The sequence below is a fragment of the Brevibacillus jepli genome, assembly GCF_047229145.1.
Taxonomy (GTDB): domain Bacteria; phylum Bacillota; class Bacilli; order Brevibacillales; family Brevibacillaceae; genus Brevibacillus.
On the sequence record NZ_JBFEFW010000035.1, the window covers coordinates 1 to 57,671 of the forward strand.

General features: G+C 45.4%; 55 protein-coding genes and 3 pseudogenes (1 of these 58 running past the window's edge). 20 read left to right on the plus strand and 38 right to left on the minus strand.

The annotated features are described in order from the left end of the window. Positions 1-268: 268 nt before the first annotated feature. From cyoD to AB1L17_RS26830, 5 genes are all read right to left on the minus strand, one after another. Entirely contained in the window at positions 269-586 is a 318-nt protein-coding gene (gene cyoD, locus AB1L17_RS26810) for a cytochrome o ubiquinol oxidase subunit IV (RefSeq protein WP_412848009.1), read from the minus strand. A gap of 1 nt (position 587) precedes the next feature. Continuing rightward, the gene (gene cyoC / locus AB1L17_RS26815) at positions 588-1,196 is read right to left on the minus strand and encodes a cytochrome o ubiquinol oxidase subunit III (RefSeq protein WP_412848010.1); all 609 of its coding nucleotides are present in this window, start codon (positions 1,194-1,196) and stop codon (positions 588-590) included. A 2-nt stretch (positions 1,197-1,198) separates the two neighbouring features. After that, positions 1,199-3,169, minus strand: coding sequence for a cbb3-type cytochrome c oxidase subunit I (locus AB1L17_RS26820; RefSeq protein WP_412848011.1), 1,971 nt, complete (start codon positions 3,167-3,169; stop codon positions 1,199-1,201). Between the two features lie 23 nt (positions 3,170-3,192). Continuing rightward, positions 3,193-4,179, minus strand: coding sequence for a cytochrome aa3 quinol oxidase subunit II (gene qoxA, locus AB1L17_RS26825; RefSeq protein ID WP_412848012.1), 987 nt, complete (start codon positions 4,177-4,179; stop codon positions 3,193-3,195). A gap of 472 nt (positions 4,180-4,651) precedes the next feature. Further along, positions 4,652-4,864: a hypothetical protein gene (locus AB1L17_RS26830; protein ID WP_412848013.1), complete on the minus strand. Its 213-nt coding sequence runs from the start codon at positions 4,862-4,864 to the stop codon at positions 4,652-4,654. A 265-nt stretch (positions 4,865-5,129) separates the two neighbouring features. Between AB1L17_RS26830 and AB1L17_RS26835 the strand changes: the two genes are divergently transcribed. Together AB1L17_RS26835 and AB1L17_RS26840 are read left to right on the plus strand one after the other, a co-directional pair. Continuing rightward, the gene (locus tag AB1L17_RS26835; protein WP_412848014.1) at positions 5,130-6,758 is read left to right on the plus strand and encodes an ATP-binding protein; all 1,629 of its coding nucleotides are present in this window, start codon (positions 5,130-5,132) and stop codon (positions 6,756-6,758) included. Next, on the plus strand, positions 6,751-7,470 hold the full coding sequence (locus tag AB1L17_RS26840) for a response regulator (protein WP_412848015.1): 720 nt from the start codon (positions 6,751-6,753) through the stop codon (positions 7,468-7,470). The genes AB1L17_RS26835 and AB1L17_RS26840 overlap by 8 nt, the downstream gene beginning before the upstream one ends. A 30-nt stretch (positions 7,471-7,500) precedes the next feature. Here the strand turns inward: AB1L17_RS26840 and AB1L17_RS26845 are convergent, their stop codons facing one another. The 7 genes from AB1L17_RS26845 to AB1L17_RS26875 form a co-directional block, all read right to left on the minus strand. Then, complete coding sequence (locus AB1L17_RS26845) at positions 7,501-8,466, minus strand: EamA family transporter (protein ID WP_412848016.1); 966 nt, start codon at positions 8,464-8,466, stop codon at positions 7,501-7,503. Positions 8,467-8,485: 19 nt separating this feature from the next. Beyond that, positions 8,486-8,938, minus strand: a complete 453-nt coding sequence (locus AB1L17_RS26850) for an Lrp/AsnC family transcriptional regulator (RefSeq protein ID WP_412848017.1) — start codon at positions 8,936-8,938, stop codon at positions 8,486-8,488. A 224-nt stretch (positions 8,939-9,162) separates the two neighbouring features. After that, positions 9,163-9,945 carry a class I SAM-dependent methyltransferase gene (locus tag AB1L17_RS26855; RefSeq protein ID WP_412848018.1) on the minus strand — a complete coding sequence of 261 codons (783 nt, stop codon included), beginning with the start codon at positions 9,943-9,945 and terminating at the stop codon, positions 9,163-9,165. 15 nt (positions 9,946-9,960) lie between these two features. Further along, positions 9,961-11,484, minus strand: coding sequence for a tripartite tricarboxylate transporter permease (locus AB1L17_RS26860; protein ID WP_412848019.1), 1,524 nt, complete (start codon positions 11,482-11,484; stop codon positions 9,961-9,963). Positions 11,485-11,496: 12 nt separating this feature from the next. After that, positions 11,497-11,958 (minus strand): tripartite tricarboxylate transporter TctB family protein, encoded by a 462-nt coding sequence (locus tag AB1L17_RS26865; RefSeq protein WP_412848020.1) that lies wholly within the window; start codon positions 11,956-11,958, stop codon positions 11,497-11,499. Positions 11,959-12,039: 81 nt separating this feature from the next. Beyond that, positions 12,040-13,065: a tripartite tricarboxylate transporter substrate binding protein gene (locus AB1L17_RS26870; RefSeq protein WP_412848021.1), complete on the minus strand. Its 1,026-nt coding sequence runs from the start codon at positions 13,063-13,065 to the stop codon at positions 12,040-12,042. A 203-nt stretch (positions 13,066-13,268) separates the two neighbouring features. Continuing rightward, positions 13,269-14,336 carry an AbrB family protein gene (locus AB1L17_RS26875; RefSeq protein ID WP_412848022.1) on the minus strand — a complete coding sequence of 356 codons (1,068 nt, stop codon included), beginning with the start codon at positions 14,334-14,336 and terminating at the stop codon, positions 13,269-13,271. Between the two features lie 119 nt (positions 14,337-14,455). Here AB1L17_RS26875 and AB1L17_RS26880 point away from each other — a divergent pair, with 119 nt between their 5' ends. Beyond that, positions 14,456-14,608, plus strand: a complete 153-nt coding sequence (locus tag AB1L17_RS26880) for a hypothetical protein (protein WP_412848023.1) — start codon at positions 14,456-14,458, stop codon at positions 14,606-14,608. Here AB1L17_RS26880 and AB1L17_RS26885 read toward each other — a convergent pair. The 8 genes from AB1L17_RS26885 to AB1L17_RS26920 form a co-directional block, all read right to left on the minus strand. Further along, positions 14,598-15,470, minus strand: a complete 873-nt coding sequence (locus AB1L17_RS26885; protein ID WP_412848024.1) for a LysR family transcriptional regulator — start codon at positions 15,468-15,470, stop codon at positions 14,598-14,600. The two genes, AB1L17_RS26880 and AB1L17_RS26885, sit on opposite strands and share 11 nt — an antisense overlap. Positions 15,471-15,475: 5 nt before the next feature. Next, positions 15,476-16,174 carry a TerC family protein gene (locus tag AB1L17_RS26890; RefSeq protein ID WP_412848025.1) on the minus strand — a complete coding sequence of 233 codons (699 nt, stop codon included), beginning with the start codon at positions 16,172-16,174 and terminating at the stop codon, positions 15,476-15,478. Positions 16,175-16,266: 92 nt separating this feature from the next. Then, complete coding sequence (locus AB1L17_RS26895) at positions 16,267-17,733, minus strand: RNA-guided endonuclease InsQ/TnpB family protein (RefSeq protein ID WP_412848026.1); 1,467 nt, start codon at positions 17,731-17,733, stop codon at positions 16,267-16,269. A 148-nt stretch (positions 17,734-17,881) separates the two neighbouring features. Then, positions 17,882-19,372: an amidase family protein gene (locus AB1L17_RS26900; protein ID WP_412848027.1), complete on the minus strand. Its 1,491-nt coding sequence runs from the start codon at positions 19,370-19,372 to the stop codon at positions 17,882-17,884. A gap of 17 nt (positions 19,373-19,389) precedes the next feature. After that, the gene (locus AB1L17_RS26905; RefSeq protein ID WP_412848028.1) at positions 19,390-19,716 is read right to left on the minus strand and encodes a hypothetical protein; all 327 of its coding nucleotides are present in this window, start codon (positions 19,714-19,716) and stop codon (positions 19,390-19,392) included. Between the two features lie 11 nt (positions 19,717-19,727). After that, positions 19,728-20,183, minus strand: a complete 456-nt coding sequence (locus tag AB1L17_RS26910; RefSeq protein WP_412848029.1) for a hypothetical protein — start codon at positions 20,181-20,183, stop codon at positions 19,728-19,730. A gap of 67 nt (positions 20,184-20,250) precedes the next feature. Then, positions 20,251-20,766, minus strand: a complete 516-nt coding sequence (locus AB1L17_RS26915) for an SMI1/KNR4 family protein (protein ID WP_412848030.1) — start codon at positions 20,764-20,766, stop codon at positions 20,251-20,253. Between the two features lie 36 nt (positions 20,767-20,802). Next, complete coding sequence (locus AB1L17_RS26920; RefSeq protein ID WP_412848031.1) at positions 20,803-21,048, minus strand: ribosome rescue factor BrfA; 246 nt, start codon at positions 21,046-21,048, stop codon at positions 20,803-20,805. A gap of 167 nt (positions 21,049-21,215) precedes the next feature. Between AB1L17_RS26920 and AB1L17_RS26925 the strand changes: the two genes are divergently transcribed. Continuing rightward, positions 21,216-21,485, plus strand: a complete 270-nt coding sequence (locus AB1L17_RS26925) for a hypothetical protein (protein WP_412848032.1) — start codon at positions 21,216-21,218, stop codon at positions 21,483-21,485. Positions 21,486-21,609: 124 nt separating this feature from the next. Here the strand turns inward: AB1L17_RS26925 and AB1L17_RS26930 are convergent, their stop codons facing one another. From AB1L17_RS26930 to AB1L17_RS26940, 3 genes are all read right to left on the minus strand, one after another. Beyond that, the gene (locus tag AB1L17_RS26930; protein ID WP_412848033.1) at positions 21,610-22,146 is read right to left on the minus strand and encodes a GNAT family N-acetyltransferase; all 537 of its coding nucleotides are present in this window, start codon (positions 22,144-22,146) and stop codon (positions 21,610-21,612) included. A 118-nt stretch (positions 22,147-22,264) separates the two neighbouring features. Beyond that, the gene (locus AB1L17_RS26935) at positions 22,265-24,244 is read right to left on the minus strand and encodes a methyl-accepting chemotaxis protein (RefSeq protein ID WP_412848034.1); all 1,980 of its coding nucleotides are present in this window, start codon (positions 24,242-24,244) and stop codon (positions 22,265-22,267) included. A 185-nt stretch (positions 24,245-24,429) separates the two neighbouring features. Continuing rightward, the gene (locus AB1L17_RS26940) at positions 24,430-25,362 is read right to left on the minus strand and encodes a 3-hydroxyacyl-CoA dehydrogenase family protein (protein WP_412848035.1); all 933 of its coding nucleotides are present in this window, start codon (positions 25,360-25,362) and stop codon (positions 24,430-24,432) included. 200 nt (positions 25,363-25,562) lie between these two features. On the opposite strand from AB1L17_RS26940, the gene AB1L17_RS26945 reads away from it, so the two are divergent. Both AB1L17_RS26945 and AB1L17_RS26950 read left to right on the plus strand, forming a co-directional pair. Beyond that, the gene (locus AB1L17_RS26945) at positions 25,563-26,264 is read left to right on the plus strand and encodes an SDR family oxidoreductase (RefSeq protein WP_412848036.1); all 702 of its coding nucleotides are present in this window, start codon (positions 25,563-25,565) and stop codon (positions 26,262-26,264) included. A gap of 27 nt (positions 26,265-26,291) precedes the next feature. Then, complete coding sequence (locus tag AB1L17_RS26950; RefSeq protein ID WP_412848037.1) at positions 26,292-27,056, plus strand: SDR family NAD(P)-dependent oxidoreductase; 765 nt, start codon at positions 26,292-26,294, stop codon at positions 27,054-27,056. Between the two features lie 65 nt (positions 27,057-27,121). Here the strand turns inward: AB1L17_RS26950 and AB1L17_RS26955 are convergent. Then, positions 27,122-27,757 (minus strand): annotated as a pseudogene (locus AB1L17_RS26955) (SpoVR family protein); the annotation flags it as partial. Between the two features lie 97 nt (positions 27,758-27,854). Here AB1L17_RS26955 and AB1L17_RS26960 point away from each other — a divergent pair. After that, a complete protein-coding gene (locus tag AB1L17_RS26960; protein WP_412848038.1) occupies positions 27,855-29,612 on the plus strand; it encodes an ATP-dependent nuclease in 1,758 nt (585 codons plus the stop codon). 323 nt (positions 29,613-29,935) lie between these two features. On the opposite strand, the gene AB1L17_RS26965 is transcribed toward AB1L17_RS26960, so the two are convergent. From AB1L17_RS26965 to AB1L17_RS26980, 4 genes and pseudogenes are all read right to left on the minus strand, one after another. Further along, on the minus strand, positions 29,936-30,970 hold the full coding sequence (locus AB1L17_RS26965; protein WP_412848063.1) for a recombinase family protein: 1,035 nt from the start codon (positions 30,968-30,970) through the stop codon (positions 29,936-29,938). Between the two features lie 120 nt (positions 30,971-31,090). After that, positions 31,091-31,518, minus strand: a pseudogene (locus AB1L17_RS26970) (recombinase family protein); the annotation flags it as partial. Then, the gene (locus tag AB1L17_RS26975; protein ID WP_412848039.1) at positions 31,490-32,959 is read right to left on the minus strand and encodes a recombinase family protein; all 1,470 of its coding nucleotides are present in this window, start codon (positions 32,957-32,959) and stop codon (positions 31,490-31,492) included. The gene AB1L17_RS26975 and the pseudogene AB1L17_RS26970, both read right to left, overlap by 29 nt. A gap of 48 nt (positions 32,960-33,007) precedes the next feature. Continuing rightward, entirely contained in the window at positions 33,008-33,151 is a 144-nt protein-coding gene (locus AB1L17_RS26980) for a hypothetical protein (RefSeq protein WP_412848040.1), read from the minus strand. Between the two features lie 32 nt (positions 33,152-33,183). On the opposite strand from AB1L17_RS26980, the gene AB1L17_RS26985 reads away from it, so the two are divergent. Further along, positions 33,184-33,540 (plus strand): helix-turn-helix domain-containing protein, encoded by a 357-nt coding sequence (locus AB1L17_RS26985; protein ID WP_412848041.1) that lies wholly within the window; start codon positions 33,184-33,186, stop codon positions 33,538-33,540. A gap of 80 nt (positions 33,541-33,620) precedes the next feature. Here AB1L17_RS26985 and AB1L17_RS26990 read toward each other — a convergent pair whose 3' ends face one another. Beyond that, positions 33,621-33,863, minus strand: a complete 243-nt coding sequence (locus AB1L17_RS26990; RefSeq protein WP_412848042.1) for a hypothetical protein — start codon at positions 33,861-33,863, stop codon at positions 33,621-33,623. Between the two features lie 134 nt (positions 33,864-33,997). Here AB1L17_RS26990 and AB1L17_RS26995 point away from each other — a divergent pair, with 134 nt between their 5' ends. Together AB1L17_RS26995 and recJ are read left to right on the plus strand one after the other, a co-directional pair. After that, complete coding sequence (locus AB1L17_RS26995) at positions 33,998-35,464, plus strand: recombinase family protein (RefSeq protein WP_412848043.1); 1,467 nt, start codon at positions 33,998-34,000, stop codon at positions 35,462-35,464. Between the two features lie 34 nt (positions 35,465-35,498). Then, positions 35,499-37,157 carry a single-stranded-DNA-specific exonuclease RecJ gene (gene recJ / locus AB1L17_RS27000; protein WP_412848044.1) on the plus strand — a complete coding sequence of 553 codons (1,659 nt, stop codon included), beginning with the start codon at positions 35,499-35,501 and terminating at the stop codon, positions 37,155-37,157. Positions 37,158-37,490: 333 nt separating this feature from the next. Here the strand turns inward: recJ and AB1L17_RS27005 are convergent, their stop codons facing one another. From AB1L17_RS27005 to AB1L17_RS27025, 5 genes and pseudogenes are all read right to left on the minus strand, one after another. Further along, positions 37,491-41,678, minus strand: a complete 4,188-nt coding sequence (locus AB1L17_RS27005; RefSeq protein ID WP_412848045.1) for a PDDEXK-like endonuclease domain-containing protein — start codon at positions 41,676-41,678, stop codon at positions 37,491-37,493. Positions 41,679-41,848: 170 nt separating this feature from the next. Beyond that, positions 41,849-42,499, minus strand: a complete 651-nt coding sequence (locus AB1L17_RS27010; protein WP_412848064.1) for an NADAR family anti-phage protein — start codon at positions 42,497-42,499, stop codon at positions 41,849-41,851. 17 nt (positions 42,500-42,516) lie between these two features. Continuing rightward, the gene (locus AB1L17_RS27015) at positions 42,517-43,587 is read right to left on the minus strand and encodes a phosphoribosyltransferase-like anti-phage protein (RefSeq protein WP_412848046.1); all 1,071 of its coding nucleotides are present in this window, start codon (positions 43,585-43,587) and stop codon (positions 42,517-42,519) included. A gap of 121 nt (positions 43,588-43,708) precedes the next feature. After that, positions 43,709-44,512, minus strand: a pseudogene (locus tag AB1L17_RS27020) (SpoVR family protein); the annotation flags it as partial. Between the two features lie 132 nt (positions 44,513-44,644). After that, positions 44,645-44,827, minus strand: a complete 183-nt coding sequence (locus tag AB1L17_RS27025; protein WP_412848047.1) for a hypothetical protein — start codon at positions 44,825-44,827, stop codon at positions 44,645-44,647. A gap of 197 nt (positions 44,828-45,024) precedes the next feature. Between AB1L17_RS27025 and AB1L17_RS27030 the strand changes: the two genes are divergently transcribed. The 10 genes from AB1L17_RS27030 (at position 45,025) to helD (ending at position 53,703) form a co-directional block, all read left to right on the plus strand. After that, positions 45,025-45,399, plus strand: coding sequence for a DUF423 domain-containing protein (locus tag AB1L17_RS27030; protein ID WP_412848048.1), 375 nt, complete (start codon positions 45,025-45,027; stop codon positions 45,397-45,399). 133 nt (positions 45,400-45,532) lie between these two features. Next, positions 45,533-46,102 (plus strand): RNA polymerase sigma factor, encoded by a 570-nt coding sequence (locus tag AB1L17_RS27035; protein ID WP_412848049.1) that lies wholly within the window; start codon positions 45,533-45,535, stop codon positions 46,100-46,102. Then, on the plus strand, positions 46,071-47,192 hold the full coding sequence (locus AB1L17_RS27040) for a DUF4179 domain-containing protein (protein WP_412848050.1): 1,122 nt from the start codon (positions 46,071-46,073) through the stop codon (positions 47,190-47,192). Before AB1L17_RS27035 ends, AB1L17_RS27040 begins: the two co-directional genes overlap by 32 nt. A 33-nt stretch (positions 47,193-47,225) precedes the next feature. Further along, positions 47,226-48,086 carry a DUF4179 domain-containing protein gene (locus AB1L17_RS27045; protein ID WP_412848051.1) on the plus strand — a complete coding sequence of 287 codons (861 nt, stop codon included), beginning with the start codon at positions 47,226-47,228 and terminating at the stop codon, positions 48,084-48,086. A gap of 26 nt (positions 48,087-48,112) precedes the next feature. After that, positions 48,113-48,760: a hypothetical protein gene (locus tag AB1L17_RS27050; protein ID WP_412848052.1), complete on the plus strand. Its 648-nt coding sequence runs from the start codon at positions 48,113-48,115 to the stop codon at positions 48,758-48,760. 39 nt (positions 48,761-48,799) lie between these two features. Then, positions 48,800-49,435, plus strand: coding sequence for a hypothetical protein (locus AB1L17_RS27055; protein WP_412848053.1), 636 nt, complete (start codon positions 48,800-48,802; stop codon positions 49,433-49,435). Positions 49,436-49,533: 98 nt separating this feature from the next. Continuing rightward, the gene (locus AB1L17_RS27060; protein WP_412848054.1) at positions 49,534-50,076 is read left to right on the plus strand and encodes an arylamine N-acetyltransferase; all 543 of its coding nucleotides are present in this window, start codon (positions 49,534-49,536) and stop codon (positions 50,074-50,076) included. Beyond that, a complete protein-coding gene (locus AB1L17_RS27065) occupies positions 50,054-50,380 on the plus strand; it encodes a hypothetical protein (protein ID WP_412848055.1) in 327 nt (108 codons plus the stop codon). Before AB1L17_RS27060 ends, AB1L17_RS27065 begins: the two co-directional genes overlap by 23 nt. Positions 50,381-50,465: 85 nt before the next feature. Beyond that, entirely contained in the window at positions 50,466-51,089 is a 624-nt protein-coding gene (locus AB1L17_RS27070; protein WP_412848056.1) for a DUF6143 family protein, read from the plus strand. A gap of 253 nt (positions 51,090-51,342) precedes the next feature. Next, positions 51,343-53,703 (plus strand): RNA polymerase recycling motor HelD, encoded by a 2,361-nt coding sequence (gene helD / locus AB1L17_RS27075; RefSeq protein ID WP_412848057.1) that lies wholly within the window; start codon positions 51,343-51,345, stop codon positions 53,701-53,703. 31 nt (positions 53,704-53,734) lie between these two features. On the opposite strand, the gene AB1L17_RS27080 is transcribed toward helD, so the two are convergent. The 4 genes from AB1L17_RS27080 to AB1L17_RS27095 form a co-directional block, all read right to left on the minus strand. Continuing rightward, positions 53,735-54,100, minus strand: a complete 366-nt coding sequence (locus AB1L17_RS27080; protein WP_412848058.1) for a DoxX family protein — start codon at positions 54,098-54,100, stop codon at positions 53,735-53,737. Positions 54,101-54,143: 43 nt separating this feature from the next. Next, positions 54,144-55,316, minus strand: coding sequence for a bis-aminopropyl spermidine synthase family protein (locus AB1L17_RS27085; RefSeq protein ID WP_412848059.1), 1,173 nt, complete (start codon positions 55,314-55,316; stop codon positions 54,144-54,146). A gap of 370 nt (positions 55,317-55,686) precedes the next feature. Next, a complete protein-coding gene (locus AB1L17_RS27090) occupies positions 55,687-56,928 on the minus strand; it encodes an MDR family MFS transporter (protein WP_412848060.1) in 1,242 nt (413 codons plus the stop codon). Between the two features lie 51 nt (positions 56,929-56,979). Next, positions 56,980-57,671, minus strand: partial view of an ArsR/SmtB family transcription factor gene (locus AB1L17_RS27095; protein ID WP_412848061.1) — the 3' portion only. It continues 229 nt past the right edge of the window; 692 of the gene's 921 nt are visible here — the last part of the coding sequence; its start codon lies off the right edge, out of view — the gene reads right to left on this strand; it ends in the stop codon at positions 56,980-56,982.

Here is a 57,671-nt window from a genome sequence, read left to right on the forward strand (position 1 = left end):
GCGTACTTGCCCTTAGTGTAGCCAGAGTAACCTACGAAGTTACGAATAGGGGCTGTCCTCGTTCATCATAACTTATGTGAATACTTCCTTGAACCTTCAACGTTTGAAGCGCTCCCGCCATTTTTTCCGAAGCGTACAGTCAATCCCACAGCGGGGCGTAGACCGAAGCGTAGACTGGAAATGCGCTTCTTCCCTCCACTACAGCTACTTCAAAAACAAAAAAAACGTGACACAAGCAACGAATCACTTGTGCCACGCTTATTACAGATTAATATTTGTTAAACAGCATGATCCAGAGGGAACCTGCAACGATCGTGAATACGAGGACAAGTCCTAGAATCAATGTCTGTACGTTGTAGCGCGGTTTTTCTCCTTCGCGGATGTGCATGAAGAAGACCAACTGAACGACGAACTGCAAGACTGCCATTATCATGATCGTGACGATGGTCGCCGTTTTACTCATTATCTGGTTCATGACCAGTACGAGTGGAATAATGGTGAGCACGATCGAGAGAATGAAACCGATCACGTACTCTTTCATTGATCCGTGGCCTTGATGTCCACCATGGTTTTGATGTTGTGCCACCTTACATCACCCCCATCAAGTAAACGACTGTGAAGAGGAAGATCCACACAACGTCAAGGAAGTGCCAGTACAAGCTCAGGTTGGTAATTTTGCGGCGAGTAACCGCAGTGATTCCACGGCGCTTCAGCTGCATGATCAACGCAACCATCCAGAACAGACCAAGCGTTACGTGCAATCCGTGCGTACCAACTAGTGCATAGAAGGCAGACCAGTATGCGCTAGTACCCATGGTTATACCTTCACTTACCAAATGCATGAACTCCGTAACTTCGAGCACGATGAAAGACAGTCCCAACAGACCCGTTACAGCCAGCCAAGCAATCAGCTGCTTCACGTTGCCCTTGTTCATTGCCAATACCGCGAGACCGCTGGTAAAGCTACTTGTCAGCAAGATAAAGGTCGAAGCGATAATTCCTGGCAGCTGGAACATTTCTTGTCCAGTTGGTCCGCCAGCAAAGCTGTTCATCATTACTGCATAGGTTGCGAACAATGTACCGAACAGTACGCAGTCCGTAATGACGAAAATCCAGAAACCAAGAACCTTTAATTGCTCATGCTCTTCATGATGGTCGTGGTCGTGGCCGTGACCATGGTCATGATGCTTAGCCATCGTTACACCACCCTCCCCAGTGAAGCCTCAGTGCGACGCACTTCCTCCACCGGTACGTAATAATCCGTGTCGTATTGGAAGGAGCGTACCCACATGCATGCGAATACTCCAATGAATCCAATGACGGCCATCCAAACCCATTCAAACGTGAAACCAAAACCTACCAAGAACCAGAAGTTCGACATGATAAACGGAATTCCAGAGTTCTTCGGCATATGAATCGGCTCCAGTTTCGCCGGTTGTTCTTTATAGGTGCCATTTGCTTTTGCTTGTTTCGTTTCCCACCAATCATCCATTTCTTTGACTTGTGGAACGACAGCAAAGTTGTAGAACGGTGCAGGTGACGGAATCGACCACTCCAGCGTACGACCATTCCATGGATCGCCTGTCGTGTCGCGCTCACCATGCTTGATGCTGTAAGCGATTTGCCATACTTGGAAGATGAAACCGATACCCATCATGAATGCACCAACGGTGGAAACCAGGTTCATGTCTGCCCAACCGCGGTCCCAACCGTACGTATAGTAACGGCGAGTCATACCCATCAAACCAAGTGCATATTGCGGCATGAAGCACACGTAGAAACCAATATTCCAGAACCAGAAGCCCCATTTGCCCAATTTCTCATCCAGCTTGAAACCGAACAGTTTTGGCCACCAGTAGTAAATACCAGCCAAGTAACCGAATACTACCCCACCAATCAATACTTGGTGGAAGTGGGCAACCAAGAAGTAACTGTTGTGATATTGATAGTCTGCTGGAGCTACCGCGAGCATTACCCCTGTCGCTCCACCAATAACGAAGCACGGGATGAAGGCAATCGTCCACAGCATAGGTTGCTTAAAGGATATCCGACCGCGATACATCGTAAAGATCCAGTTAAAGACCTTAACCCCGGTCGGTATCCCAACAATCATCGTTGTTATCGCAAAGAAGGCGATAACACTTGCGCTCGTACCCATGGTGAAGAAGTGGTGAGCCCAGGTAAAGAAGGAAACAACGGCAATGACCATCATCGCCCAAACCATTGATTTGTAACCGAAAATCTTTTTACGCGAGAACGTAGCCACGATTTCGGAGAAAATACCGAAAGCTGGTACTACTACGATATATACCTCAGGGTGACCCCACATCCAGATGAGGTTGAGGTACATCATCGGATTACCGCCGCCGTCCATCGTGAAGAAGTGAGCACCTGCAAAACGGTCAAGGAACAACAGTGCAAGTGTTACAGTCAAAATTGGGAAAGCGAAAATGATCATAATGCAGCTGGACAGTACAGACCAGCTAAACAATGGCATTTTGGAAAGCTTCATGCCAGGTGCACGCATCTTGAGAATCGTGACCATGAAGTTAATCCCTGTCGCCAAAGAACCGATACCGGAGATCTGAATCCCCCAAATATAGAAGTTCTGACCTGGTCCAGGGCTAAATTCATTTTGTGACAGTGGCGGGTAGGACAACCAACCAGCGTCCGGGGAGCCCCCGATTACGAATGAAAGGTTGAACAACATCGCGCCGAGCATAAACAGCCAGAAGCTGAGTGCGTTCAGGAACGGATACGCAACATCGCGCGCTCCGAGCTGAAGCGGTACTACCATGTTGAACAAAGCAAACATCATCGGCATCGCCATGAACAAAATCATGATCGTACCGTGTGTCGTAAAGATGGCATTATAGTGCTCCGAGTTCAGGAGCTCTAAATTCGGGAATGCCAACTGTACGCGCATCAGCAGGGCGTCCACCCCACCGCGGAACAGCATCAGAAGCGATGCAATCAAATACATAATACCAATGCGCTTATGGTCAACGGTGGTCAACCACTCACGCCAGAGCCAGCCCCATTTTTGATACTTGGTTAAAACAAATACGATCGCAATCATAGTCAGTGCAATCGATACCTGCGCACCATAAATCAGTGGGTCACCGGTTACAAAGAACGTGGATGCAAAATCCTTAATGTTCTCCCACACGTGGTATTCCTCCTCCCTCTCGCCTAGTGGTTCATACTGGAATGATTCATCCCAGGCATGTTGTGCGAATCAGACTTTTGCTGCGTGTTTTGCGAAGTCTCATTAGAAGACTTGTCACCTGCAGGCGCAGGGGTTTTCTCCATAACATAGTCCATATCGTGACCATGGCCATATTTAGCAACGATCTCTTCAAACAAACCTTCTGGGAATGCAGAGTACGTAAACTTATCTGTCACACTAGGCTTGCGGAGTTCTTCATAATCTGCCTTGGTCATTTCTGGTGTCGTTCCTTTTACCTCTTTGACCCAGTTATCGAACTCTTCTTTTGATTTCGCAGTTACGTTAAATTGCATTTTCGCGAAGCCTTCACCAGAGAAGTTCGAACTGAATCCAGCGAATGTACCTGGCTCATCTGCTTGCAGATACAACTCGGTAGCCATCCCTGACATCGCATAAATCTGTCCACCCAATTCTGGCACCCAGAAAGAGTTCATCGGTGCATCCGCAGATACTTGGAAGCGAATCGGTACACCAGCAGGAATCTCCAGGTGGTTAACAGTTGCAATATTTTGTTCTGGATACGTAAACATCCATTTCCAGTCCAAAGCCGTAACCTGAATGGTCATAGGAGCAACTTCTTTATTAGGAGACTCTTTTAACACATAAATATCACGGACAGTAAAGTAACCCAGTAATGCAACGATAATTACAGGGATAACCCACCAAATTACCTCCAGGGTTGTACTGTGTGCCCACTCCGGCTTGTAAGATGCTTTGTTGCCCGGTGTATCCCGATAACGGTATACAATGAAAGCGGTAAGCAAAATTACCGGAACGCAAATGATAGCGACCAATATTGTGGAAATAATAATGAGATTGTACTGCGTTTCTGCTACAGGTCCTTTCGGGTTCAAGACGAGGTATTCGCTACCACAGCCTGTCAGCAGAACGGTGCCCAACACTGCCAAGATCCAAAACTGGATATGCCTCAGCATTTTTCCTCCGCTCATTCTCCTAATCCCTCCTAGTCACAAACAACGAGCATGAAATACTTTGATAGCTTAGTTCTTTTGGCGTGAACTTCGCTTATATCTGTCAATAGTGCAGTCACCACTCTATAAATAGAGATTTTTTAACATGAGTGAACTTCACTATTTGCCGCATATACATACTATCAGAGTCAGCGAGCTTTTGTACTCGTTTTTGACGACGTTCAATATTTCGTAGCTTTTCTGTTACAAAGTGTTCACATAGCATTCACGAGTTGATCATATTCTTGTTAGGATTCTCCTCAACTGAAGTTCAACACCCATTTTTGGTCGCTCCGCCCAATTCTAAATGTCAAGTTTCTTTTCACTTTTAATTAAAAAAATCAAAAACCGCCAGCGCAAATCGCTGATGGCAATATTTCATCACAAATAAAAAAACCTCTCATTATAATGAAGAAAATGAGAGGTTCTCTATGGCGTTGCTTCTATACTGTTACGCGTCATTTCTTCGTAGCGTCATCAAGCGAAACACAGTGCTCATAATGAAGATATTCATGCCAGCGATCAAAAATCCGATAGACACCATCAACGGCAAGTTCTGCGATCTGAAATCGCTTGCAGTGAAAGCCATCATAACAGCACCGACGAATAATACTGTCCAAGCCATCCATTTTAATACATCTGCTGCTTTTCCATCGTTATTCATAACACAAAACCCCTATCGCTATAGATTTTTTGCGTGACCGTTTTTCTTTGATGTTCTTATTGTAACATAATATTCACTTGTTGTTCATATTTTGTTCAATTTTTTATAAAAAATTTGTCAAAACTTTTTTCATAAACCTATTGTCTATTGGTTTACTGCAATTTTATTTTGTGTCACAAATGTGAAAGTGTTATTGTTATAATGAAAGAAGTAAACGGTTTCATACTTTTCTACATCCTGATCTGTCATCAAAGGTGGTTTGCCCATGGTCCACACACCCAAAAAAGCACGCATCAGTCTCTTGACCCAAATGGTTCTGCTCATCTCCATCGTTGTCCTGATCAGCATGGGGATTGGAACCGCCTTATTTTCCTTCATATTAGATGACATTCTAGATCGATACATTGGACAGCAAGCCATGACGGTCGCCAAGCTATCTGCCATGAACGAACGCATCATCGCAGCGTTCGAGACTGATAATCCTTCTGAAAAAATACAGCCGATTGCCGAAACCATCCGACTCGAAACGGGTGCCAGCTATGTCGTGATCGGAAATAAGGACGGCATTCGATACTCCCACTATGACCCCGATCAAATCGGATTGCCGATGGGAACCAGCAATGATCCTGTCTTTTTAGAAAACCGCTCGGTCATTTATCGCGGCTCTGGCATCTCAGGTCCAGCCATTAAGGCAAAAGCGCCAATCGTCAACAAGAAAGGCGAAACGATCGGTGTCTCCTCTGTCGGCTTCGTCATGAGTGATGTAGAAAAACGAGTAGCAGAATACAAGGAAAGAGTCGTCGCCTTATCCCTGGTGCTGTTGGTTATCGGCATTATTGGTGCTTTTATTATTGCCAGACGCGTAAAGCGATTGATCTTTGGCTTGGAGCCAGAAGAAATCTCATTTTTGTTTACGGAAAAAGCAGCTATTCTTGAATCGATTCGTGACGCTACGGTAGCGGTCGATATGCAAGGGCGAGTCGTGTCCATGAATAAACGTGCACGTGCCCTCCTAGAGGAAGATTTGACCATAGGGAAACCGATCGCAAGCCCGCAAATACGTGACATCATTCATTCTGTCAATCGAAATACGCAAGAAATGAACTACAAAATTTTGCTAGGTCATGAGATTTTTATTACGGATTACTCTCCTATTTTGAGCAATAACGAAGTCAGGGGCGTCGTCTTCACCTTTCGACCGGAGTCTGAAATTGAACAGCTCACTGAAGTAATTACGAAAATCAGTTCCTTTTCGGACAATATGCGTGCACAAAATCACGAATATTTGAATCGTTTAAACACCATCTATGGGCTACTCAAGCTAAAAGAGTACGACAAAGCATTAGAGCTCATCACGGATGAAGTTAAGGAACGGCAGGATATCCTCGCCTTCATTATGAGTTCAGTAAAGGAGCCGTTCATCGCTGCTTGTCTGCTGGGGAAAATCAACCGCTCCAAAGAGCTGAAGGTAATACTCGAAATTGATCAAGACAGCTATTTAGGAAATGTACCTGACAGCATCGATACGAAGGTACTGGTTACCATTCTCGGCAATTTGATCGACAACGCTATGGAAGCAGCTCTCGAATACAGAGGCTCTGACGCAATGGTTCACGTATCCTTCACTGATTTAGGCGGAGATATCATTTTTGACATTGAAGACAATGGGCATGGGGTATCAAAAGAATTGGAGCCGCGCATCTTTGAAAGTGGTGTCACTACGAAGTCAGGTGAAAATCGGGGACTCGGTCTGGCCATTGTGAAAAACGCCATCGAGCTTTTAGAAGGACAAATCTCACTGGGTACAAGTGATCTTGGCGGTGCGCGTTTCACCGTTGTCGTTCCGAAAACGTGGGACAAGCAAAAAGAAAGGGGGCCAATCCACTATGTCTGACAAACCAATTACCGTCATGATTGTAGAAGATGACGAAATTGCTGCCAGAATCTATGAGCAATTCACAAGTAAACTGGATGGCTACCAAATCATCGCCACGGCTACGACTGGAAAACAGGCTTTGGAGATGCTTCACGTCGTTACACCTGATGTGCTGCTATTGGACATTTTTTTGCCGGATATGAATGGGATTGACCTGCTGAGGGAGGTGCGGAAGCATTTTCGCGGGATCGATGTCGTCATGATCACAGCCGCAAACGATGTGGAAACCGTACGAGAAGCAATACGCGGCGGAGCATACAGCTACATCATCAAGCCGATTATGATCGATAAATTCATGTCTACCTTAGAGCAATACGCAAATACGAGACGCCAGCTACAACAGCATACAACGATTGATCAAACAGCAGTGGACAAGCTGTTTACGAAAACAGCACACTCCCCCGCTCCCAAAACGGGTGAAACCATCACCATGCTCCCGAAAGGCATCGACAAGCTGACGTTAAAGCTGATCCGGGACAAGCTGCAGGAGACGACCCAAAGCATGAATGCCGATGATCTGGCGGCACTAGCTGGGATGAGTCATTCGACTGTACGCAGATATCTTGAATTCCTCGTCTCCATTAATGAAGTGACTGTCGAGACGTTCTATGGTACGGTTGGGCGTCCAGAGAGAAAGTACCGCTGGGTCCCGCAAAAAACGGCAAAGTGATGCCTGGTGGCAAAAAAAGAAAGGGAAGCTTCATTTGTGAACCTGAAGCTTCCCTTTCTCTTTCTTTGCTACCGGTTGTGTCGCACCTGAACTCTTTCCCCGAAACATCGTGATGATGACAACGGCTGCAATGATCATGACAGCAGCAATCAAGGTTTGGCCCGTCAATTGTTCATCAGCGATCAACCAGCCCAGAAATACCGCGACAATTGGGTTCACATATGCGTAAGTAGATACCAGTGAAGGCTCTGCATTTTTCAAGAGCCAAATGTACGCCGTGTAGGCAACGATCGAACCGAATCCAACTAAATAACCAAAGGCAATCCATGATCGCAGCGTAATCTCCGATACATGCAGCTTCGTCCAATCGTCTAGAAACAGTGACGTGATCCCCAATAAAATCCCACCGACGATCATTTGCAGGGCGGTCGACATCACAGGTGACGCAGGGAGATTCGCATTTCGCGAATACAACGATCCCACTGACCAACTGATCGAAGCAAACAGGAGTGCCAGGATTCCGATTGTATCCACCCCTTGATTGCCACTTCCGCCGGGATGGACGACCAGCACAGCGATTCCTGCCAAGCCAAACAGGATTCCGCCCATGACACCAACCGTTGGCTTCTGCCGGCTACCCCCGATCCAGTTGAAGACGAGAATCCACAGCGGTACGGTAGCGACTAGCAAGGATGCGATTGCAGACGGTACTTTTAGCTGTGCCCATGCTACAACGCCGTTACCTCCAAGAAGAAGCAATGCCCCGACAATTCCGGCACCTCTCCATTCTGCTGCACTGGGCATCTCTGCCCCCTTCCAGCGTCCGATCAGGAACAGGACCAATCCAGCCAAGAAAAATCGCGCACCTGCCATAATAAAGGGAGGCATGGATTCTATAGCGATCTTCATTCCGAGATAAGTGCCTCCCCAAAACAGGTAGACCGCTAGCAACGCAATCGTAACGACAAATAATTTCGAATCTTTTTTTCCTGTCATTATGTTTCCACCTTGAGTATTAAATTTCTTTCCGTCCATCCTCGTAGATCGTCGACAAAATGAATGTCGTAGAGGTTTCCAGTACTTCGTCATACGTGACCATTTCATCGATCAGATTGGTGATATCTTCCGGTGCCGTCGCACGTACTTTTAGCATCATACACCACTCTCCGGCGAGCCGCTGGCATTCGATGATGGTTACGTTCGGTACCTGAACGTTCACAATCTTTTCTGCGATTTCCTTGAAGTTCTGACATCTTGCCTTGACGAAGATTAATACCTTCAGCTTTTGCTCTACTTTTCTCCAGTCAATGATGCCACGGTATCCCTTAATAACGCCATTCTTTTCGAGCTTGGCAACCCGTTGGTGGACAGCCGGTCGCGAGATGTGCAGCAGCTTGCTGATTTCCTCGTGAGAAATCCTGCCGTTTTCTTCGAGCAATTGAACAATTCTCAGGTCAACCTCATCCATCACATACCTCCTGTTGAAATAGTAGCATATATATCCTTCATATAGACCATTTGTAATCTATATTGACCAAATTCAAACGATTTGTAAATACAGAGCACGTAATCAAACAATATTATGCCAATAACCGTAGTGAAAACCTTCCTCATCATTACGAATCGTTACTTAGGTACCCATACACGCAAAACAAAAAGCCCCCGCCTGATCGTAAGCGGGGACCAACAGTATCATTCTGGCTTTATAAACAGTGCCATCCACTCATCTACCTGGATGGAAACGACTTGCTCGCCCTCTTTTTCTACAGCAAAGTAGGCTTGGATTTCTTCCTCTGCACTTGTAATATGCGCGGTAACCTGCTCGACTTGCTCCTCAGACTCTGTCGTACGTCTGACCCAACTCGCATACGGGAACGTCTTTTTACGTACCCGCGAATTGCTCTCCATCAGACCCTCTTGCTCCATCCATGTTAACCATTCGGAGCGTGAGTAGCTTCGTACATGACTGTGATCGCGCAGTTTCTCCAGCGTATTCACAAATCGATCCAGCTTATCATCCTCTGCTGCGATGTTGTCGATCAGCACGAGCTTTCCACCCGGCTTCAAGACACGGGCCACTTCTTTTACAAACGCCTCCGGATTCGGGAAGTGATGAGCCGCGATTCTGCACCCGACTGCATCAAAAGAATTGCTCAAAAACGGAAGTGCTTCCGCGTCCGCAACCACATAAAAGACATTGCTTGCGTAAGATGTCAAATGGTTTCGCGCCGCCGCAAGCATCGGCTGTGTCAAATCTGTCGCAATGACTTGACCGACATGTGGAGCGATCGCCTTCGTCAGATGACCACCGCCCGTTGCCACATCGAGAAACACCCAATCAGACGTCGGTTTCAGCCAAGGTGTCAGGAGAGCCAGATCCTCTCCGGTAGCGTGCGTCTGGCTGGTTACATACTTTTCGGCATTGGCACCGAATTGCTGTTTAACTTCCTCTTTGATCTTATCGTCATCGCGCATGAGAATGGTCCTCCTCTATTCTTCGTTCACGATTACTTTTTTCCCTCTCATTTTCATGATCAACGGTATGGTGATCCACAGAAATGCAATGATCAGAAACACCAGCGATACTGGCTTTTGAATAAAGATGGAGAAATCGCCATTGGAAGTCGTCAAGGCACGTCTCAGGTTGTTTTCAATCATTGGGCCCAAGACCAAGCCCAGAACGAGTGGAGCCATTGGGAAATCATTTTTCGCCAAGAAGTAACCTACGAGTCCACAGAATAACAGCAGGACCAGATCAAATACCGAGACACGGACCGCGTATACACCGAATACAGAAATGGCAACGATCATCGGGATCAAATATTTAGGCGGTGTCTCAATCAGCTTCGCAAATACCTTTACGAGCGGCATGTTGAGGATCAAGAGCATTACGTTTCCAATGAACATACTGGCAATCAAGCCCCAAGCGATGTTCGGATGATCTTCAAACAAAAGCGGGCCTGGCTGTACGTTGTACATAATCAGTGCGCCCATCAATACAGCTGTCGTCCCTGTACCCGGAATCCCCAAGGTCAAGAGCGGAATCATCGCCCCACCAGAAGCTGCGTTGTTTGCTGACTCTGGAGCTGCTACCCCAGCGATTGCCCCTTTTCCGAACTTTTCAGGCGTTTTACTGATTTTCTTTTCCAACAAATAAGCGAGGAAGGATGCCAGTGTTGCGCCAGAACCAGGAACAATTCCTTTAAAGAATCCAACAAGCGATCCACGGAGAATTGGTCCAGCACTTTCCTTCAAGTCTTGCTTGGACGGTACAATTCGGGAGATTTTGGCGATCTCTCCCTCATTTACATCACGTTCGAGAATCGTCTTGAACACTTCTCCGAGCGCAAATACCCCTACGGCAATCGTCAAAAATTCCAAACCGGAATAGAGCTCTGGCATATCAAAGGTAAAACGCGCCACGCCGGATACATTGTCCAGCCCGATTGTCGCAATCAACAAGCCAAAACACGTCATCATCAATGCTTTGGTGACAGACTTGCCTGCCAGCCCGCTCAGTGCACACAGACCTAAGATCATCAGCGAAAACTCATCTGCCGGACTGAGCTTGAGTGCTACCTCAGAGAGTGGCTCTGCCAAAAATACCAGACCGACAAGCGAGACAAGCCCTGCAAAAAACGAACCAATTGCAGCGATGGAGAGAGCAACTCCCGCTCTTCCCTGCTTGGCCATCGGGTATCCGTCCAGTACGGTAACGACGGAGGATGACTCACCAGGTGTATTCAACAAAATCGAAGTGGTAGAGCCGCCGTACATCGCTCCGTAATAAACCCCTGCGAGCAAAATAATGGCGCTGGTCGCCGCTGCTTCTGGTGGCAGTCCACTGGTCAAAGAGGCTGTCACAGGAATCAGCAAGGCAACGCCACTGATTGGTCCGATCCCCGGCAGTACCCCGACTACCGTCCCGATTAATACGCCGACAAACGCAAAGATGATATTTTGCCATTGCAGGGCAGTGGCAAATCCGTCCAGCAAATAATCAATTGCACCCATTTCATCCACCTCCTACAAGCCTAACCATGTTGGCAAACCGGGCAATGTGCCATCGAGAACTTCTACGTACAATAAGTAGACACCGAATGAAAACCCACCGGAAATGAGCACGCTGTTGAGCCATTTCCCTTTCTGCATCGTCTGGAATCCAATCACGAGGAAAGCGAAGGTGCTGATCACGTAGCCGATTTCTTCCAAAAGCAATACGTAGAATAATGCCGCCACAAGAATGATGAGGAACCGTTTGTAATCGAGCTTTTGCTTCTCTTTCTCACCCTCTTGCATATATTTGAACGTCTCATAAAATAATCGCAGGCTAAGCAGGATCAGAAGACTTCCGAGTCCCATCGGAAAAATGTTTGGTCCGACATTGCTGCCGTAAGCGCTCGCCGAGATGTTTTGGCTCCCGACCACAAATGCTACGCCTAACACGAGAAAAGCCAGACTGGCGTAGCGGTCAAAAGTTTTGCTCACGTATGTTCCCTCCTGTTCGTACAAAAATCCAGAATGAAGGAGGAGAAGAATCGCTCCTTCTCCCTCCCCCATCAAGCCTTTTTATTTCGCCATTCCGAGCAAGCCCAGAATTTCCTTGAACATTTTTTCTTGCTCACCCAGGTAGCTCTTGAAGTCAGCGCCGTTTTTGTAGCCGTCATCCCAGCCGTTTGCTTCCAGCTCTGCTTTCCACTCAGGAGTCTCTGTCATCGCTTTCAACTTTTGCTCCCAGTAAGCAACAGCATCTGGCGTCATGTCTTTTGGTCCGAATACACCGCGCCAGTTGATCAGCTCTGCGTCATAACCGGATTCTTTGTACGTCGGAATGTCCTTGAACATCCCTTTCAAGCGCTCAGGGGAAGAAACGCCCAAGATTCTTACTTTGCCGGACTTCAAGTATTCACCGGAACCGGATACATCTGTTGCCAGTACGTCAGCATTGCCACCCAAGAGCGCTGCGATCGCTTCTCCGCCGCCATCGTAGGAAATGAATTTAACTGTCTTCGGATCAATGCCCGCTTTTACGGCTGGCATCAGGAAGGTCAAGTGATCAAGCGAGCCCGGAGCAGAACCGCCTGCAACCGTTACTTTTGTCGGGTCTGCCTTGACAGCTTCCATCAATGATTTCAGATCTTGATACGGGGAATCCGCTTTTACCACGATCGCGCCGTAGTCTTTGGTCAACTGTGCCAACGGGGTCATATCATTATAGGAATGTGGGCTGTTTCCTTCTTTTTTCACATTGTTGATGACGATCGGTGTCGATGGAAGCAGGAGCTTATAGTTGTTTTTCTTGTCCTGCGTCACGAAGTCAGCCAAGCCTACTGCCTGTCCGCCACCTGGCTTGTTTTCAACGGAGATTGTCTTGTCCACCAGCTTCGTTGCTGACATCACCTTTGCGAGGGAGCGCGCTGTTTTATCCAAGCCGCCTCCTGCCCCCGACGGAGCGATTACCGAGATTGGTTTTTCCGGATAGGTCGAAGCTCCTCCAGAGGATGCTGTCTGCCCACCGCCGCCTCCACAGGCTGCGAGGCTTAATGCCAGTGCTGTGGTAAGGAGTACTCCGGTCCATTTCTTTCCTTTTTTCATTTTATTAACCCCCTCGTTTGATAGCGTTTTCAATTAAGTTAAGGAGATCATAGCATTGGATGAAAACGCTTCCTAGTTTGTTCAGATAATTTGGATAAACTCCATATTTATGATTATTTTCATTTTTTTCACGCCGAAAAGACCCGTCGCTCCGATCGTGGAACGTACAGGCCTTCCTGTTTGATTCTACTAATTAGATTGCGTTAGGCGCTGGTCTCCTTTGGCTCCTTTATCCTGCTGTGGCGGTTCGACCACGCGCGAGCGCCGAAGGAAAACAGTGTGAGTACAAGGACCACACGAAACAGATGAAACGCCGTCACTAACAACGGATCGGCTCCTGTCGCCAAGGCAGTCAAGCTCATCTCCGCGAGTCCACCTGGCACCGTAGCCAAAATTGCCGTCACGATATCGGTATCTGTCACGTATGAAATACCGATGGCAAGCACAATCACCATGACGAACAAGAACATGGAATGCATCAGACCGAACAGAAAGAATCGGCGGTTTTTGGCGATGTCCTCTCGTTTGAAGCCAAGACCGATGCTGACCCCGATGAATATTTGCGCCACCTGGACCAAGATGCTTGGCAGCACAGGGCTCTCTCCCACAAGCGATGTATTCATCGAAATCAAAGCGGTCACGAGCAAGGCACCGAGCAAGAACGGGGCAGGTATATAACAGCGTGATGCAATCCATGCTCCCATGACTCCAGCAGCCAAGATGATGAATGTCGGTCCTATACCAATTACATGTTCAGTAGCAACAGTCTGCATCGCAGCATGGTTAGGTAGAAAGGTCACTAGATATGGGGTGCAAAGCACGACGCTGATCGCACGGATCGAGTGGAAAATGGTAATGACTTGCTGATTTCCTCCCGCCGTTTGACCTACCGACACCATTTCCGATAGTCCACCGGGAATATTGCTGAAGATCGCCGTTATTCCGTCCACTCGGCAAACTTTATAAAATATCCAAGCGTTCACCAAACTGATCAAGATCGTCAATATCGTTGTTACGAGCATCAATCCGATGTGCCCCGTCATCGTCTCCACGATTTCAGGTGTCATGCGCAGACCAAGGGTGATCCCGATCACGGTCAATCCTGCTTGACGAAACCAACGGGGAATCCAAAGATTTTTGACCCCAAGCATATTGCAAACAACTGTCGTGACTAGCGCTCCGAGCAGCCAGGGCAGTGGACTGTGAATGGTAGCAAACAGCCAGCCACCCAGTGTTCCGAGCAGCAATGTAAACAGAATACGTAGCAGCATAAGCGTCCCTCTCCTACTCTCTGACGTTGTATGAAGCTTCTAAGGTGGGGGTACACCTAGTGTAAAACAATTGTTCTCGCAGCAAAAATACAAAATGGTTATCGTTGGCGATTCCTTACGTGAATAACAAAACGGTCATGACCGTTTTGTTGACCGCAAGCGGTCGCATCTACTTTTATGAAAAACGTCGAGACGTTTTTCACAGAAAAAAACTGCCGGCTCCAGCAGAGGTAGAGTTCCCAGCAGTCCCTTATTCCTTGATTAATCGATGAATGATATCTCACCCTGCTCCATGAAGCCCACAAATGCCTTGACCATTTGCAATTCCATCGAGTCGGCATGATAAAACATCCATGTACTTCGCTTGATCGGCTCCCCTTCTGCTGTGGTCAGCTCAATCATGTGCAGATCGTCTTTTCCGTTCAGCACGCCTCGTGGAAGGATGGCGTACCCCAAGCCGTTTGCCACCATTTCACTGCATGTATCCGCCTTGTCGACCTCCATGCCGATCAGCGGTGGTTGGGAAAACCGTTCCGTCCACCAGCTGTCCACTAACGCCCGCAGCAACGGGTCCGTCTCATAGTCGATTCGCGGCAGGGTGGGCAGGTCGTCGATATGAATGGGTTCCGTGGAAACGACAAAGACCGATTCCTCGAACAGCAAGTGCTTTTGGTCGGACCAGTTGTAGCTTCCCCGGACGAAGCCTACGTGCACGTCCTGATTATAAACGGACTTGTAAACGTCTTTGCTCCATCCGGTCATCACCTTGTACTCAACGTTTGGATAGGCCTCCTTGAACTTTTTCAAGATCATCGGGAGCTTGTACCGTGCAAAATAGTTGGAAACCCCCAGCCGGAGCGTACCATTGACCTCGTCTCCCATGTTCAAGACATGCTCCTTGATATTGCGGAGTCTGAGCAGCATTTCATCCGCGCATTTGGCCAAATACTCGCCTTGCGGAGTAAAATGAACGCCTCTACTCCCCCGTTGCACGATCTGTACGCCAAACTCTTTCTCGATCTGCCGCAGTCGTTTGGTCAGCGCAGGCTGGGACAAATACAAGCTTTCGGCTGTCTTTGTAATATTTTGTTCCTGGTACAAGGTTTGGAGAATGTACCAATCGCGATATTCCATAGCTATTATGTCTCCGCATGATTATTTGTCACATCTTTATTTAACACATGTTTCTCCTTCCGTTTCAAATAGTTTCCAATCACAATCACCAGAAGTGCCAATGCTACCGGCAAAATAATATGCAGCGACGGCATAAACGTCTCCAGGAAAGTGCCTACTGCCTTGTCTCCCACAATCATCTCACCTGCTGTATATCCGAGCAAAGCAGCTCCCAAAAGCACGATGACAGGAAAGCGATTCATCAGCTTCATCAGCAGCTGGCTTCCCCAAATGATGAGCGGAATGCTAATCGCAAGTCCGATGATGACCAGAACCAAATTCCCATTCGCTGCTCCCGCAACAGCAATGACGTTGTCCAGACTCATAATCAGGTCGGCAAAAATAATGGTTTTGAGTGCCTCTATGAAGCTCGAACCGCCACCAATGTGACTGTCTTCGTCCTCGCCTTTTAACAGCTTGACCGCAATCCAGATCAGCAAAAGTCCGCCTACGACTTGGACAAACGGGATTTTCAACAGCCAGATGGCAATAAAGGTAAGGATGATCCGCAGTCCGATTGCACCGAAGCTCCCCCAAAATGTTGCCTTCTTCTGCAGCTCTGGACTCAGGTTGCGACAGGCAAGAGCAATAACGACTGCATTGTCTCCGCTCAGTACCAGGTTGATCATAATGATTTGTAGTAAGCTAAGTAAGTATTCTGTCATGATGTCTCCCTCCAAGATTGCTCATACTGACAATAATGAATACTCCCGCCACTTACCTAGCGGTTGAAGTGGGGGTTTCTTATGTGTCGTCGTTACCGGACGCTTAACACAAGTGGAGTTGACACGGCGACAGCTTTCAAGCTGTCCAACCCCTCTATTCCATTGGCTGTAAATGCCGTTGGAACTTCTTTTCGTAAGATATTGTAGGCTCCATTCACATCTGCATTAAGCAATGTTCCGTTTTTCGAACGATACAAGCCACGTTTAATCCGTACTCCTGAAAATAAAAAGGCTTGTTTACGCTCTCCATACGTTGGAATGTCATCATGGTCCAAAAAACTCGCTATCGATGTATACGATTCTTCTCTTGCCATGACGTTGATGCCATTTCTCTTAGCCTTATACGAAATCATTTGGATTAACAAAGCATGGGGAATATGGCAAAACGATTGATTGTTTCGTTTGCCCATGGTAATACTACTCTTCCATTGCGTGTTTCGCCCAATGACAATGGCTCCCACATTCTCTTCGAGAGCAATCTTCACGATTTGACAGCTTGCTTTATGAAAGAAATCTTTGATTTTCAAAAATCGCTTTCGATGAAGCCTTTCCAATCGTTTGGAAGTGTACGGGCCTTCCTTTTGATCTTTGCCCTGACGTAAAATGCTCAAGTAATGTGCCTTCTGCTTGTTATAGTACTGATTGATGGATTTCACAACGTTACCCTTGATCAATCGCGGCTTCTTGCCTGAATTGGTCACGATGGTTGCAAGGTTGTTAATCCCCAAGTCAATTCCCATGACATGCTTGGCAGTCGTCCTCGCTTCAGCTGTCTCCGAAGAGCATACTAGCTCGACAACATATCTTCCGTAGGCAGGAATGACTCGAACTTCCATCAGCTTTTGATGGGTGGCTCCTAGCTTACCGATGTTCAAACGATGATTCGTTAACGGCAATTTCAGATATTTTCCTTCTTTGATCACGCAATCCTGATTGGTAAAAGTCACTTCCTTTTGAGAATTTCTACAATACTTCGGAATACGTGGTCTTCCCGTAAACAAGGCTGGATTTTTCTTATACGCTTTTATTAAAGCGAAGAAACTCTTCCAATTTTGAAAGACCTTTTTCATCACCTGCTGACTGCTTTGCGTTGGTAAGGAACGATAGTTTTCCTGCTTGATCCCTTTGAACAAGGCATCCAAGAAGCCATAAGAAAGCATTGAGGCTTCCTTGGTCGGAAGCACATACAAATTTGGCTTGATCGCTTTCTGCTCTTGGGCAGGCTTTGCTTGTTCTCTAGCCAGTCTTTTTTGATAGGCTGTAAGTTGTACCTGATTGATTTGCTCGATGTTCTTATGCAGAAGATCGAGCACTTCTTTTTGTAAAGGTTGAAGCTCACCCTTCTGTTGCATCGTTGTGAACACTTGACGAATAAAGAAATTTGTTGTGTTATAGAGGTTTTTCGCTTGTTGACAAGAATGCTGGAAATACGGAAATAAGCGATGTCCAGGCTTGATCCAAATTTGAAAGGTTTGGTACACTTTTTCCTCTTTAGACAATTCATTCACCTCCTTTTAATAAGTGTTCAAAAGGAACGGATGTTCTGTTCCCTACTATCTTATACAATAAAAAAGAAAAATACCAAGAAAAAAGCATCGATTCACCACTCCACTTATATAAGTGAGAGTCCGCTCTCTAAGGGTCAGGCTATGTAAGCATGGTCATATCAGGTGCCACTCTGTGTTTGCTCGCTTGTTCAAAGCCATAAGCAATTTTAATGAGCACAGGCTCGCTAAAAGCTCTCCCGACAAACGTAATACCTTGAGGTCCTTTTGTAATATAACCGCCAGGAGCAATGACACCGCTGTCAGCATATCCGCCAGGAACTGTAATGACAGGATAACCTGCCCGCGCAGCCAGATCAGGCCCATTTTCATTCCCTAAGAACAGCAGGGCATCCAGTTGATATTCCGCCAATACATGATCCAGACCATTTGTACGAGCCATTTCGATATTTTTACGTCTGCTTTCCCAATACTCGTCTTCTGTTAGTGTCCCACTTGTACTATCACACCAAATCAGCTTGTCTTGACCGTATTTCAATGCTACTTGTGCATGCTCTTTGTTAAAAGCGATCACCTCTTCTAATGAACGAACGGGAACCGTACCCGCTACACTAGCTAAGTATTCGTTTAGGTACTTTTTGAATTCGTATCGCAAGACATTCCAGTCCCATTCCGTTTGCTCACATGGCAGTGAGACCGGATCGACAATAGTCGCACCTTTCTCCTTTAACACAGCGATGGCATCGTTAACAATTCGGAGTCTTGCTTCATCCAAATGCTGCATGTAGAACCTCGGAATACCAATACTGGCCTGTTGCAAATAGCTTTCGTCCAAAAATTCCGTATAATCAGAGTATGCGTATGACAAACTGGCCAATGTATCTTTGTCTTTTACGTCTGCTCCAACCAATGTGCCTAGTATGATGGCGATATCCTTTACCGTCCTAGCCATCGGACCTGCAGCATCTTGCGTATGAGTAAGCGGGATGATTCCCGATCTACTCACAAGTCCAATCGTTGGCTTAAGTCCTACCACACTATTTTGGCTGGCTGGACTAATAATAGAACCAGCCGTTTCCGTACCGATGGCAGCTGCACAGAGATTTGCTGCTACAGCCACAGCAGAGCCAGAGCTCGAACCTCCTACAAACAGTTCTCCCGGTCCATATGGATTTAAAGTGAGCCCACCTCTGGAGCTATACCCTGCCCACATCGTACTCGACATGAAGTTCGCCCATTCGGTCATATTGGCCTTTCCAAGCAAAACGGCTCCTGCGGTTCTAAGCTGGCTTGCCACGAAAGAATCCACAGGTGCAATCGAATTTGCTAAGGCGATAGAACCTGCACTTGTATGCATCTGATCATGTGTGCCGATGTTGTCTTTTACTAGTAGTGGAACTCCATGCAACGGTCCCCGACTTCCTGTTTTCTTTCGCTCATAGTCCAGCTCTCTGGCGATCTGAATAGCATCTGGATTCACTTCTATGATAGCTCGCAGAACTGGATTGAAAGCATGAATTCTGTCCAAATAGACGCGAACGAGATCTTCTGCGCCAATCATCCCCGCCTCCATAGCGGCTTGCATTTTAGAGATATCTGCTTCTACGATCCATTCCTCTAGTGGCAATTGCATGAATTCAACCCCTTTTCCTATTTCTGCCCTTTGTATCCATACACAGAATAATCCGCCCGCACTTTTCGAATGGCATACCAAACAGGCAACCCTCTCGCCACCCAGCGCAAAGCCGACATGATGTTTTGTTCATTTTCAAACTGCTCGACGATGATGACGGTCTTTTCATTGATGTACGTCTGAAGCTCATCCCAGCCCATAGCCGAATAGCAGTCATTTCCGTACGTTTTCAACGCCAAAAAGTCTTCGCGCTTCGGGTCCTTCAGCTGTAGGAGATGCTGAATGGCTCTCGCGCATTCGGGATGTATGGATGAATTCGTCTGTTTTATGTAGCTGTTACTCATGGTGCAAAGCCTCACTTTGGTACCGGTTGATTTCTTTCCAGCACTTGATATTTTTTGCTTTCATTCTTCCCGATTTCGATGGCGATTTTCTTTTTATCCGGTACGCCTTTTATGGTGTAGTATGCACTGCCCGGGACGTAGTAGGGAGTATCGCCCTCTTTGATCTCCTCCCATTCACCAATTCTGCTTACTACCCCAAGCTTACGATCCAGATTGGTTTCACCTAGCTCCTCTTCAATCGGAACGTAATAGTATCCATCATGAACGAGGTATTCAAAGGATCTGTCTTCCGATTTTTCAAGCCAATTCGGGTCTTGTGAATCTAATTCTGTATTCTCCATGGTGGATTGAACATCTGTTGCCTGTCTTGCTTTGATCGAGTCTTCGATGCGGACAATGCCCATGCCAGCATTTCCAATTCCAAGAACGCTCAAGATAAGGATGACAAACAGCCATTTTCGATTCATCAATCGTTCACCACCAAATACATTGGTTTGGATCACCCGTGCATGTACACTTTAACGCAAGGTTGCTTTACTTCCAATTCCAAAATTCTGACCCTTGTGCCACAATTAACCTTTCCAACCAGGTTTCAAAATTCATTTTCAAGGCTGGCCCATTCTCTGGAGATACATCATCATCATGGTCAAAGCGAATGAGATAATGCTCATTTCCTGCTTTTACACGATTCGAGTCAATGAAGATGTAATCACCATTATTAATGGATATTGGATACCAATGGTTTGGCATATAATCAAGGTGATTATCTATTATTTCCTCTAAGCTTAACAGCTCATATCCACCCCCGTATTTAATGTGCTGGAATAGTCTTGCTCCGTTGTGCAGCAGCAAGAATTTTTTTAATCCGGGTGGTATGCTCCATCCTGTTTCCTTTGTAAATTTTTCAATATCTGAATCAGATGCTGGCGATTGAAAAGTAAATACTGCTTGATAAACTTCCCTCCCCCAACTTTGTACCAGCATTGTATTGTCCTGATCTAGTCGCCTTTTCAAACCTTCCAATGTCATCAAGCAAATATTTTTCTCCAAAATAGGTCACCTTTTCTGCGAAATAAAGTAGTTTCATCAATCTTTTAAATTCTCGCCCGCTTTCTTTCTACCTGCATTTCTTCTATATAAATAAAAAAGACCATCATCACTTTGATAGGATAACGGTCTTTTGTGCTTCTGCTGATTCAGTTTTTCTGCTCGGGTCTTCGTCGTCCGTTGTCTCATGTCAGCGAATGCGAATATGCTTCTGTTGAGCTCCGGGTTTCTTTTGCCTTCACGAGCCAGCTTTTCGCGTTGCTTGCGTGCTGCGCTTTTTGCCATTGTGTTTCACTCCTTTTTGACGGATTTACCATGAATACCGTCCTTGGTGTTATCATAGAACGCTTCCTGTGTTGTTGCAACGAAAATAGTAAAATCACCTACAACTCTTGTCCACTCCTTTTTCTACCCCATGAATAGGATAAATTGACAGGAGGTGTTTATTCACGATGAAAAAGAAAAGAATCACTGCGACACGCGTGGAAAACCAAGTGTATTCCAATCGGGTTCTGCGCTCTGAATTCGATCGCAACTGGCGTACCGTCATCTCCAGAACAGGTTACGTTATTTATATTGCAACAGCCAATCGGGCAAAAATAATTGTACTGCTCTCCGATGGATCTAGGAAATTGCTCATCTTCAGACAAGGTGGCAGAGTATTGGTTGGCGGTGGGGGTACCAGTCATTATAGCAAACCGCACATTGCAAAGGATTTGTAATGGTTGGGAATCGCCCTGCACGGTATATGTGTAGGCAGGGTGATTCTCATTAAACTGCTAGCTATTTTGAAAACGCCAAGATCATGACAGTTTGGCTACGCCAGCTTAGTATGCATTCCCTTTCCTATTCAAAAAAAGCGCTGGAGTATTCCACAACTCCGGATACTTGTGCCAAGGCATTTTCTTGCAGCTCCATCGCCATAAATACTTCATCCGGTACTTCAAAAGGTGCTTTAATTCCCCAGTGGGAAGCTTTTTGGAAGCCAAACTTCGGGTAATATTGTGGATGCCCGAGGACAACAACGGATTGGTATCCCAACTCTTTGGCTTTTTGGAGGGCTTCGAGAATCAACTGCTTTCCTATGCCTTTACTCTGATAATCGGGCGAGACCGACACAGGAGCTAGTGCAAGTGACGCTACACTTTGATTGACACTGCAAATGTTTATTTTCGAGAAAACAATATGTCCCACAATTTCTTGGGTCTCTTCCTGTATGGCGACTAGAGACAACTCTGGAACAAATGCATCTGATTTTCTGATACGAGACACTAATTCATGTTCCTTTTGATCGCTGAACTCCTGATTGGCAAACACACTTTTTACGACCTGTTCCGTGGTGGAGTAATCCTCAGGCCGTTCTTTTCTGATCGTAATGTTCATCGTTCACTTCTCCTAATTCCATTTAACTTGTGTTACCCGTATGTTATCACATCTATACGACAAAGCGCCCTGCTCATATGTCTGGAGTCAGGGCGCTTCGTTTGTTTAGGGACACAGATTAATAAGTGAACTTGTTGATCAGAGCTTTTAGCTCTTCCGCCAATGACGACAAGGCCCCGGCAGAGGATGAGATTTCTTGCATGGATGCGAGCTGCTCCTCGGTAGAAGCTGCCACTTCCTCGGCTGTTTCGGCATTGCTTTTCGCGATTGTAGCAAGCACATTGGCTGTCGCTGTTACTTCCTGAACAGCAGCGACGATTTGCTGCGCGATCGACGAAACCTCTTCGATATACGGATTGGTCTTCCTGGTGCTCTCCATAATGCCCTCGAACTTGTGGATCGTCTCCTCCGAAATGTTCAAGCCTTCTGCTACATCTTGTCTGACTTTTTCCATGTTGTCGACGGATTGCTTGGTTTCCCGTTGAATCTCTGTGATCAATTCAGAAATTTGTTTGGCCGACTCTTGTGATTGTTCAGCCAAGAGCCGCACCTCTGTGGCTACGACCGCAAACCCTTTGCCATGTTCGCCAGCGCGTGCCGCTTCGATCGCTGCATTCAATGCCAGCAAATTCGTTTGCTGGGCAATCCCACCGATGACATCTGAGATCGTGCCGATTTCTTTCGAACGATCATAGAGCGATTTGGTCATGCGATCCGACTGTTCCACCGATTCATGAATCGATTTCATCTGACTCACGACCTGAGCCACAAAGTTGCCTCCTTCTTCAGCCTGAACCGTTGTTTGCTGGGCTGTATCCGACAACACATTGACACTCTCAACAATCCGTGTGACGCCTTCCGAGATGTTTAGCATCGAGCGAACATTTTGGTCGATGCCGCTCGTTTGTTGTTCGGCGCTGCCTGCAACTTCCTGTACGGCAGTGGTAACATGCTCGGTCGCAATACTCGTCTGGTGCGCACTCGCTGTCAATTGCTCGGAGGACGCTGCTACTTGCTCCGCTCTGGTCTCGACATCTGAAATGAGCGCACGCAGGTTATCCTGCATCGTGTTAAATGCATGTCCGAGCTCACCGATTTCGTCGGTTGACCGCACTTCGATAGGATCAGTCAAAATACCCTCGCTCACTCTGACCGCATGAACCTTCACTTCACGGATGGAATTGAGAAGTGAACGCAACACAACTGCTACAATGAGTCCACCCAGCAGCAAGCATATCGTGATCGTCCAAAACGTTTGCGCAAAAATCGGCTGCGCAGCATCCTCTACTTCAGATCGGTACATCGAGCCTGCGATTTTCCAGCCTGTAGACGGATTCGTTACATAGTAGATTTGTTTGGGGATGCTTTGCTCCTCGTATTGGAATTGTCCTGTTTCCCCTTGGTACATGTTATCGTAAAAGGTTTCTTGCGCTAGCGTTCCTGGCTGATTTTCCGGGTGGACGACATACTTCTTGTTGCTGTCCAAAACAACGACATCTCCATCGGCCCCGATGCTGACTGAGTTTGCCAATTGTTTGATCTGTTCAATCCCCATCGTGATACAGATAACCCCTGCGCCATTTTCCGTCGTTTTCGCTATCGCTACTAAGATCTCACCTGATACCGCAGATATATACGGTTCTGTAATCACGACGGTACCCTTGTTCTCCATCGCTTTTTTGTACCACTCTCTCGCCCGAGGATCGAATCCTGCCTGTACTTCTTGCTTAGGTGATCGAAAGTATTGTCCATTCTCCGTTCCCAAACTTACACTGGCTACTTCTGGATGCAATCCCATATACAAATCCAAATGATGCATAACCTCATGGCTATCGATTGCTACATTCGGGCTTAGAGGAATCTCTTTTGCCAAATAGTTCGCATCTTTCTTTAAGCCCTCAAACGTACTACTGACGATGGAATTAACCAAATCGACGTTTTCGTTGGCACTGTCCATAATCTGTTTTTCAATTTCTTGCTTCGCTTGATTGTAAGCCAGGCTTCCAACGACAAGGGAAGGAACTAGCAGAATCAAGAGAAATGTGATAATTAATTTGGTGCGATAGCTTCTGAACCAATTCCGCAGGTTAAGTCTCACTTCATTTCATCTTCTTTCTAAGTTGTATTAGGATAAGCGTGTCATGTTGGTGAATTCCTAATTTTTTATATCGGTAATGAAGGAAGGTTCATTAAGTAAAAAATATGTTGTAGTGCAATATATAGAAAAACCGGGATCACTCCCGGCTGCATAGGACGAATAACGTATTTATCTGTAATCTTCTATCAACAGTGCTTCATTTTCCCCAACCGGATGAACTGTTCGTCACGTACACGCAGCTTTTCTGTGACAGACATGTCTTTGTACGTGTAAATACCCGCTCCGCTCTTCGTGCCAAGATTGCCTTGTGCTACTTGTTCCTCGATGATGGCTGGTGCTTTCGTGGATGCATCCAGTTCTGGTGCCAGATTATCCATCACACGCTTCCACGTGTCGAGCCCGCCAAAATCAGCTGTCTCGATTGGCCCGACAAACGCCCAACGAAATCCGATCCCGTCCTTCATCACCGTATCGATCTGGGTTGCGTCTGCTACACCTTCTGCAAGCAGATGAAAAGCTTCTCGCATCAAGGCTGTTTGCAGCCGATTGGCGATAAAGCCTGGCACATCCTTTTTCAGCAAAACCGGGGACTTGCCGATCTCTGCCATCAGCTTCATCGTCGTTTGAACCACTTCCAGTGCAGTCTTTTCATGCTTAACTACCTCGACCAGCGGAACCAATTGGGCCGGATTGAAAAAATGTGTAATGATGAAGCGATGCGGTGTTTTTGCTTTTTCTATCAGTCTCGCAATCGAAAACGTAGACGTATTGGAAGCAATGATTGCATCTGGCCTCGCATACTGCTCCAGCTTTTCAAACAGCTCCCATTTTAGCTCAATAACTTCTGGCACTGCTTCTGTGATGACTTCTGCCTCGGATACTGCCGACTGCAAATCCGTCGTAAGGACGATACGCTCAAGCGCTTCTACTCTAGACTTATCTGTAATGACCCCCTCTGCGACCAGAAGAGAGAGACTGTGCTCGATGCTTGCTCTCGCTTTAATTAAAAACTCTTCCTGTAAATCGTAAAGAGAAACGCGATACCCAGCCAATGCGTAAAGCTGCGCGATTCCATGTCCCATTACACCTGATCCGATAACAGCTGCATGCTTTGCCATAGTAAGAGCCTCCCAAGAGTATAGGTTTACTAACAAACTTTCCACGATTAAATACCTAGTTCCTGCCCAGCAAAATCCTACTACTTTTACCGAAATTCCTTCCTCTGGCGCTTGCTGGGAAAAGCAAATTTTTGTACCATTAAAAAACATATCACAAGATCCATTTATTGGAATAGATGTTTTTGTATACGGAGGTACGCATGAAGCTACTAAATAAAATCGTGGTTATCACTGGAGCGAGTCGTGGATTAGGACATGAGATGGCAAATGTTCTGGCCCAAGAAGGAGCGATTGTTTGGGCAACATCTCGTTCTGCTCCCCATCCAAACGAAATGGCTAGCTCAGAGCCTGGAAGTGTTACTTATGTGAATTTAGACGTGACAGACGAACAAAGTGTGCTTTCCCTTTTCGCGCATGTACACCGACTATATGGACGTTTAGATGTCCTCGTGAACAATGCAGGAGTCGGTGTGTTTAAGCCTGTTGAACACACTTCATTAGCTGAATGGGAAAATGTATTCCGTACCAACGTCACCGGGTTATTTCTTTGCAGCCGTGAAGGATACAAATTAATGAAAGGACACGGAGGGCGAATCATTAATATCGCGAGTGTTTCGGGGTATATTCCCATTACGGAAAACGGTGTGTATGGCGCTTCAAAATTTGCCGTTCAAGGTTTTTCTCAAATATGCAATGAAGAATGGAAGAACGACAATGTCAGAGTGTCCACCATTTTTCCCGGTGCTGTTCATACAAATATGACCGAAGACCGGCATTTTTTTGATCCAAGTGCCATGCTCGTTCCGAAGGATGTGGCAGATACCGTGTTGGATATTGCCTCCCGTCCTCTCCATGTGCGGATCGATGAAGTCAAAATACTTCCCCCTAAAGGCGTTCTCTAAATGACAGTACAAAAGGAGAGTTTACATATGCAGCAAGTAGCAATTATCACAGGCGCAGGCAATGGGATCGGGGCTGCAGCGGCAAAGCTTTTGGCTCAGAACGGAGTCCGCGTCGGTGTTCTCGATGTGGCGGAAGAAACAGCGCAAAGGGTAGCCCAAGAAATCAATCAGGCAGGAGGGCAAGCCTTGCCGATTCGCTGTGATGTCGGGCAACGCGCACAGGTGGAAGAAGCCATCCAGCTGGTAGAATCGCATTTCGGAGATATCACCATCTTGGTCAACAATGCGGGAGTTGGCGGTCCGTTCCATCGAGTGGACGAGGTCTCCGATGAAGAATGGGACTGGATCATGAATACCAACTTGAAGAGTGTATTCCTATTTTGCAGAAATCTATTGCCCAAGATGAAAGAAAGGAACTACGGTCGGATCGTAAACATCGCTTCCATTCAGGGCTTGCTAGGGTCTGCACATTCATCCACTTACGTCGCTTCCAAACACGGCATGATCGGCTATACGAAAACAATTGCTACGGAATGGGGAGAGCACGGGATTACATGTAATGCCATCTGTCCGGGATATGTGGATACGGCTATGGGGGTACGTCCGGAGGATATTTCGGATTACATGAGTCGGGTCATCGCCAAAAGTCCAGTGAAGCGTGTAGCTCAGCCATTGGAAATTGCGCAGATGATCTATCATCTTGTAGGTCCGCATAGCGGGTACATCAATGGTTCGAGTATTACGATGGATGGCGGGATTACCAGCCATGTTGGGATTACGGATAATTTGTAATAGGTAAAGGAAATGAAAAAACCGCACGTCCCGTCAGCTTCCACTGGGCATGCGGTCATTTTTTCCTATAAAAAGCGGCGATGCACTTTCTTGCCATCGTACGTAAACAACACTTGTCGGTCCTCTACCATCGATTCCAAGTGGACGGATTTTCCCCACAAGGTATAGATGTAAGGTAATGTTTTTTCTACGTATTTGACATCCAGCTCCAGCCCCTCGAAATGATGCTTCAAGAACAGCTCGCCGGAGCGTAAGTAATCCCCATCGTGCACGAGTACATAAGGAAATCCTCCGTTAACCCGTGTGCCCGCAAGACCATCCCGCACCTTTTCCCACTGCTTTTCCGCGACAACCCAATCGTTGCCCTGCTTGCCGAACATATACAAATCCAGATCACTCACGAGGTCCTTGGTCAGGAAATTGCGAATGAAGCTGATGTCCGATTCCAGCTCACGCACCTCAAAAATTTTGGCGCGCCCCTCTCCTGGCTTGCGTCCAAAGCGCTCCTGCTCTTCCTTTGTCGGATTATCCCAGCGTTTTTCAATATCCTCTAAAATTTTCAACCCCAGATGATACGGATTAATGCTCGTCGTCGAAGGCTGAATGACGGAGGAATGCAGCTTGGCGAATTCGATCGTCTCCGATTCTGTCAGCTCCATCTCCCGCAGGATGCGCATATGCCAGTAGGTCGCCCAGCCTTCGTATCGCAAAGGTGCTTAGAATAATTGTTAGCATATGGGGGATTTTGGAATTATTTGTAGAATAGTGTGGTTATCAAAGAAAAGGATGTGGATCTTAATGAAGCTGAGTAGGATTACAATTTCAAACTTTAGAAGAATTGAATATGCTGATATCCACCTATCACCTACTTCATTCATTATCGGGCCAAACAACATTGGGAAAACCACATTAATAAAAGCAATTGATGCGTTACTCTCCCTCACCAATGACAAAGTTAAACCAGAAGACTTCCGCACCCTTGCTGACGGAACACGCTCAGAGACAATCGAAATATGTGGGTATTTTACTGATATCGATTCAACGACCGCTAACAGTCGAGGATTTAAAGGTCGAGTTGTTGATGGGAGCTATGTGTATAAAAAGACATACAGCATCCTCTCCAAGACCCCTGAAATAAGTACTGTTCAATATAATTACAAAATTTCTGATGAATTTAATCAAGTAAAGAAATGGGCAGACCTCATTCAAACATTCGGTTATTCAGAGCAAGATCTGAAGGAACTATTAGAAATATCATCAAGGCCACAGAATGATGTTCTTCCCAAAGGATGGGAATTAAAAATCGATGGAGCAGTTGAATGGAATTTTGAATCGAAGCCGCAAGAAGTGAAAAATCCAGGCGGAATACCCTCAATTGTTGCATCAAAACTCCCTCGCCTAATTCATATTCCCTCTTATACGAATGTAAGTGACATCGGAAAGGCGGAAAGTAAAACTTTATTGGGCGAATGCTTGGGAATTCTCTTCGATGATTTATTGAGTCAAAGTGAGCTTGCAGCTGGCATTCAAAGTCAATTGGAATTGTTACAACAAGAAATGGCCATAGAGAACGAAGGGTCAATGATTTTTGAGCTTTGCCAACAAGTAAATCGAGTTATCGGCGAGGTTTTCCCCAATTGTGGCATATCAATATCACCATCACTAAACGAATTATCTAGCGTATTAAAACCCCAATATACAGTCGAAATGTTCTCAAATGTTAACACTGATGCTGAACGACAAGGAACTGGCTTGGTTAGGACTGGGATCTTTGCAATGCTCAGGTACCATTCCCACTTGAAATTAATGGGTGGATTTAATACCCGTCCATTACTGGTTGCATTTGAAGAACCCGAAATTTATCTTCACCCTTCTGCTGCGAACCTACTCAGGGACACTATTTACACGCTCGGAGAATCCGATCAAATAATTTGTACGACTCATTCGCCTTGGATGATTGATTTGTCTAAAGATTGGCAGTCGTTAACAAAATTACAATTGAATTCAGATAGCTTTACAAATGCTATTAATTACGGATTGTCTGAAGCTACTCGTGACTTACATGATGATGAACGTGATCACCTGAATATGATTAAAACATTTGATGATGAACTATCTCGGATCTTCTTCTCTGAGAAATGTATTGTGGTTGAAGGAGATTCCGAAGTGGTTGCAATTAAAAATGCCTTGAAATGGCTGAATCCAGATGTCAGAAAAGAGATACTCTCAAAAGTCCAAGTCATCAAAGCACGAGGTAAAGCAGCCATTATCCCTATTGTAAAGTATCTAAAGGCTTTACAAATTCCTTTCCATGTTATTCATGACAGGGATAGTGGAACGGAAGGAGCAGAAAAATTTAATCAACCGATCTTGAACGTGGTTGAGGATCCAGCGAAAATTTCTGTACTGGAGGAATGCTTGGAAAATTGTCTCGGATACAAAGCACCTTCATCAAACAAACCATATCGGACTTACATCGAAACATCTAAATGGACCTGCTATGAAGATATTCCTGAGGCATGGGCCAATGTACTAAAAAAAGCCTTTAACATTTAAAAGCAAAACCTTTACATCAGCACCCTGGGACCTCAGCTCTCAGAGGTGCTTTTTACTGCTATTTCTTTATTCCCCCAATTACCGAGACAAGCATAAATGATCTCACCCAATCACCGAGAACGTTTATAATCGAAAACACCCGTCAATACTGATAAACAGGAAAACCCTTGAAACCACTAGGGACAAGCACTGTTTGTCCAAAGGTTCCTCGGTAACTAGGTATGAAAGGGATCCCTTTCATACCTAGTTACCGAGAGTTAAAAATGAAGCATTTTCAAGGCTACCCAATTGCCGAGACGAAAATGACAAAGAAAAAAGCTTCGCTACTCATGAGCAAAGCTTCCATACATAATATACTCACGTGGTGTGAGATCCACTCTGGCTTTGTAACCAATCGCCCCCTCAGGACTTAGTTCGATCCTGTCAAACACATACAACAGCAATCTGCGAAGAGTGGTGTCTCCACGATGATATTCAGTCCTGATCGTTTCAAAAAAAATCTCTTTCCAGAATTCATAATCCATTTCAACATTCTCGATATAGTCAATTTTCTTGTTGTATTTTTCAACAAGTTGCCTGGCACGATCCAGCTTCTTATTCAATGCAGCCCGATACTGAAACATCATTTTCACAAGCCGCTGCGTCTCTTCGTCGGCATCCTTTTTATACATTCCTTTTATCTCTTTCTCTAACCTGTCCATATCGACAGCATACTTGTCTATTTGAGCTTCCAGTTTTAAGATATTTTCACGAAGCGACTCCGCCTCTTCGGTAAAGCCTTCTTCGATTTCCTCATGTAGCGAATCATTCATGGCCTGGGATCTAAGTAAAATGCTGGCAAGGATATCCCCCAGAAAGCTATCATGAAGTTCGTCGGCGTTACATCGGAGACGACATCCTTTGCAAAAATAGATGAATGCTCCGTACCGTTTGCCATCCTTTCCACTCGTCATCTGATTTTTACCTGACATGGGGATCTGACACTTTTGACAATGCAAAATGTCCTTAAGCAAGAAGCGCGTCTTGTAAAGTTTTGGCTGTATTTCTCCTTTTCGTTTTTTCTGATACATATGCCAACAATAGTCCCATTCTTGCTGGGAGATTAATGGCGGGATGCCATTGCAGTGACTCATCAGCCAATTTTCTTTTTCTGTGATGTCGCTGGATGATCCTTTCCTAATTCTTCCGCTACTCAGATATCCCGTATAAAAAGGATTCGTTACAATAAACTTGACCATTTCTTTTGTCCATTCCCTGTCACCAACTGTCTTCTTCAAATGTTTGGCAATCGCTTGAAATCCTTCTCCCTTTTTATAAAGATCGAATATTTCTTTTACAACCAATGCTTCTTCGGCCACAACTTCAAATTCGTTTTTTCCTTCTATTTTTCTGTATCCATAAGGAGTATTGCCTCCAGGCCAGCGTCCATTCTGAACCTTTGTAATAAAAGCGTCACGGGTTCGATCTCGGATGAAAGAAGCTTCAAATTGACTAAACCCGTCTTTCATTAATTGTTCAAACAAATTCCCCTCTGTGTACTGTTCTTTAGTGCTGCTGATAACAACCGAAATTTTTTTATCAGCAAATAACTTCCGCAGCCTTATATGTTCCATAGGATGCCGCGCAAGTCGATCTTCTTTGTAAGCAATAACAAAGTCGAATTTTTTTCGGGAATATCATTCAGTAATCTGACAAGCTGGGGACGAGCTTCCAATTTTCTCTTCGTCGCCGAAACAGCTCCGTCAATATATTCCTCGACAATTTCAACCTGATACGCTTCCGCCAGACTATATGCCGAACTCTTTTGGGTTAGGATATCTTGTTTATCGGTGGAATGTCTCCCATAGAAAACTCCTTTTTTCCCAGGAGACAGAATCTCACTCAAAGTCACACTGGACCACCTCATGAATACGAGTAAATGGATGCTTGAAAAATACCTTGAGGGAATATCGCGTTACGAGTACTCTGTCAACAACATCGCCGATCAGTTGTTTGACAGTTCTCACGTCAAGGTCATCCAAATCGAAAACAAAATCAGCTTTCGTTTTTTCAGCAACATCTGGTAATCGTGTAACCGTTTGTAGCTCTGAATAGAGTTCTTCTTTTCTGGCCACATGCAGATGCAATTCGTTCTCCAGCTCGAATAATTCATTTTTCTTCCTTTCTTTTTTATCCATGTTTTTTTCGCTTAACCATTTTTCCATTTTCTTATGAAGTTGTTGTTCCGCCTGCTCAATCACTGTATCTTGTTTCTTTATCATCCCAATCAGCAATTGTTGATTATGGTCAACATATCGCTCGAACAGCTCAGGTAGCTGTGTAGTGAGCAATGCTAAAAAGTACTCCTTGGATTTTCTGAATACAATCTCCTCCACATCCGCTTTTTTGATTCGATGATTATGCTGTTTGCACTCATAAAACGGGATATATTGTCCGCTGCGCATCCGTTCTATTCCTTCCAAGGATCTATGACAATATCCGCACTTGAGAACTTCATCCAGGGGATAATCTATCTTTTCCTTTTCCTTTGCTTCTTTTGGGGGCTTCAATTTGGATAAGAGTTCGTGAGCCTGTTCCCATTCATCACGATCAACAATGGACAACTCATCCATTTCATGAAAATGGGGGACACCTTCAAACTTCATCACCCGCGTTCCCATATACAGCGGTTGCAATAACACCTTCTCGATTTCGGCTGTCTTCCACTCTTTCCCACGTTTCTTTATGTTCAGATCGGTAATGTACTTATTGAGATCATTTAAACTCGCATGCCGTCCACTTAGAAATTCATCGTAGATCAGCCTTACAACTTTTAATTCGGAATCCACCTTGACAATTTCATTTTTCTTTTGGCCCTTTTTGTATCCGTAGGGTAGATTCCCTCCATACTTTCCTTCTTCAAACAAGGCGATTTTGGAGTCTAGAATTCGGCTGTTAATCTGACTCCCCTCATGCTGGATAATACCTGCAAAGATCACTTCAAGGAAATCACCTACTGCCCCGTATTGTAAGGGGGATTCGTTGTCGGCTGTAAAATGGACTTTGACATTCTTTTCTTTCAGTGCATAGTAAAACCGCAAATACTCTTCAACATTCCTGACAAGACGGTCCCGTTTATACAAGACCAAGTTTTCAATATTTCCGCGCTCAATTTCTTGATACAACTTGTAAGCATCCGTTCTTTGCTCCAGGGGTACTTTTCTCGCCGAAACATGAGGGTCCTCGTATTCATGATCAATGAAAAGCATGTTTTTCAAACAATAGTTGATTTCCTTATTACGCTGTACATCTATGGAGTGTTCCTGAAGATCGGTTGAGCTTCGATAATACGTCACGGTTTTACCCATAGGACAACCCTTCCATTCAACTGAGATTGGTACATGTTTATGCGCAAATCAGGTTTTTTTAATCGTTTTTTTGAGCAGTCCCTCCTTCATAATCTCGACATAAAGATCAAACCACTGCTTGGCTGCTTCAGGATCATGGATATAACTGACTGATTCAATACGCAAACGATGATTGTCTCTCGCTTTCTTCAATTTTCTTCATCCTTTCCAAGGAGGTATTTACGATGCTGAATGACTTTGGTGCACACATCCGATCCGTCCGCAAACAAAAAGGGATCGGGCTGAACGCTTTCGCCGAGAAAATTGGCGTTTCTCCCGCTTACTTGAGCAATCTGGAAACAGGAAAAACACAGACCATTCATCTCCAATTACTCGCTCAACTGCAAAGTGAATTAGCCTTGCTTCCACTCGCAACCGAGAATGTAAAATCAGAAACTGAGCTTCGAGTCCATCGGATGTCCAGCAGGCTCATTGATCTCTATCGGCAGAATCCACGCGAAGCAATGTTCCTTCTCACCATCGTCGAACAGGGAATTGAATTTTTACTTTCGGAAAATGAAAAATCTCACTTCCAGCATTAGGATGTGCAACATCTGCCAAATTATTCACCTACATAAACAACTGTTTTTAATCATGAATAAAAAATCAAAAAGAAGAGAGCCTAACCCGTAATTGGTTGGCTCTCTTTCTCATTTTGAAACGTTACCCTCATACCCTGCACAATCTCTGGGCCGTACTCGTTTGAAAGGAGGTGTTGGATTGCCGTAGTTAACAACTTTTCTTCCCAAGCCTGGAGATTTTCTCTCAGTAAATCGAAGGACTCCCGATGAATCGTCTCTGTGTCTTGAAATGAAGCGGATCCAGCTTTACTGACTACAGTGAACTTGACCTTCACCTCTCCCATGGCTCTTCCCCCTTACCTTATCCATATGTAACTTGGCGGGAAGGACAAACCATGGAATTTTGCTTCTCAGTCTGTCACATGTGAAGCACTTCAATTACATATATATGGGACAAACAAGCCTAGGGGTAGAGCCGATGAAAAATCCAACTTCGGAATTGATGTCCCGTTACATCGCGATTTACTGTCGAGTATCGACTGATGAACAGGCCCGTGAAGGCGTCTCCCTTGAGGAACAACAAGAGAGGCTTCAAGCATATTGCCGAGCCATGGGGTGGTCCGACGAAGTTGTTCTTTTTGTCGATGACGGTTTCTCAGCAAAATCAACCGAGCGACCTCAGCTACAAAAGCTGCTGAAAAATATTACATCTGGCAACGTCTCAAAAGTAATGGTAACCAAGCTCGACCGAATGAGCAGACGCTTACTAGACCTGTTACAGCTCATTGATTTGTTTCAAGAGTACCAAGTATCGTTTATTTCCATTAGTGAATCCTTTGACACCAACACACCTTCGGGGAGATTAACGTTGCAAGTCTTAGGAGCGGTTGCCGAATTTGAAAGGGAACGTATTCGCGAACGCGTCCTCGATAACATGTTTCATGCCGCCAATCAAGGAAAATGGCTCACCCAAAGCCCGTACGGATACAGACTTGAAAACAAAGAATTGGTCATTGATGAGAAAGAGTCCAAAGTCGTCCAACGCGTTTATCATTTGTTCCTTGAAAAGGGACTAGGTTTCTATTCCATCGCCAAAATCTTGAACGAAGAAGGGATCCCCTCCAAACAAAAAAAGGAATGGTCCATTCGCTCCATCAAGTTGATGTTGACCAACCCAGCCTATAAAGGGACTCTTGTCTGGAATCGAAGCGATTCGAGCAAAAAAAAACGTTCGCTGAAAGACGATAACGAATGGATTATCGTGGATGACTGCATACCCGTCATCATTGATAAAGCAACGTGGGAGTCGGTACAAGCTAAACTACAAAAAAGCCCGATTCCCCCGCGTGCCAAAACCAGTCCTCATCTCCTTGGAGGAATACTGAAGTGCGGAAACTGCGGATCAGGGATGAGTATTGGATGGTCTGGTTCTCCCAAAAATCGCTATCGAGTATATCGTTGCTCCGCAAACAAAAACAAAGGTACCTGCACCAGCAAACAATATCGTGCGGACGAGGTAGAATCCTGGTTTAAACATGGATTAATTCAATTGTTCGAATCGATGTCCATAAACCTTATTCCCTCCATTGTGGAGCTTTCCCGAAAAAGCGACTCTCAGCAAGTGGAGCAAAAAATCAGGTCCGTAAAAAGTCGATACAAACGGAAAGTCGAAGCCTATACGGCGGGGCTTATCGATTTAGAAGATTTGCAAGAAGAAAAAGAGAGAATGGAAAAAGTCATCCAAGAGTTAAGCAGTTCAGATATAGAGAAAACTCCCTATCAAATAGAAGAAGTAGAGAAATACGTGAAAAGCAAGATCACCAACATTATCGAAGCAATTGGGGTTTTGCCCGTTGAAGAAGCAAAGTCGCTAATAACGACTTTGGTGGAAAAGGTAATCATCCACGGAGAAAAGGACATTGAGATCGTGCTTTCACTTCATTAGGACACGACACAGTGATTGAAAGGGAGTCATCAGCATGAAATGGGTATTGGCTTGTCCAGAACTGGATGTTCCCCCTTTGAACAATTTCATCCACTATTGGGCCAAACAGCTTGATCTGCATCCACTCGTCATAAAGCACCTGTTTATCCACGGAATAAACAACGAAGAAAAGATCTTTCAATTTTTGTACCCGTCGATTAACGAACTCCATGATCCTTTCCAACTAAATGACATGAAGAAGGCTGTGATCCGAATCATCAAGGCTCTGCAAAACAAAGAGAGAATCTTGATCTTCGGTGATTATGATGTGGACGGAATTACAGCCTCATCCATTCTTCACAAAGGACTACGTTTCTTTGGCGCTGAAGTTGAAGTCAGGCTTCCGCTGCGCTCCGAAGGATACGGATTATCCCCACAAATCATTGAACAAATACCTCCTGCCGTTTCACTCGTGATAACAGTGGACAACGGGTCCAGTGCTCATCCTGCGATGATTGCGGCCAAACAAAGAGGTTTGGATGTCATCGTCACAGATCATCATGAAATCATTGGACACTTTCCTGATTGTCATGCATTTATCAATCCCAAACGCTCAGACAGCACGTACCCGTTCTCCAGCTTGTGCGGGGCGGGTGTGGCGTTAAAACTGGTACAAGCACTGCTCCTCGCTGCTCAACGCGCATGGGACAAGCATATCTGGGATTACATTGAACTTGCCGCTCTTGGGACGATTGCGGATATGATGCCGCTCATCGATGAAAACCGCATTCTCTGCTCCCTCGGGTTGATGAAAATGAATAGTTGTCCTCACCCAAGCGTTCGAGCCTTGTTTCAGCAACTTAATCTATCAAACGTGGATAGTACCGTTATTGGTTTTCAGATTGCCCCTATCTTCAACTCTTGTGGTCGGATTGGCGATCCCAATGAGGCAGTCCAACTGCTGATAAATGAAAAGACAGATGCAGCCGAATTAAGCACGTTTATTTCCCGAAATCAAAAACGAAAGGATTTAACCTCTCTTCAATTCGAAATGGCTGAAGAACAAATCATGGCCAATCGTACCCTCACCCAAAAGGTGATTGCCGTTCATGGAGACTTCCACGATGGCATTCTTGGACTACTGGCTTCGAGAATTGCAGAAAAATACCAAAAGCCAGCGGTTGTCATTTCCTACTCAGGGGTGGGGTCAGCTCGATCCGTTCAAGGAACTAATTACTCAATTATTGATTTACTGACCAGGTCCTCTTCGTTTCTGAAAAAATTCGGGGGTCACCAAACTGCAGCTGGGTTCTCCATTCAGACAGATGCGAAGGTTATTTATGAATTTCTTTCGTCGCTAAGTGAACTTACGAAAGATGAACCTGAATTAGAATCGAAAAAAGAATACCTAAGTCACGTTCTTTTTTCAGATTTTCCGTTCGGGCTCTTGTCTGACTTCTTTTCTTTGGAGCCTTTTGGACTTGGAAATCCTAAACCCGTATTTTGTTCCCAACCAAGTCCACTCAACAATATTCGAAATTTCGGATCCGATCATCGTCACTTGGAGATTCAGGCCAACTCCCGAAAAGGAGTGGGTTTTAACTTAGGCCACTATGCTGGTGATTTTCGCCGAAAAAAACCACATTTTTTGTACAGCATCCATTCATTCCACCAAAAGTCTTTTCGTATCGAAGATGTTCAACCTCATGTTTAGCTCGGAATTATCAATTTCTGAAAAAGCGAGGAACCTTATGATTGATCAAGAAGGATTCGGAAGATGCGACCAATGTAACGGATACCTTGACGAAGAAATTGAAGAACTCATCCTTTCCGATCGTTCCTGTACAGTCACATGGCATTTTTGTTCCTGGGGATGCTTATCTTTATATTCTAGTGCAGTTTCTGAATTAATATTGTGTATTGATAAAAATAGCAGGGAAGTTCGTAGTATGCATTTTCTCCCTAACAGATGCTCAAAAGACAAATAATCGCAAAAAAGGAGCTGGTCAAAAGCAATTTGCTTTTAAACACAGCCCCTTTTTAATGATCACACTTTCAGATTTCGTCTGGTGCTTACCAACTCATCAACTAGCTTTTCAATCTTTGCAATCTCTTTTTCCTTAGATATCCACCAGTTGCGACTCCAAATGCGGTGAATCTTCCAGCCTTTGCTTTCCAAAAATCTTTGCCTATAAATGTCCCGTTCGCGGGCTACCTTTGAGGAATGATACATCGCACCATCACATTCAATGCCTAAAATGTATTTATCCTTTGTAACAGGATCTAAGACTCCTAGGTCAATTCGGTACCCAGAAAAACCGATTTGAGTACGAACGTCAAAATCACGACGACGAAGAGCATTATATACTTCTTCCTCGAACCCGCTGTCAAAGATCAGCTGATTATGACTATCTTGGACATTTGTAGCGTCAATCAGACCATTTAATATTGATTGAGCAAGTGGCTTATCATTGTCTGATATTGCCTTGCCGTATTCAAGATACCGTTTTAAAAGCCTTACCCCTTTTGCATATGTCTCTACCCGTGTCCAACCGCTTGGTTCAAATGAGCATACAATGTACACTTTACTTTTTGCACGCGTAATAGCCACATTTAATCGATTTTCCCCACCGTCACGTGAGAGTGGTCCAAATTGACTCACCATTTTCCCATCGATGTCTTTTGCATATCCAACTGAGAATAGGATAATATCTCGCTCATCACCCTGAACGTTTTCAATATTTTTCACAAAAAGCCCGACGTTCTCTTCGCCATTTTTTCGATTCTTGGCTTCTTCGATAAGTAATTGGTACTCAGGATCTTCTGCTGCCTTTTCTTCAAAGATATCATTAATTAAATCAGCTTGCTGTTTGTTAAAGGTGATTATCCCAAGAGTTGGTTTTTTATCATCATTCTTGAGAATATCTAATACCGTTTCAATGATCTGCTCGGCTTCCATCCTGTTTGAACGATTCAACCAATGGCCGTTAACAGGTATGAATTCAATTGGTTTCGACATCTGGTCTGTTGACACAGTAGGTGCAATTTGAACACGTTTGTCATAGAATGCGTAATTTGAAAAATTGATCAGCTCTTCATATTGAGAACGGTAATGCCAAGTTAACCATTGTTCTGGGAACTTAGGCTTAGCCCATTCCAACAAACTCTTCGCTTGTTTGTCAGTTTTATCTACATATGTTGTTTTGTCTTCTTCATCTTCTTCTTCTTCTTCACCTGCTGCCTGGAAAAAGGAACTAGGTGGAAGCTGCTTTTCATCTCCAGCTACAACAACCTGTTTCCCACGATAAATGGACGGTATTGCATTTTCAACAGGGCACTGGGAGGCTTCATCGAAAATGACTAAATCAAACATCTCTTGGTTCATTGGGAATATTGCACTGACTGATTCTGGTGTACATAACCAACAAGGTACTAACTTAAGCAAATCATTATAAAAATGGCTTACGATATGTCGTAACGGTACTAATCTTCGCTTTTTATTTGCTTCATGTTTCAGTTTTTGTCTTGAACTTCCCTGAACTTCGTATGCACGCGTACCTAACTTATGATCAACTACCAGTGGAACAACAGTACGCTTTTCATGCAACAAAGAACGATATCGCTCTAAATTATTCTGATAAATTTCCGTTGAAACGTCTTTTACATGTGGGTCTTCCGATTCAACCTGAAGAATCCATGCGTGGATAAAGCTGTTCTCAATTAACAATGTCCAAATATCAACAGCATTTATCGTCGTTGCTAACGGAGCTTTCAGATCGGATCGCTCAATTAGCTTCTTCTGTAAATCGCCCATCCCTTCCTTAAGTTGATCTAAACGGCAGAGGCTATCAAAGCTTTCAAGTGTTTGTAGAAGCCCCTCATATACTGGAACATTAAAAAGCCCTTTGTGAATTTGTCCCAAAAAATCTTGGATTTGTTCATCTTTAATGTACATTCCCATTTTATTAATTGATGATTGGAGTCTTTCTGTTACTCCTGCAATTTCAATCAGGCGTTGAATGTCATCAAGAAACTTTTCATGTGTGAATTCTTCAAAGACCTCTGTTTTATCTGGATTTTTCAACCAGCGCGGAAAAACAACTTGTGCTTGAACAAATGCTTTTAAAAAATGAATGGACTTACTTTTGTGGTTTATCCATTTTTCCCATTCATTTATATCGTTTAAAGCTGGCGCATCCATATAGTAATTCAGACTGTGAGCTTCTTTCCTTAACTTCTCAAATAGAATAAATGACTCGATCTTCTCCAGGTAATTTCGAACCGAATTACCATCAAATGATATACCCGCTGCTCTACATTGCTCCTGAATTTCTTTCCTTAGACTGTACCAAGTTGTGTTGATAAATCTGGTTAATTTTTTGTTTAGCTCTTGGAAGGTTTTTATTTTTTCGCTCCACTTTACCGCTTCATCATACGTTAGATTTTCTTCTGGTTCTGAGCGATTTTGTAAGACATTAATTTGTTTCTGAAGAGATCCAAACGTACCATTTACTTTTTGTAAATGATCTTCGTTTTCGAAATCCCGATCTTCATCTTTGAAAAACATCAAAATGTGCTTAAACAAACCACGGTTTTGCAGAATTCTGAGCGCCTGTTCCAGCTCTTTCAGGGTCTCAACATTTTCAAGGTAGTAAATGGGGTCAAATAACAATTCACAGTAACTTCTTATGTTAAAGCCCCGTTTAACGTCCTTCACAACTGGTTCCAATAAGTTTTTCAGTTCCAAATGCTGTTTAGCTGTGAATAATGCGAAGCTTTTCCGATTACTCCATGGATGATTAGGGTGGTCATATTTTTCCATTAGCGTAACAACATTTCTAAGTTCAATGAGATGTGCTTGCAAATCCTCGAAGGTTACCCCATTCAGTAAATCATCCACTTCAATTATCAGGTCCTGATCCCACTTCGCTTTACTATACAAATAGTGCAGGCTCTTCCCAAATGGCCTTTCCTTATGAAGTGACACTGCAATTTGATTTAACTTTTCAGCTAAGGCATGTTTCTCGTTTGATATTCTGATGTAGTCTTGATGAACTCTTGGTGCATTCTTTTCGATCACGGTTGCAATTTTACGATAGACATCAGGTTTGTTCTTATTAAAATCGTGAACTAAAGCAACGTTACCTTGGAGACTTATCTGCCCCAAACGATTATAAACGACATCAAGTGCAGCTGGTTTTTGGCATACAAGCAGGACTTTTTGACCTCGTGCTAGACGGTCAACGATTAGATTTACAATAACTTGTGACTTACCAGTTCCAGGAGGCCCATGCACAATAAGCCCTTTTTGACTTCTGGATGCCACTACGACTGCTTCCTGACTTGCATCAGTCTCAAGTACAAAAAAATTCTCTGAGGGATGTACTCGATTTAATTCGTCATTATCAATTTCTCGAAAGTCTTCGTCATCTTGATCTGGTCCGTTCAGTAAGTCATTGAGAAATCCACTCTCAGGAAGGTTATCTAATAAATAATTGTAATCGTTCAATAACGTACTCGTGGATTGTTGAAATTTACCCATAACAGCGTAAGGGTAAAGAGCAAACCCCTTCTTTCCCACTGTAATGTCTTCTTTCTTCATATTTTTGAAGGAGAGGAGAGTTTCAGATGTCTCAGCTGTCAATGAGATATCGTATTTACGAAGAAGCTCATACAAAAACGGAATGACTTCTTCTTTATTGCTCGGCAAATTAGACAGTTCTTCTTGGATTTGGATTGTGATATCCCCACCAATATATCGTTGTACTGCCATGAGGAATGTCCGATTAATAAATGGGGTCGTTTCCTCTCCAACCTCCAGCACCCAATAAGGTTTGTTCCTCACATTAGCCTTGGCTAACCTTGCAGGGTAAAAAAGTATTGGACACCTAACAAAAAAATCTGGGACAAGAAATCCTTCAAGAAACCCATATGCGACATAAAACGGGTTGTTCCCTGTCTCCTGTTCAATCAAATCGATCTCTCGCTTGAGTTGAATTAACTTCCTATTGGCAAGTATAGCTTCCTCTTCAAGGCTGTTCTGCGAAATTAAGGGTATCTGTTCTTTTAAAGAACAAACATCATCCATTACCCTCGACCCGAGATTTTCTTCGAAATTAGAAAAACTTTGAATGTCAAAGTGGTTTTTATTCGTGAGTTTCATTAGTTTGAGGCTTTTGTTACTTGCTGTCAGATCAGTTAAACGGTCTCGATAAGTTTTCAATAAGTCCTTCATACTATTCTCCTCACTTGAAATATAGCCGCTTATTCCCATTTTTATTATACACTTTATCCCAGTAGAACAAGTCAACCAAAAGCATATTCAATCTGATAAGGACTATTCCAAATAAAAACAGCCGACTACTAAGAGTAAGAAGTCGGCTGTTTATCTTTACATACAGTTCCTTAATCTTTAAAATCATCAAAAGTTAATTGATCTGATTCAATGTTCGAAGGTAAAGAAACCTGCGTATCTGCAATTTCTCGTCTCACTACTGTAATTGGCTCAATTTCCTTACCCATAAGAATAAAATTTTCAATATTCAACGGTTGAAGAACAAAGCACTGCTGGTTAGATTCCTTAAATTCTTCCCTTAACTCCATAAGCAGCCGTCCTAGTGCGTTTACCCCAATTAATAACTCCTGACTTACAGGCTTTGCTCCCCAAAAATCATCTTTTCGGGACTCTTCAACAATAAATTTATTACCAGTTGATAATAGTAATGGGTAAAATGTATCCCAATTTTGAATTAATTTAAGTCGTAAACACCAACGCATTATTTTTATTTTTACTTCTTCCCAATCTTCACGGCTCTCTTGTCGATACTTTTTGCTAACCATCTTTGCAGTCATTGGACTGCGTTCAGACAAGATACGATATTGAACTTCTGGAAGATGGGGGTATCGGCATGCCTGATAAATTGCTTCTGAAGTTAAAATTTTCACATTACCGATTTGAAGAATATAACCAGCAGCCATGTTAGACAACCCACCATATTCCTCTTTTGTTTTCCTAAAAACGATGCTGTGAGTGCGTTGATATTTTCTCGCTTCCATCAACCTTTCATAACACCTCAATTACTGAATAAAAATGAGAAATCCAAAACTTCACTGTTAACCTTTCGTTGAAGCAAAGGATACCATCTTGCCAAAGGATGATTATCATCCGCTTCTGGATCACCCCACCATATCGCTAACGGACAATTATTTGCAACGTTCCTAAATGTAAAAAACATTGCACCAAATCCTAGACTTTCCAGTTTTTCATATCCCAAAGGTCTCATTTCATGCTTTGGAGAATCGGAAAAGTTCCTAATTTTTACTCCCGCATCTAACAAAGCTTTTTCTACAATAATTCGATGTTCAGAGCAAGTAAATATTTTTTCTTCTCTAAAAGCTCGATTTTTAAAAATCCTTGGTTGAAAATCTTTCCCTTCACAACGCTTATTGATATCCTCAATAAATAAATCCAGCTGGGGATTACCCTCTAATTGGGATGGCCAACAACAGTCAAAGCTGCCACCTTCCCAAGGTATGTTGTTCAATTCATGAATTCGCCAAAATTTCACTGAAATGTTTTTCTTTTTTAATTCACTAGCCAAACGTCTGGAAACATATCTGGAACCATTCGTGTAAATGGCCAAAAAGACAAAGTGAAGTTCAGTGTTCGGCTCTGCGTTAGGTAACCAGTCAATGATATCATAAATTGCTGTATTACCTGAAAACAAACAATCATCTAAGTATATGTATTTTAGTGGTTTATCACCAGTTTTTTCAATCCCAACTCCATACTTCTCAGTCATTAAATCATTAAAGATAGATAACAGCTCTTTTTGACTGTTACCATTCCTTTGAATATTCAATAATTTAACGTTTGAAAAACTACCCTGCCCATCCCAATCACACAAATCCTTGTGTTCCATAATTTCTTTTAAATGTTCGCATGCTGTATTGTAATTTACATAATATTGTTTCAAAACATGTTCCATTTCAATGAGCAGAACATTTTGAACAGATTCATCAAATTGTTTTACCCATCTTTCTACATGATTATTATCAAATGTTATTGCATCCGCACGATAATCTTGAACAGTGTTTACTATAGATTGAATAATTTCCCGTCTTTTCGCTGCGCTCAGTTCCATAGACCTAGACCTCCAGAATCGTTTTTATTTAAACAAGGTGAATTTTACATTACTTTCCTCCCGTTTTCAAATTTCTCATCATCACGAGAATTCATTTATTTTGATATTAAGCACCTTTACAATACGAAGCCCAGCCTTCATTCATGATCTTCGTCTCCATCTGCGGCCAGAAATACAGCATTTCATCCCGGATAATCGTCAGCACATCCCGCTGCCACTCGTCCAGAATATTGCTGTATTCCATAATGAACAGCAGCAGGTCCTTTTCTGGCTCCGGCGGAAATTTGCGTGCCGATTTTACCGGCTCGGCTTCCTCTTTTGTTTTCCGATCCAATCCCCAGAGGTCATCATAAGGGGATTGTCTCTCGTTCTTTTTCTTTTTGCTCGGCTCCTCTGGTTCTCGTTTCCACCGAAGCTTCGGGCGCAGCAGGCTCGGATCAATGTGCTCCTGAATCGCCAAGCTCGCATCGAGCAAATTCTCGACAGCATCCTTACCGTACTCGATCTCATACTGGCGAATCCGCTCTCCGCTGGCTGCCATGCTTTCGACCATATCCCGATTCGTGTTGGAGAAGCGCATATTGTTTTTGAAAAAGTCGCAGTGTGCAAGGACGTGAGCCACAATGAGCTTGTTTTGGATCAAGGAATTGCCGTCCAAAAGAAATGCGTAACAAGGATTGGAGTTGATGACGAGCTCGTAGATTTTGCTCAGATTCAGGTCATATTGCAGTTTCATCCTATAGAAGCTCTTCCCAAAGCTCCAATGAGAAAATCTTGTCGGCATTCCATACGCGCCAAAGGTATAAATGATGTCAGACGGGCATATCTCGTATCGCATCGGGTAAAAGTCGAGATTGAACCCTTTGGCGATCTCGGTAATTTCGTCAATGGATCGCTCCAGTTCTTTTCGCTCATCGTTCGTCAAATCGTTTCGCCTCCCCCTTTTCCGTAGGTCTATTTTATGTATATGGGGAATCGCGCTAAAAGACGCCAGCCTTCCGAAGAAAAAAAGGCATCCCCCTAGGAGACACCTTTGATTTTTTTCTATCCTACCTTCTTAACCCTTGAACCAGTCCCGTACACCAGAATAAATAAGTGCTCCCGCGAATACGACCACTGCGATCAGACCAACCCCATCGACCAGCGGGTTCAACCCACTAAGGAAGGAACCTTCCAACGGTACTTTAATTAATGCGTAGCCACCGAGGAGACCTCCAACATTAGCAATCCATTTGTTCATATTACGTCACCTCCCGTCGCAGCAGCCTGTAAGCGTTGCCACTGCGATACTTTACTCTATGCAGGAGGCGGACAAGTGGCTTGTACGGTAGTCCAAGGCACGTTCACCAAATTACAATTGGGCAATATCTATCTTTTTACGCTAAAATAGAGGTCGGACATATGTACAGGTAATGCGAAAAAAGGAGTGACGCACTCATGAAGCTGTTTTTGATGCTTGGCAGTATCAGTGGATTTCTTTCGGTTGCGTTTGGAGCATTCGGAGCACATGCACTGAAAGAAAAGCTGGACGCCTATTCGCTGGGCATTTTCCATACGGGCGTGACCTATCAGACGACACATGCGCTGGCGCTGGTGCTCGTAGCGCTTTTGCTCAAATGGTACCCGGACTCTTCCGGCCTCGTCTGGGCAGGATGGTGCTTTGCAGCGGGAACCTTGATCTTCTCCGGCAGTCTGTACACGCTGGCGTTGACCGGAATTAAAGTTCTCGGTGCGATTACGCCGATTGGTGGAGTACTGTTCCTCGCTGGCTGGGCATTGCTTGCGATTCATGCCTGGAAAGCCGTTTCGTAAACGAAAGTGTCATTACGCGTTAAAAGGTTGGGATATTTGCTCCCAGCCTTTTTTCTATGCAAAAAATCGAAAAACGGATGTGTCGATTCTCGGTTTCTTGGCGTCTAATTGTGTTGAAGAAGGGAGGAAGAAAATGGAACCAACACCTTTTGATGAAAGGTACTGGATTTCGTGTGCAAAAGGAAAACGAGAGGACTTCGCTCCTATCTATGATCATTATGTGAAGCGAATCTACCGTTATTTTTCATTCAAAGTGGGGAAACCGCTAGCGGAGGATCTGACGCAGCAAACCTTTTTAAAAGCCATGCATCGGCTTGATAGCTTCCGGGAAGAGTCACTTTTTTCTACATGGTTGTTTCAGATTGCCAAGTACACACTCCTGGACGAACAACGAAGGCAAAAGCGACGCCCAAAAGAATTGGAGCTAGATTCTCTCTCTACAGATGCGTCCACCTGCTATGCGGAGCAAACAGCCACCCAGCTTGATCTAACCTCTGCCCTGCAACAGCTCAATGAAATCGAACGGGAGATTATCATGCTACGATTTTTCGGTGAATGCTCCTTTGTGGAGATTGCAGAAATCATGCAGATGGGCGAAAGTGCAGTGAAAAATCGCATGTACCGGGCCTTGGAAAAGGTAAAAGGAAATCTACGCGGATCGGAGGAGTCACATGAACCGCAATCCAGACGAGATTGTTTCTGAACAAATCGAGAGCTTTGCCAAGTGGCTAGAAGCGCCTCATTCGGAGCTGCGTAGCGAGGCTTTGGCATACGAAGCTCCTGAGATTATGGACGTCGTCAAACAGCTAGAACGGGAAAGCGGACTGCACACGCCAGACGAAGCTACGGAAGCGCGGATCAAAAGTCATTTGTTTGCAGCCACTTCAACTGCACAGCCATCCCGCCCCCGTCACAGCCTGCGAAGGATTCTACTTGCATCTACAAGCGTTGCCTCTTTCTTGATCGTGGTCGTGCTGGCGCTCGGATTTTCCTCCCCAACTTTGGCGGAAAAATTACAAAATGTCCCCCTGCTAAACTCTATCTTCCGCATGTTTCAAGATGAGGCCCTGCATAGCGCGAACGAAAAAGGCATGATCACGGCAGTCAACCAAAGCACGGTCGTCAATGGAATTACCGTAACGGTCAACGAAGTTTTTTACGACGGCATACGCCTTGATATCGGTTATTTGATTCGAATGCCGGAATCCATGGACAAAACGACCGCCAAGGAGATCGCCGAGAGAATCGTGCTCAAAGAATTCACGATGGCGGACGAAACCTCAGCCGGCTGGAGTAGCAAAGTCAAGCAGATGGAGGATCATCTGTTTGCGGGGGTCACCAATATTACACTTGGTGGTGCATGGCCTGATCAGTTCGTCATGCAGGCACAGCTTTTTGATCACGTGGATGTGCATACCACCTGGAACCTGAAGATTCCAGTTGCGAAGCAGTTTACGGCAAAAGACAGCCAGACCCTCACTCCAAACATCACCCAATCCATGCGCAGTCAATACAAGTTTGAAGTGACAGAAGTTACGGTCACACCTGTTTCCACTACGATTTTGCTAAAAGAAATTCCGCCTGACGATAAACTGTACCAACCTTCGTATACCCTCTCCGATCCCAAGGGAAAAGAAATACCCATTGTTGAGGAAAACTTGAACTACGACGAGAACGGGATTTCGCGAAAATTTATCCTTTCTTTCAAGGAAACACCTGAGTATGTCCAATTGATTCCGCACATGGACGGAGAAGCCGAACCAGAGAAATCGATAAAGATTTCATTAAAGTAAGAACGAAAATCTTACACGAAAGGAACTGATGCGATGAAAAAGCAATCATTGAAATCAATCAGCCAACTATTGTTAGCGACTGTGGTAGGTCTGACAGGACTCGCTGCATTCAGTGGGGAACATGCTTCCGCCTTACAGCCGAGCGTTCAAAAGGGGGCTGCTGACGTTACTAGACTCATCACGGCAGTCAACCAAAGTGTTAACGTCAATGGAATTACCGTCACAATCAACAAAATATTTTACGATGGGATTCGCCTTGATATCAGCTATTCCATTCTCCTCCCCAAAACGACGGAGAAAGCAGCAGCAGCGAACATCGCGAAAAAAATTGTGCTGCACGATATAACTTTGATCGAGCCTACTGCTGACAATAATAAAGTCAGTGCTTCCTCTGGGAGCTACGTCAATCAGATCGATGACTTTTTGTTCGCTGGTGTCATCACTACGACGCTGGAAGGGGATTGGCCCGATCAGTTTACCTTTCAGGGCGTGATTGTTGACGACGGGAATGCACAAAACTACTGGAACGTGGAGATTCCAGTTGAAAAACAGAAGACAGGCCGTGTGATTCTCACTCCCAATAACTCACAAACCTTGCGGAGCAAATTTTCGATTCAAGTCAAAGAGGTAACCGTCACACCCGTATCCACATCCATTGCGCTAAAAGAGATGGCACCCGACAGCAAGCAGTATAAACCTTCGTATTCGCTTTACACTCCGCAAGGAAAGTCTATCACCATTCTGGATGCAAGCACTTATGAAGAAGATGAACACGGTGTATCAAGAATACTCGTGCTCCCCACCATCGAAAAATCGGAGTACATCCAATTGGTCCCGTACATGAACGGGATTGCGGAGGTAGATAAAGCGATTAAAATCCCCTTAAAGAAATAACGACATACCTGAAAGGAGCTGGCACAATGAGAAAACTGCCATGCATATCGATCAGCCGATTATTGTTGGCAACGGTGGTAGGTCTGACAGGAAGCGCTACACTCAGTACAGGGCACGCTTCTGGCACCACAAAAACGATCACACTCACTCCGAGCAAGCAGGAGGAACCATTGCCTACTCAAGTACTGGCAAGCCTTCAAAAGTTGATGGAAGTTGAACCATCGATTAAGCATTGGAAAATGATGGGGTATTATAAGACACCCATATCCAGAACAGGTGAAATACGGGGCGTATGGAACGTCATAATGCATGAGACAGGCAATATTGGTGAAGAAGGAAAACATTCTGCCGATATGCAGTTCGACAGTACGACAGGTATCTTGCAGAACTATCGTGGCGGTCCATTTCCTGCAGCGAAGGTACCCTCTCGCCAGAAGGAGTACTACAAGCAACGCGGACAAGAGATTATGAACCAACTGCTTGGCAGGGAAAACGCGAAGCAATTTAAAACGATCGATTATCAAGGAATTTCTACTGCGAATGCCAACGGAATTACACGGGAACTGGGCTCCATTACGTTTAAATCGGAGAAGGAGACAATCGAGCTATCTTTCGACTCGGATGGCCGACTGGAAATATATCGCCGCATTCTTCTCCCGCTTCAGAAAAAGTAACCTAAAAATCGATCTATTGCAAAAGGAGTGCTTATTCTAATGACCTTGTTTCGAACGAAAACAATCGGCACCTTATTGCTGGCTAGCGTTGTGGGTCTGACAGGAGTTGCCACAATCAGTCCAGAACACGCTTCCAGTGCTACCCAAACGAGCCAAGCAAAAAAAGAAGAGCCGCCAAAACAAGTTCAGGCCAGCTTTGAGAAGGTACTGGAAATTGAGCCTTTGCTTAAGGACTGGCAGGTAATGGGCAAGCACAAAACCCCCATGTCCCATACAGGTAATATACGGGGAGTATGGACGTACACACTCACGTGGCAAACTGACGCGGATACAACAAAGGGAGGTGCCGAGATGCAGTTTGACAGCACGACAGGCACCCTGCTGCACTTTGTCAGCACCCCATATCCCACTGCCAAGGTACCTACACAGGATAAGGACTACTACCAAAAACGAGGTCAGGAGATTCTCAATCAAATTCTTGGCACTGAAAACGCCAAGCAATTTCCCCTAATCGATTCTCGAACCAGCATCGGGATAAAAAATCAGATGAATGTGAAATATGAAGTGGGCGGTTTGGTTTTTATAGGCCAAAAAGAACAAATACAGATATCTATCGACTCAGATGGCCGGCTGAAGCAATACAATCGCATCTTCCTGCCTAACCAGCAAAAGTAACTCGTCCACCACTCACCCCCTATTAAAATTCATGCAGACACCTTAAAATACAGGTGTCTGATTTTTTTGATAACAAAAATAGGAGGAAGATTCATTCGATGAGCGTTCTAGCACTACCCGCTTGGGCAAACCTGTACTTGCAAAGACTTGGCCTACTCCAAGAAAAACCAAGCCTTCCCTATCTCTCAGCATTATGCCGCGCACATTTACAGACGTTTCCTTATGAAAATGTAAGCAAGCTGCTCTCGTACTATCTTCATTCTGATCGCAGTATCCCGTCCCCCACTACATACATTCAACAGGCTGTCGACCATGATTTCGGCGGAACCTGCTTCGCCAATAACGGTAGTTTCCTCGCTTTGTTGCGCGAGCTTGGTTTTACTGGCTATCTGATCTCACTGGCTGACGAGCACGCAGCCATTCTGATAACGGGTCTATTGGATTCTGGAGATCCACTGTATGTGGACATCGCTGCTGCCGCTCCCCTTTTTCAGCCTGTACCTTTTGTCACCGCTCCTCACAATCTGGCCGCCTTTGGGTATGAATCGGTGCAGATTGCCCCCCGATCCTGCCGACCCGCGACGCTTTCGCTTTCGTCGCATGCGGCATCAACAGGTCGTGAACGACAACTGGCACTTTGATCCGGCACAAAAACGCGAGCTTAACGAACTGGCACCAGCGATAGTCCGTTCTTTTCAGCCTTACGCGACTTTTTTAACCTGTTTGCGACTACACTTGTATCAGCTCTCCCGAAATCGTTGCTTGTCGCTGAAAAACAACTCCTTGTTCATTCTTTACGAAAACGGCGAAGACCAAAAACAGCTGCTCCACTCGATTGACGAACTGGAAGTTGTCGTCGCGCAAGAATTCGGATTGCCGCGCCTGCCTGTACGCGAAGCCGTTGCCGTTCTCGCTGCCGCAGGCATAGATGTGTTCGCTAAATGATCCTGCTTGCATATTGACACCCTCCATAGACGTTTTCCATATGTTGTAGGGTTAGCAGTTACCCATTTGATAAGGAGAGGAAATCATGACAAAGCCCTCCTATACACGCCCCTCTTACTTTTATGGCGGGATACCAGATGTCTACATGCAGATGGGGTACTATCCGTTTCCCACGCCTTCTGCTACAGAACAGCTGAGTCGGAGTGTCCATATTCCGTATGCTATGTCGATGGCGGATCAATGCAAATACTTCATGGGGCAAACGGATAAAATTACAGTGGGCGATGGAGCTCACGGGATCGCTGCCTTGTCGAACCCATTACGTTCCGGCGTTCATGTATTTGTCAACCACTGGATGATCACCAATCCGTCCCCACGCCCGATAGAAGCACACTTTTTGTTTGGCAAAGCCTCCTCCATCACCGGTACGACCCTCTCCCGCCAAGTGACGTCAGGCTATATTCAACTCCCTGCTTGTCCTGCCGCTCAAGGGCAAATTTTGTATGGCTCTGGCATGACAGATACCTTTTCCGATCACATCCATACGTCTACGCGAATCGTTCCTGCGACCTCCACCTCTGAGGCGACCCCTAGCGGACAGTGGATTCTCGGACCTGGTATGGCACTCCTCGTTCGCGTTCCGGATGCTGGTGAGAAGTCATCCTTTTACTTATCGATAGACTGGTGGGAACAACCCGTATATGGGTAGCCCTCACCGGGATGCTTGGCGGACAAGTCTGGCAGCAAGCAAAAAAGGGAACCCCCAAAGGAGTTCCCTGTTGTTTCACTGCTTATTTTCACAAACCATGTTGAAAAGCCAATTTCCACATGATAAAATGAGAATTGGTCTGTCGGTCATTCATTTAAATATAGCTATTTTATCTCCAATATAATAGTACCACATTCACTTTTGATTGTCAAACCTTCAGGCCAAAAATGGGGAACGAAAAAGGAGCGGTACCATGAGCGCGACTGATCAAGACAGGCAGAACGAGCAACAACGTGTGGAACGAGTCATCTCGGAGATAAAAAACAAGATAGATGAACTCAACGAGCATGTGAATGTTGTGAGTGAGGATATCATCGGAATTCGCAAGCATTTTTGGGACGATGTGACAGTCAACTTCGAGGATGCCATCGAAGCTGTCGAGACTTACGCCAGTATCAAGCAGCAGGCGGAAGTCCTGTCTGAGCGTGAACGCATCCATCGCCATGCCCAAAATCAGTTGCGTACGTTGCAGCGATTGTTGCACTCTCCCTATTTTGGCAGGATCGATTTTCATGAAGAAATGGAACCGAAGCCGGAGCCCATTTACCTCGGCATTGCTTCCTTGCTGGATAAAAACGACGAGGAATTTCTCGTCTACGACTGGCGCGCTCCGATCTCCAGTCTGTATTACGACTACTCGCCGGGGCCAGCAGAGTACAATACACCAAGCGGGAGCGTAAATGGAGAGATTACGTGCAAAAGACAATACATCATTCGCGACGGCAAATTGCTGCACCTGTTCGATACGGGCGTGACGATAGGCGACGAGCTGCTTCAGGAGGTACTTGGCAAACAGGCTGACTCACAGATGAAAAGCATCGTCGCCACGATCCAACGGGATCAAAACCGCATCATCCGCAACGAACGCAGCCGACTCGTCATCGTCTCCGGAGCTGCCGGTAGCGGAAAAACATCTGCAGCTTTGCAACGAATCGCCTATTTGCTATACCGTTATCGCAAGACATTGACCGCGGAGCAAATCGTCTTGTTCTCTCCCAACTCCTTGTTTAACAGCTACGTCTCGACCGTACTTCCTGAGCTCGGCGAGGAAAATATGCAACAAACGACTTTTCAGGAGTACGCGGAGCATCGTCTCGGTGACGTCTTCCGTTTGGAAAACCCGCTTGAACAGATGGAGTACGTACTGACAGCAGGCGATCAGCCGGGTTACGAGGCGCGGCTGGAAGGCATCCGTTTCAAATCAGGGGCCTTATTTTTGCAGGCCATGGACCAATACACGAATAACCTGAAGCAATCCGGTATTTTGTTTCTCCCGATTATGTTTAGAGACAAGACACTTATTCCTGCTGCGCACATCCATGAGCTGTTTTATTCGCTCGATACGAATCTGCCGATCCCGAACCGGATGATCCTCGTGGCGAAATCATTACTGACAGAGCTGAAAAAACTGGAACAGCGTGAACGCTCAACACCGTGGGTAGAAGATGAAATGGAGCTCTTGGATCGAGACGCATACGTGGCTGCCTATCAATCACTGCGCCGCAAAAAGCAGTTCCGGGAAGACACGTTCGATGACTTCGAACGCGAGCAGGAGCTCTTGTCTGCATGGATTGTCAAAAAACAGTTCCAGCCTCTTCGCGATAGCATCCAGGAGCTTCGATTTATTGATACACCGGCGATTTACCGCCAGCTCTTTTTGTCACCTGCCTTGCTCGGGACACTTCTGCCAAACAGCCCCGAACATGACTTACCTGACATGTGGACATTCGTGTGCGAGCAAACAACGGAACGTTTAGAACAAGAGCTATTGGCTTACGAAGACATCCCTCCCTACATTTATTTGCAGGAACGATTGGAGGGTCGGCAGACGAACAACCTCGTCCGTCATGTCTTTCTGGATGAAGCCCAGGATTATTCCGCCTTTCAATTCGCACTCATCAAGAGCTTGTTTCCTCGCGCCAAAATGACCGTGCTGGGCGACTGGAATCAGGCGATTTACGCGCATACGTATCATCAGGATAGCTTTGATGCTGTCACATCCCTGTTTGAGCCTGATCAGGCGGAAATGTTCGTCCTGACAAAAAGCTACCGCTCCACCTACCCCATTGTCTTGTTTACGCGACAACTGCTTCGAGACGGGGATAAGATTGAGCCATTTATGCGCGAAGGCCGATTGCCAACTGTAACCAAAGCGACAACGCCACAAGCTCAGGCAGACCAAATAAAAGCACGAATTCGTGAGCTGACCGATCGTGGGCATCAAACAATAGCTGTCATCACCAAGACGCTGGATGAAGCCCGAGCCGCTTACGATGCGCTACAGGACCAATTGCCGATTCGCTCGATCGAGCCCTCTACCCTTTCCTTTGAGAAAGGAATCCTGATCATTCCCGCTTACTTGGCAAAAGGGGTCGAGTTCGATGCGGTTATCATTTACGATGCTTCTGCCACGCGCTATGGCGAAGAAAGCGAACGCAAGCTTTTTTACACGGCATGTACACGAGCCATGCATGAGCTGCACCTTTACTATTCCGGTGAAAAAAGCCCGTTTTTAGCTGCTATTTCTCCTGATAGCTACGAGCGCTTTGGCTAAAGACGCAAAAAAAGAGATCCTGCTGACACACTTACTTGTTCAGCCGGATCTCTTTTTCACATTTTTTCAGACCTACACAAACCGTGACGAGTAATAGAATCAAATCGAGCTCGTAGCCGCCGACAAACCCCTTCTCCCATTTCACCGTCACAATCGCTCCTGCCATGATCGCAGCTAATCCCCAGGCGGCATATCTCGCCCCGACTCCGATGATGAGAGCGATTCCGCCGATTCCTTCTACGATCAGAACCACATACGCCAGCCACCCAGGCAAGCCGAGATCGCCAAACATCGTCACAACTGTAGCCATCCCTCGTTGTAGCTTGGAGATGCCATGCATGAAAAACAAGATTCCCGTCGCGATTCGCAAAGCAACAAACGCTTTTTCGTAGGCCATCTTGTCCCCTCCTCACCACTACCATATGCCAGCTTGCGGACAATCAGTCTTGTGCCCTTCGGCGAGACATCAGCTCAAAGCTCTGGTGCTTGCAACGAGGGCAGCCCTGTTTTTTCAATTGTTCAATCGTCACGATTTGTGCCTGAGCGCCTACCTGGATGGATCGTTTGCAACGCTTGCACTGATACTCACGCTTCGATGGAGCCTCTTCCCCTGTATACAGCGGCTCCAGATAAGCACGCTTGATCGTTGGAGCCGTTAGCTCTGTTGTGGTGAGCACAATCATCTGCCCTTTGTTCCCGAGCATTTGTGCTGCTTCATATTCATTGAAATGACTGAGCACCTCGCGTACCGTCAAGCCTGCCTGCACGAACTCCCGTTGCATATTCAGCGTGAAATCAGGTGATTTGTGCGCAAAGGAAAGGAAGATGGACAATCCTTTTTGCCTTTGCAGCCCACTGATCCCACGGGATAAAAACAGTGCCATTCCTTGCAGCGTATACGGTGGATCTGTGAAGAAGCAATCGTACCCACCCTGCAGCTTCTTCGGCAGCGGCTGTCGCAAATCAGCCTGATGGCATGCTACAGACAATGCTTTTTGCCTGGAGACATCCGTAATGTACTGGAGAAAGCGTTCATCGATATCCACTACGTCGATTCGTTCAGGGCGTTGTTGTCCCGCCGGAAACAAGCGTTTGAGCAAAAGCCCGAGAGAGATGCTGACCAAATCATCATCGCCTACACATAGTATTTTTTTGCCTACCAAGCTCTGATGCCGCAAGCATAAGACGGCCCTGCGCAAGCTCGTTTCCACTGTGCATTTGGACTGATCGAGCTGTACATCGACCTGCGGACGCCTAGCGAAAATCGTCTTCATTTCCTCCTGCAAGTCAGCCAGCTCGGTTTTCCATGTATCGTCATCTCGCATCAGCTTCTCGTACAGCTCTCGATCCAGCCCGCCAAACCCTAGCTTTTGCTCGATGAACGCTTCACCTTCCGCCGTACATCTGACACCGCTGTTCTGCAGTAAAACTCCAGCCTTGATCAGCTCTTTTTTGATCGCCGTCGCCACAGGTACAGGCAAGAGTACCTTTCTCGCCAGCTCTTTTGTAGGCAGCCCCGGATGGAAATAGCACGCGATCAGAAACTGCTCAATGACACGTTGACCTTCTTGCAAACGTACTTGCTTGTATATGTCTTCTATATAATTTTTCAATGGGAGAACCTCTTTTCAAATGGGATGAGCCCATCGCTGCATGCAAAAAAGCAGAGCATGAACATTCGTTCATCTCCGCCTTGTGAGCATACTTTCGCTACGTGCGCGTGGATAGTCACGCAAAAAAACCGTGCGTAAGAGCACGGTTCCCGTAGTCGATCAATGGGTAGATGGATGACCGTAAGTTCTTAACTAATTCAAGGTCTCCCTTTTTCCATAACAAATAAGCTCACCATACATGAGGTTTTTGCCAGAAAGAATGAGAGAACTCTATCCAATTGCTTAGTTAAGAACACACACCGACATCAAAATTTCCCCTTTTGAAAAGTTACTTTTCATTATACGGTTGTTCGAGCGAATCGGCAAGAAGCTACATAGCTGTCTCTACAATCGGGTTGTTTCTGAGCTGCTTGCGCTTTTCATGAAGCCTGCGTCCCAGCCAGTAAAAGATCAGGCTGACCATAGCCAGCACTGCCATGACCAAAAACATCACGGGGCCACCATAATGGGCGAGCACCATGCCACCTGCCCATGGACCAAGGAAGCTGCCTAGCATACTGACGCTTTGTGCACCGTAGTAAGTCCCCCTCATATTCGCTGGACTGATCTGGTCGATTTGTGCGTATTCCGCAGGCACGATCAAGATTTCCCCAATCGTAAACACGATCATCGCCACAATAAACGATGTCCACCCTGGGGAAAAAGCAAACCCGACTTCACCCAAAGCCATCAGCACTGCTCCTCCCGCAACTCGTGAAAACAAGGAATAGCGCTCAACCAGTCTCGTTATTGGAATTTGTAATAACAAAACCGTAAAACCATTGACACTCATCAACGTTCCAAACAAGGCGACACCATCCGCAAAATTTCCCCGCAAGTACTGAGATAGCGTAACGGACATCTGACCGTAAACCGTCACTAACAGGATTCCGCCTATGACAAAGGAAAGAAGAACAACATCCCTTTTAAGCACTTGCCAGATTTCACCCAGACTGGTTCTCTCTACTTTCCCATTCACGACACCCTCATCTGTGACTCCGCACCTCCGACAGGCCACCATTAAAATGATCGCAAAGGTCACCAAGGATATCGCAGTCAGAATAAACGTCAGATTGCTGCCGGAAATCCCCAGAAAAGCACCAAGCATAGAACCTATCGCGAAGCCGAGATTGTTCGCAAGATAGCGGTTCGAGAACATACGAAAACGTTTATGCTCGGGAGTCAAGTCTCCCATCAGCGCTTTCGAAACCGTCGCAAATATCGAAGAGGCTAATCCCATGACCATGCTGATCAAAAGCAAGCCTATCGGAAGTGTCACCGTAACGAAACCAATGATCGCGCTGGCCATTGCCACTAAAGAAAAAAACATCAACTTCTGTCTACCAAACAAATCAGAGAAAATCCCGCCAACAAATCCCCCTACTGTACCAGCCAAAGGACCTGCACCGATAATGAGCCCGATATAAGGGAGAGAAAGCTTTGTCGTTTCACCGAGATAGATGGCGAGAAAAGGGATACTCATGGATTGGGTGAGCTGAACGAACACCGTTCCTGCCATCAACAGATGCACAATCGGGTGGTACGCCTCCCACACTTGCCTCATTTTGCTCATAATGATTCAACCTGCCCTCTCAAAAGAATCATGCAATAATCGTCAGCAAAATTACTCTGATGTATGGAAGAAGGAACGAAGCAAGATCGGGAGACGCTCGACGAATGATTCACGCAGACTGTAGTAGGAAATCGTCGTACTACCTGTGTAGTGAGCACGAATCAGCCCTGCTCGGCGCAGCGCCGTTACATGATGATGGACGGTGCTTTTTGCCAGTGACACCTGCTGCTGTAATTCCCCGAGCGTGCATGTCTTTTTCGCAAGACAACGCAAGATTTGCAGGCGCTTCTCATCCGCCAGGCACTGTGTAATGGGCAACAGCTCCATGAGCGGTTGTGGTTTGGTCGTTGCCGCATCTTTGACTGGGTACATGCAGGTGGCAAGCCCCCGATAAAAGTCGAGAACAGTAGAATGGGCAGAATGATATTGCGGAATCAGTACAACCTCTCGCAAATCTGCCATCGGCTCAATCCAGATACCGTTCGTAACATGATCGACCAAATCAATCGGAGGCGTTTCTTTGGCGCGGACTGTCAGCTCATCGGCGCTCCGCTTAAGACTCTCCAAAATGCGTGGTTCCAGCTTCGAAAAATAATGTTCATTCCAACGGGTAAGCAGCGACAGGCTGCGATCACGGATTTCCCCCAAATTCAGCGGGATTGTCTCCACCCATGGCGCGAGACGCTCATAAATTTCACCGGGAGGGATGCACTCTAGCCACCCAAGAAACTCATCGACGGATT

What these genes read in the sequence shown, in the direction of transcription:
- cyoC (WP_412848010.1), bottom strand. Translation starts at nt 1,196, where the DNA reads ATGGCTAAGCATCATGACCATGGTCACGGCCACGACCACGACCATCAT.
- qoxA (WP_412848012.1), bottom strand. Translation starts at nt 4,179, where the DNA reads ATGAGCGGAGGAAAAATGCTGAGGCATATCCAGTTTTGGATCTTGGCA.
- AB1L17_RS26830 (WP_412848013.1), bottom strand. Translation starts at nt 4,864, where the DNA reads ATGAATAACGATGGAAAAGCAGCAGATGTATTAAAATGGATGGCTTGG.
- AB1L17_RS26835 (WP_412848014.1), top strand. Translation starts at nt 5,130, where the DNA reads ATGGTCCACACACCCAAAAAAGCACGCATCAGTCTCTTGACCCAAATG.
- AB1L17_RS26840 (WP_412848015.1), top strand. Translation starts at nt 6,751, where the DNA reads ATGTCTGACAAACCAATTACCGTCATGATTGTAGAAGATGACGAAATT.
- AB1L17_RS26845 (WP_412848016.1), bottom strand. Translation starts at nt 8,466, where the DNA reads ATGACAGGAAAAAAAGATTCGAAATTATTTGTCGTTACGATTGCGTTG.
- AB1L17_RS26850 (WP_412848017.1), bottom strand. Translation starts at nt 8,938, where the DNA reads ATGGATGAGGTTGACCTGAGAATTGTTCAATTGCTCGAAGAAAACGGC.
- AB1L17_RS26855 (WP_412848018.1), bottom strand. Translation starts at nt 9,945, where the DNA reads ATGCGCGATGACGATAAGATCAAAGAGGAAGTTAAACAGCAATTCGGT.
- AB1L17_RS26860 (WP_412848019.1), bottom strand. Translation starts at nt 11,484, where the DNA reads ATGGGTGCAATTGATTATTTGCTGGACGGATTTGCCACTGCCCTGCAA.
- AB1L17_RS26870 (WP_412848021.1), bottom strand. Translation starts at nt 13,065, where the DNA reads ATGAAAAAAGGAAAGAAATGGACCGGAGTACTCCTTACCACAGCACTG.
- AB1L17_RS26875 (WP_412848022.1), bottom strand. Translation starts at nt 14,336, where the DNA reads ATGCTGCTACGTATTCTGTTTACATTGCTGCTCGGAACACTGGGTGGC.
- AB1L17_RS26885 (WP_412848024.1), bottom strand. Translation starts at nt 15,470, where the DNA reads ATGGAATATCGCGATTGGTACATTCTCCAAACCTTGTACCAGGAACAA.
- AB1L17_RS26890 (WP_412848025.1), bottom strand. Translation starts at nt 16,174, where the DNA reads ATGACAGAATACTTACTTAGCTTACTACAAATCATTATGATCAACCTG.
- AB1L17_RS26900 (WP_412848027.1), bottom strand. Translation starts at nt 19,372, where the DNA reads ATGCAATTGCCACTAGAGGAATGGATCGTAGAAGCAGATATCTCTAAA.
- AB1L17_RS26905 (WP_412848028.1), bottom strand. Translation starts at nt 19,716, where the DNA reads ATGAGTAACAGCTACATAAAACAGACGAATTCATCCATACATCCCGAA.
- AB1L17_RS26910 (WP_412848029.1), bottom strand. Translation starts at nt 20,183, where the DNA reads ATGAATCGAAAATGGCTGTTTGTCATCCTTATCTTGAGCGTTCTTGGA.
- AB1L17_RS26920 (WP_412848031.1), bottom strand. Translation starts at nt 21,048, where the DNA reads ATGGCAAAAAGCGCAGCACGCAAGCAACGCGAAAAGCTGGCTCGTGAA.
- AB1L17_RS26925 (WP_412848032.1), top strand. Translation starts at nt 21,216, where the DNA reads ATGAAAAAGAAAAGAATCACTGCGACACGCGTGGAAAACCAAGTGTAT.
- AB1L17_RS26930 (WP_412848033.1), bottom strand. Translation starts at nt 22,146, where the DNA reads ATGAACATTACGATCAGAAAAGAACGGCCTGAGGATTACTCCACCACG.
- AB1L17_RS26940 (WP_412848035.1), bottom strand. Translation starts at nt 25,362, where the DNA reads ATGGCAAAGCATGCAGCTGTTATCGGATCAGGTGTAATGGGACATGGA.
- AB1L17_RS26945 (WP_412848036.1), top strand. Translation starts at nt 25,563, where the DNA reads ATGAAGCTACTAAATAAAATCGTGGTTATCACTGGAGCGAGTCGTGGA.
- AB1L17_RS26950 (WP_412848037.1), top strand. Translation starts at nt 26,292, where the DNA reads ATGCAGCAAGTAGCAATTATCACAGGCGCAGGCAATGGGATCGGGGCT.
- AB1L17_RS26960 (WP_412848038.1), top strand. Translation starts at nt 27,855, where the DNA reads ATGAAGCTGAGTAGGATTACAATTTCAAACTTTAGAAGAATTGAATAT.
- AB1L17_RS26975 (WP_412848039.1), bottom strand. Translation starts at nt 32,959, where the DNA reads ATGGGTAAAACCGTGACGTATTATCGAAGCTCAACCGATCTTCAGGAA.
- AB1L17_RS26985 (WP_412848041.1), top strand. Translation starts at nt 33,184, where the DNA reads ATGCTGAATGACTTTGGTGCACACATCCGATCCGTCCGCAAACAAAAA.
- AB1L17_RS26990 (WP_412848042.1), bottom strand. Translation starts at nt 33,863, where the DNA reads ATGGGAGAGGTGAAGGTCAAGTTCACTGTAGTCAGTAAAGCTGGATCC.
- AB1L17_RS26995 (WP_412848043.1), top strand. Translation starts at nt 33,998, where the DNA reads ATGAAAAATCCAACTTCGGAATTGATGTCCCGTTACATCGCGATTTAC.
- recJ (WP_412848044.1), top strand. Translation starts at nt 35,499, where the DNA reads ATGAAATGGGTATTGGCTTGTCCAGAACTGGATGTTCCCCCTTTGAAC.
- AB1L17_RS27005 (WP_412848045.1), bottom strand. Translation starts at nt 41,678, where the DNA reads ATGAAGGACTTATTGAAAACTTATCGAGACCGTTTAACTGATCTGACA.
- AB1L17_RS27010 (WP_412848064.1), bottom strand. Translation starts at nt 42,499, where the DNA reads ATGGAAGCGAGAAAATATCAACGCACTCACAGCATCGTTTTTAGGAAA.
- AB1L17_RS27015 (WP_412848046.1), bottom strand. Translation starts at nt 43,587, where the DNA reads ATGGAACTGAGCGCAGCGAAAAGACGGGAAATTATTCAATCTATAGTA.
- AB1L17_RS27025 (WP_412848047.1), bottom strand. Translation starts at nt 44,827, where the DNA reads ATGAACAAATGGATTGCTAATGTTGGAGGTCTCCTCGGTGGCTACGCA.
- AB1L17_RS27030 (WP_412848048.1), top strand. Translation starts at nt 45,025, where the DNA reads ATGAAGCTGTTTTTGATGCTTGGCAGTATCAGTGGATTTCTTTCGGTT.
- AB1L17_RS27035 (WP_412848049.1), top strand. Translation starts at nt 45,533, where the DNA reads ATGGAACCAACACCTTTTGATGAAAGGTACTGGATTTCGTGTGCAAAA.
- AB1L17_RS27040 (WP_412848050.1), top strand. Translation starts at nt 46,071, where the DNA reads ATGAACCGCAATCCAGACGAGATTGTTTCTGAACAAATCGAGAGCTTT.
- AB1L17_RS27045 (WP_412848051.1), top strand. Translation starts at nt 47,226, where the DNA reads ATGAAAAAGCAATCATTGAAATCAATCAGCCAACTATTGTTAGCGACT.
- AB1L17_RS27050 (WP_412848052.1), top strand. Translation starts at nt 48,113, where the DNA reads ATGAGAAAACTGCCATGCATATCGATCAGCCGATTATTGTTGGCAACG.
- AB1L17_RS27055 (WP_412848053.1), top strand. Translation starts at nt 48,800, where the DNA reads ATGACCTTGTTTCGAACGAAAACAATCGGCACCTTATTGCTGGCTAGC.
- AB1L17_RS27060 (WP_412848054.1), top strand. Translation starts at nt 49,534, where the DNA reads ATGAGCGTTCTAGCACTACCCGCTTGGGCAAACCTGTACTTGCAAAGA.
- AB1L17_RS27070 (WP_412848056.1), top strand. Translation starts at nt 50,466, where the DNA reads ATGACAAAGCCCTCCTATACACGCCCCTCTTACTTTTATGGCGGGATA.
- helD (WP_412848057.1), top strand. Translation starts at nt 51,343, where the DNA reads ATGAGCGCGACTGATCAAGACAGGCAGAACGAGCAACAACGTGTGGAA.
- AB1L17_RS27080 (WP_412848058.1), bottom strand. Translation starts at nt 54,100, where the DNA reads ATGGCCTACGAAAAAGCGTTTGTTGCTTTGCGAATCGCGACGGGAATC.
- AB1L17_RS27090 (WP_412848060.1), bottom strand. Translation starts at nt 56,928, where the DNA reads ATGAGCAAAATGAGGCAAGTGTGGGAGGCGTACCACCCGATTGTGCAT.